The following is a 48,795-nucleotide window of genomic DNA, read 5'->3' as shown; positions in this document are numbered from 1 at the left end:
GAGGCGACTGAGGCGACTGAGGCGACTGAGGCGACTGAGGCGACTGAGGCGACTGAGGCGACTGAGGCGACTGAGGCGACTGAGGCGACTGAGGCTGTTTCAGTTCTCCCCTCTATACAAGAAGAAACCGCACCCCTTGTCGAAGATTCTGCAAATCAGGCAGCACTTCCACACGCGTTTGAAGCCCCAACAGAAGATACCATTCCCTCGGCAGCTGCGCACGCAAACGCCTCCTCAACACTCCCCTCTGACATGGAAGTCAGCGTGGCACCGTCAACGCCACCACGCCCTCTCGTTGTTGAGATCGAAGATTTTGATGCAAACACTACTGCTAATCTTCCGCAGGGCATTTTACCACGTCTCGCGCAAATCAAACAAATTCCCTCACAACATCAGACAGCTGTACAAAACAGCCTAACGGAATTGCGCCAAATCCTTGCGCGCTAAGAATAATTTAAAGTGACATTGTGGAAATGTCACTTTTCCCTTGTGCCCACCGAGAAAACGGTTAGAAGGCATCTTCAACGGGCTATGGCGCAGCCTGGTAGCGCGTCCGTCTGGGGGACGGAAGGTCGCAGGTTCGAGTCCTGCTAGCCCGACCATTAAACCCCGCAAAAACGCCTGGGTGGTATCACCTGGGCGTTTTGTGTATCTGATATCTGAACACCTTAAGTCTGGGTTTTACCACATAAAGATGTATCAGCCCGACAATATGACCGAGCGCAAGGACGATGAGATGCAGGATTTAACGACTGGCGTGTTACCAAGCCAAAGCATTGAAAATATGCTGAAATCCGGCATCATTAAAAGTGCCATGGCGCCAGTGGATGGGCAGATACAACCAGCAAGCCTTGATCTGCGCCTTGGTCATGTCGCCTACCGCGTCCGTGCTTCTTTTCTAGCAGGCCAGCAACGCACAGTGGCGGAACGATTAGACGAATTTGAAATGCACCGCATAGACCTAAGCGCAGGGGCAGTGCTTGAGAAAGGCTGTGTCTATGTCGTCCCCTTAATGGAGACGCTCAACTTGCCGGAAACGATCTCTGCCGTCGCAAACGCAAAAAGCTCAACCGGTCGACTTGATTTGCTTACACGGACGATTACCGATGGTGGCGAAGAATTTGACCGCATCAAAGCTGGATACAATGGACCTCTTTATGCAGAAATTTGCCCACGCTCTTTCTCCGTACTCGTGCGCCCAGGAATGCGGCTGAATCAAATCAGGTTTCGCACTGGGCAGGCGGTTCTGGATGACACAGCGTTACGTCAGCTCCACAGCGATACAGCGCTTGTCGATGGTCCTGCTGTTATCGAAGACGGATTGGGCTTTTCGGTCGACCTGCAACTTCCCGGCACAGACCTTGTAGGGTATCGCGCCAAACCTCATACAGGTGTGATCGACCTAGATCGTATCGGGGCCTATGATCCACGTGACTTCTGGGAAGAGGTGCGCAGCCGCTCTGGCCGTATTATTCTGGACCCCGGCGCATTTTATATCCTCGTCAGTCGAGAGGCCGTTCACATCCCTCCCGCATATGCTGCGGAAATGGCCCCCTATCTGGCAATGGTCGGAGAGTTCCGGGTCCATTATGCAGGTTTCTTTGATCCAGGGTTTGGCAATACCGAAGCCGGAGGGGCTGGATCACGCGGGGTGTTGGAAGTGCGCTGTCATGAAGCTCCCTTTGTGCTGGAACACGGGCAAATCGTTGGCCGCCTCGTTTATGAGAAGATGGCTGAAATCCCGCAGCAGCTTTATGGCGCGGGCATCGCCTCAAACTATCAGGGGCAAGGGTTGAAATTGTCGAAGCATTTCAAAACACCCAGCTGAATGTGGGCGCAGCCTGCCTAAGCTTAACGTGTTATAGCTTGCTTGAAATCTTACGAATCTCTCTTTGTGCGCCGCGCCCGACGTGATGCCCTTAAGCGGGCACGCTCAATATCGTCTAAATCAGGGTGAGATCGTTTTTTCTGTCGCAGGGCTCTGAAACCCGCATTAATACCTGCATTGACTGCACGACCAACCAGTCGGCGCAGTATCATATTGATAAGCCAGTTTGCGTTCATGCCACAGCCCTCTCAAGTTCCGCCACATATCATAGCATTGAAGTGAGGCAGTCTTAGGGCGCGTTGCACTTTTGTTGTTAACCAGACGTCTGTGCAGGATCTGCGTCTTCAAAAAGCTCCGCTTGTTCTTCTGCCGTCTCATCCCCACCAAACAGACCAGAAGGCGGGCGATTTTCCAGTAAGCCTGCGCCTCTCAACTCTTTCAATCCCGGTAAATCTCTGGCACTTTCCAAACCAAATTGATCAAGGAAAGTCGGTGTAACAACAAACGTAACCGGACGACCCGGTGTCATCTTACGACGACCCAATCGAATCCAGTCCAGTTCTAACAATTGATCAATCGTCCCACGCGACACAGAGACACCACGAATTTCTTCAATCTCGGCCCGTGTCACAGGCTGATGATAGGCTACAATCGCCAATGTTTCGATCGCGGCCCGAGACAGTTTGCGGTTTTCCACTGTCTCTTTTTGCATGATATGCGCCAGATCCGGTGCTGTCCGAATAGCATAGGCCGGTCCAACCTGCACAACTCGTACACCACGACCCTCATAGCGATTCCGCAGTTGCTCAACAGCTTGCAACGCATCGCATCCTTTGGGCAGACGTGACATCAGTTCGCGAATAGTTACAGGTTCTTTGCTGGCAAACAGGACAGCTTCGACCATTCTCTCCTGTTCAGCCATAGTGGGCGCATCAAATAGGGTCTCTGCCTCTAGAGCGTCATTGGCACGGTCTTGCTCAATCTCAGGCTCCATCATTCTTCCTCACTGCGACTGCGCATTTGAATGGGCGCGAAAGTTTCGTTCTGACGAAGTTCCAGCTTGCCTTCTTTGGCAAGCTGGAGGGCCGCCGCAAAAGTTGCTGCCGTAGCTGACCGGCGTTTTTCTGCTTCTCCTTGCCATTCAATCGGCAGATAATTCATCATATCCGTCCAACTGCCTGCAAAGCCAAGCAAACCGCGCATTCGCTCAAGCGCTTCCTCCATCGTGAAAATCGACTCGCGATCCATCACAAAAGGGCGAAATTCTTCTTTTGTGCGGATACGCGCATAGGCCTGCATCAGGTCCAAAAGGTTCGCAGAGTAATTTACAGACCGAACACGCGTTACAGTTTCAGTGTAACCACGGGCGAAAAAGTCCCGCCCCAGCTGATCACGCGCCAGCAGGCGCGCAGCCGCATCCCGCATCGCCTGCAAGCGTTCCAGTTGGAAGGCCAAGTGAGCTGCCAGCTCTTCCCCCGAAGGCCCCTCTTCTGTGGGGTCCGGCGGCAACAAGAGCCGTGATTTCAAAAACGCAAGCCATGCCGCCATTACAAGGTAATCCGCCGCAAGCTCAATGCGCAGCTCTTTGGCACGTTCAACAAAAGTCAAATATTGACGCGCAAGCTGTAAAACAGAAATCTTGCGTAGATCCACCTTTTGGGTGCGCGATAGCATCAAGAGCACATCGAGCGGGCCTTCAAACCCGTCGACATCTACAATCAATGCCTCAGCCGCCAAACGGTCTTCGACCGACTGATCTTCAGTTGGAAAAAGCGATATTTCAGCCATATACGTGTCCGCTCATGAGAGCGGATAGTTCGTCTTCTATGGCTGGAATGTCAAGTGAGACTGCTGGTTTAAGACGCTCAAACGCACGAACCCTGCGGGTTTCAGCCTGATCAGACAATGGCCCAACTGCATGTGCCACAGCGACCCGATCTTCAAAGCTTGCATTACAATACAAAGCTACATCGCATCCTGCTTTCAACGCAGCTTTTGCCACATCAACAGGCATACCGGAGAGGGCTTTCATCGAGATGTCATCGGTCATGAGCAACCCATCAAAACCGATTTCCTCACGGATCATTTGCACCATTTTAGGGGAAAGCGTTGCAGGTAGACTGTCGATCTGTTCAAAAACAATATGCGCGGACATCCCCACCGGAAGGTTTTTGAGCCTTCGAAAGGCCTCAAAATCAGTTTCCTCCAGAACATCGCGTGAGGTCGTAACATGTGGCAGCTCTTTGTGGCTGTCCATGGTCGCGCGACCATGCCCCGGGATATGCTTTAACACAGGCAAAACACCACCATCGAGATGAGCTTGAGCCACAGCCATCGCTATTTCAACAACGGAATTGAGGTCCTCAGCATAACAGCGATTCCTCAAAAATGGATGTGTTTGTGATGTTGCAAGATCCGCAACAGGTGCGCAATTGCTATTCAAACCCAGCTTTCTCAGCTCATCTGCAATCAATGCATAGCGCAGATACATTGCGCGTGTGGCGTTTTGCCCCGCCTGGGATACATGATCCAAAGGGGCGCGCCAGTTGCGTGCCAAAGGTTCACGCAGCCGCTGAACGCGGCCCCCCTCTTGATCAATAGTGATTAAGCATTCTTCGCCTGCGGCTTCGCGAAATTCATCACAAAGCGCTTGTACCTGATCAGCCGTTTCAATGTTTCGCGCAAAAAGGATGAAACCCATCGGGCGGGTTTCAGAAAAAAGCACTTTTTCATCGGCAGTCAGGCGTCCCCCTTCTGCATCCAGAATACAGGCTGAATATTGTATCACCGTGTAGTGGCCGGGATACAGGCTTCGTTTCCGCTCACTAACAATGAACAGAACCGACGTGCATCTGAAAGGTCTGCGAACCCCATGACACGCAGACGATAAACAGGGCGTCCACCTTTTTCGGTGCGTTGAATCACCCGCTGTTTGCCCGCGAAATAGTCTTGGAACTTTCCAGAAATCCGAACCCATTCCGCGTGCGCAATATCTTCACTCGCATGTGCGCCAATCTGCGCGAGCCGTGTTCCAACCGGTAGGCTATTAGGATCTACATCAAGCGCGGTCGCCGCAATCGCAGACACGGGCTGTGGCTGCACAGCATTAGCACTCCGCAACAAACCTGCTGGGCGTAGATTCGGACGCAATGATACCCGAACTCCTGGAGCATCTAGCGGTACGGTTGCAATCACAGGTTCGATATCACGTAAAGGCGAATCGTTGATCTGCGCAGGAACAAGAGCAGCAACACGGGTTTCAGTGGCGAAAACACCGCTCTCCTGTGCAATTTCAGCGACCAAAGAATCAATATCACCATTCCGGAACCCTTCAGTGAGACGCACGGCCTCGGGTTCTTGGCGTACTTGTGCTGTCTCAAGCTCTAGCGTTTGCGGCGTGGCGAGCGTTTCAACCTGACGCAATTCCGCAAATGTCTTGTCATCTTCAGTCAGCTCAATCGCCTCTGGAGCAAGTGTCAGACGATCTGCTGGCTCTTCTGCAGAACCGAAGGCAGCGACTGCATTCACAGCCAACCCCTGATTATTAGCTTGTTGTCCACCCGGCGTCTCGGGTGCAATTCGCATGGGGCCTTCAATGGCACGCACCACCGGAACGCCGCTCACATCGCGAACGATCAATTTATATCCCCATACCCCAAGGCCAACGACAAGAGCGAGCGATGCGATTCCGCCAACGATCCCTAGCGATTTTGTCCAATCTCGCCCAGGAGCCGGAGGTTGGTAGCCTTGGCTTTGCTGAAAATCGTCTGGTGATGCGGAATAAGGCAAATCACTGCTATACGCAGATTGCGCATAAGTCTCAGTACCAGGGCCACTGTAGACCTGTGTCTGTCCAGATTGCAGCCCTGCTGCAGCATCCCCTTGCCGGAAACCACTTTCTGAAGAGGTCGGGTTTTTACCCGCCTGCGTAAAAAACGTCATATCCGCCTCACCGCCCAAGGATCACGCCGAAGCGTGGTTTCTCATGGGATCCACTAACTCTGCCTCAATCCAGCGTTAAGTACGAATGCTTAGGAAAGTCTTACCGACTTACCGCATTTCTTCCGCTGGTTTGACGCCAAGAATACCAAGACCGGCTGAAATGACAACGGAAACAGCCTTGGCGAGCGCCAAATTTGCATGTGTTGCCGATTGGCTGCTCTCGTTAACAAAACGTAAACTCTCGTCCGTTTTGCCAAGGTGATATAGACCGTGCAATTCTGATGCGAGATCATAAAGGTAGAACGCAACACGATGGGGTTCATTGCTGCGCGCCGCGATTTCAACCAAACGCGGCCATTCAGCAACCTTGCGTGCAACAGTCAGTTGGGCGTCATGAGACAGCAGACTCAAATCCGCAGCGGCAAGCGCACCCTCAGTTGCCTCAATCCCCTGTGCTGCCGCTTTACGTAATGTCGAGCAAATACGCGCATTCGCATATTGCACATAAAAGACGGGATTGTCCTTTGACTGCTCCAACGCTTTATCAAGGTCAAAATCAAAACCCTGATCGTTCTTACGTGTCAGCAGCATAAAACGGGTCACATCTGCGCCCACAGCGTCAACCACATCACGAAGGGTCACAAAAGTCCCTGCCCGTTTGGACATTTTGAACTCTGCCCCGTCTTTGAACAACTTTACAAGCTGGCAAAGCTTGATATCCAATGGCACTTTGCCATCAGAAAGCGCAGAGACAGCTGCTTTCATCCGCTTTACATACCCGCCGTGATCCGCGCCAAAGATGTTGATCAGACCGTCGAAGCCACGTTCAATCTTATCATTATGATAAGCAATGTCTGGCGCAAAATAGGTCCATGAGCCATCAGACTTCTGCACCGCACGATCCACATCGTCGCCATGATCTGTGGATTTAAACAGCGTCTGCTCACGCGGCTCCCAATCATCGGGCTTTTTGCCCTTTGGTGGTTCGAGTACACCGCGATAGATTAAACCTTTGCCATCCAGACGTTTTAGCGCGTCTTCAATCTTACCCGTGCCATAAAGAGATTTCTCAGAGAAGAAATGATCCATCTCGATGTTCAACAGCGCAAGATCTTCACGGATCAGATCCATCATCGCCTCGGTCGCAAACACTCGGAATTCGACCAGCCACGCCTCTTCAGGCTGACCAACATATTGATCGCCGTATTTTTCTTTCAGTGCCTCACCGACGGGCTTCAGGTAGTCTGCAGGATAGGTTCCATCGGGAAATTCAACCGATTGGCCATGCGCCTCCAAATACCGCAGATAACAAGAGCGAGCGAGCACATCGACCTGCGCGCCGCCATCGTTGATATAGTACTCCCGTGTGACATCGTAGCCCACAAAATCCAGCAGGCTGGATAGCGCATCACCAAAAACTGCGCCTCGGGTGTGTCCTACGTGTAAAGGGCCTGTTGGGTTTGCAGAGACATATTCTACATTCACCCGTTTACCGGCTCCCAGATCGGAACGGCCAAAATTACTGCTAGCTGCTAGTGCTTTGCCCAGAACATCTTGCCAAACAGAAGCTTCAAGCCGCACGTTTAAGAAACCTGGCCCCGCGACCTCCGCTCCCGTTACACGTGGGTCCGCAGCAAGTTTATCCGCCAGTGCCGTCGCAATATCGCGTGGTTTCATCTTAGCAGGTTTGGCCAAAACCATCGCCGCATTGGTCGCCATGTCCCCGTGCGCCGCATCTCGCGGAGGTTCTACCGCCACATTTGCAAAATCGAGCCCTTCGGGCAAAATTCCTTCTGCAACCAGTGCAACAAGGCTATCGACAACAAGTGTATGGATATCGGTAAAGAGGTTCATGTCAGGCGTCCCTTTGGTTCAGGACCAGCGGATAGCGACGCCCTGCGCGAGGGTCAACCTTTCAGTGCAAGCTTATCGCGTTGATCAGGCGATCATGCCCCTGACAGAACATTGCAGATCAGCTGCTTTGATTTCGTATTGACGCAGGGAGCGGACATAAAACGGATCTTTCACAACCAGTTGTTCAACAGCGTCTTCACTATCAGCATGGACATACCAGATTGCGCCAACAAAATCCTGCATCGGAGACATGGCCATCTCTCCGCCGATATCCAATTCAGGATGGGCACGTACATAAGCAATATGCGCTTCGCGGCGGCTCCTGTCAGCCCGGATTGCCAACATATCAGGGCTGTCTTGGAAGTTGACAGTCCAATATCTTGATGTTGGCTGGTCCATCAGGGGCCTCGACGCAGATTAACAGAGTGGTACGTAGCGTCTCAATTTACCCGAAAACGATCCATTGCGATAGAGCCAGCTGTCACCACAAACCAGACCACAGCATCTACGCATTCTATTTGCTCTTTCGCGCACCTACTCTCCCAAAAGATCTGCATGGAGCTGCAATGCAAATCGATCTGTCATCCCTGCAATGTAATCTGAAACGATACGCGCTCGCGCAGTTTCTCCTTGTGCGGCATTGATATCTGCGTGCCAACGTTGCGGCATCTGTAGTGTATTTTCTAAATAATAAGGGAACAGATCTTCGACCACTTTGGCAACACGTGCACGCACATCCATCACAGAAGGCGCACGATACATCTGACGAAACAAAAACGCGCGGATCTCTTTAAGGTCGCGCCACAGTTCATCTGAAAAGACAACAACGGGATAGCCAAGCGCCCGCACCTCTTCGACACGAGTGACGCCGCTCTCCGCAAGCTTTTGGCGTGCCGTATCAATCACGTCGGATACCATCACCCCAAACACACGCCGCAATGCTTCATGCCGACGGCGACTGGCATCCAGTCGCGGGTACAGGCGATCCACGGCTGCATAAGCCTGCCCCACGATAGGTAGTGCGCAAATGTCTTCATCACTGAACAAACCAGCGCGCAGGCCATCATGCAAATCATGATTGTTGTAGGCGATATCGTCGGATAGCGCCGCAACCTGCGCTTCGGCACTGGCATGCGTATAAAGCTCGAGGTCAACCTGAGTATTGCAGGCCGCAAGGGCCCAAGGCAACTCCCCCGTGACGGGACCATTGTGTTTGGCGATTGCCTCCAAGGTTTCCCATGTCAAATTCAGCCCGTCAAATTCGGCGTAATGCCGTTCTAAACTGGTGACAATCCGAATGGCCTGCGCGTTGTGATCAAACCCGCCATAAGGCGCCATCAGCGCATGCAGCGCATCTTCGCCAGTATGTCCAAAGGGCGTATGCCCAAGGTCGTGGGCAAGCGCGACAGCCTCTGTCAGCTCTTGGTTCAACCCCAAAGCCCCTGCGATTGTTCGCCCGACCTGCGCCACTTCAATCGAATGGGTCAGTCGCGTGCGGTAGTTGTCTCCCTCGTGCTCAACAAAAACCTGCGTCTTATGCTTCAACCGTCGAAATGCACTTGCATGAATAATTCGATCTCGATCACGCTGAAATGGAGAGCGAAAACTACTCTCTTCTTCAAACACCTGACGACCACGACTGCGGGCCGGTTGGGTGGCAAATGGGGCCGTCATAATTAATCTTTTCCTTGCGCAAATCTTGTCGCTTGCCTTTCACCTTTCTATATAATGAGTTCGGCTGCAACATGGCATTGGAGAGAGCTCATGCAACTGCCCCCAAAAGTCACCGAACGCGCCTTTGCGCGCCTTTCAGAAATTGGTGCAGCCACGCAAGGCCAAGCCTTACGGATTGCTGTAGAAGGCGGCGGCTGCTCTGGTTTTCAGTATGAAATTGCGCTGGATGCTCCCAAAGACGATGATCTCATCCTCGAAGGCAACGGCGAAAAAGTTGTCGTTGATAGCATTTCCCTGCCCTTTCTGGAAAACGCGGTTATTGATTTCACCGAAGAGCTGATCGGCGCGCGCTTTACCATCGACAATCCAAACGCCACTGCCAGCTGTGGTTGCGGCACGTCATTTTCGATGTAAGCCACTCTTGCCCTGCCTGCAGCTCTGGGCGATAGATCATCCAGATCACAGCCCGGAGGCCTCGCGCATGAAAATTGCTACATTTAACATCAATGGCATCAAAGCCCGTGCGCAGGCCCTGCCCGCATGGCTTGATGAAGCGCAACCTGATGTAGCTGTGTTGCAAGAAATCAAATCTGTCGATGAAGCGTTCCCGCGCGAAATCATCGAAGAACGCGGCTACAATCTGGAAACCCATGGGCAAAAAAGTTTCAACGGAGTCGCGATCCTTTCGAAACTCCCGCTGGAAGATGTGCACCGTGGCCTGCCCGGTGACGACGAAGATGTACAAGCCCGCTGGATCGAGGCAACCGTGGTCGGCAAACAGGCCATTCGTATCTGTGGGCTGTATCTGCCCAATGGCAATCCTGTTGAATTGAATGCAGACGGCACACCTGTTGCGGGTGGAAAATATGACTACAAAATGCGCTGGATGGCCCGTCTTCAAGCCCGCGCTGAAGCCCTACTGGCCAGCGAAACGCCTTTTTTGATGGCCGGCGACTATAATATCATTCCACAGGCCGAAGATGCCCGTCGCCCAGAGGCTTGGCTGGAGGACGCTTTGCATCGTCCAGAAAGCCGTGCCGCCTACCAGCGCCTGCTTAATCTGGGGCTTACGGATGCCTTTCGCGCGCGCAATTCAGCTCCTGGTCAATATTCCTTCTGGGACTATCAAGCGGGGGCATGGAACCGGGATGATGGCATTCGCATTGATCATTTCCTACTCAGCCCACAAGCTGCAGATCTTCTTCGTGATTGCCAAATCGACAAAGAGGTGCGTGGCCGCGAAAAACCATCTGACCACGTCCCGGTCTGGGTGGACCTTGATCTCTGACACCACCGCGCCATGCCTGAGGCATGGCGCCTAGCCTAACGGTTTACCGCGTACAGCTATGCGCGCAATAAACGGGCGGGAGCCTTTGCCTGTGTCCTCATTGGCGTCGGGGATCTGATAGCATTTCATTGTGTCTGTAAATCCAGTCAAATTGGCGCGCCAATTTTTCCGGGCGGTATTTCGATAGACAGGACAATGCAAAATGCGCAGGTGCCGCAAAGGGGCGCTTTAAGTGAAACTTCCATGCATTTCCATTTGCCGCCGCCACAACCCGCTCTACACGCGGTCGTCTCAAACCTTCATAGGTCTTGAGCCCTTCTTCTGGTGTCACAGCTGCATCCAAACATTGTGCAAGCTCCCAGGCATCTTCCAGCGCCAAATTTGCCCCCTGTGCCATAAACGGCAAAGTGGGATGCGCCGCGTCTCCCAAAAGCCCAACACGTCCTTTGCACCAATGCCGAGCGACCTCATGACGGAACAAACCCCAAAGCGCGACATCTTCAACCGAAGAGAGCAATCCGCGCACATCGCCACCAAACATCGAAAACGCGTGGCGCAGCTCATCCGCATCGCCTCCGGTCGACCAACCTTCTTCAGCCCAGGCTTTGCGCTCCATCACAGCAACAAGATTGACCATACTGCCGTCACGCAAAGGATAGGCAACCAGATGACGGCCCGGCCCCATAAATACCTGTGCTTGGGATCTTAACCCCATACTATTGGGAACAATCGCACGCCATGCAACTTGACCCGTGAAAAACGGATCAGAAGCCTCATTTAACGCTTTAAACACTTGCGAATGAAGGCCATCTGCCCCCAGCACGATATCAGCGTCGATATCAGCACCACGCGCGAGACTGATACTGGGGTCTTGATCAGCTTCTACACCGATCACATGCTTATTTAACAACAGGCGCACCCCAAGGGCCTGTGCCGTTTCCTGCAATAATGCGATCAGATCAGCTCGGTGGACAAAGTAAAACCGTAAATCCGGTGCATATTGCTCAAAATCAAGATGTGCGATTTCGCGGCCTTTTGAATGATGACGCAAAACAACGCCTGTAGATCTCATCGACCGCCAAGCCAAATCATCTGCAAGCCCAAAAGCGCGTAAAACAGCTCCCCCATTGGGGGTAATTTGCAATCCTGCGCCAACCTCTGAAATCTCAGCGGCCTGCTCCAAAACCGTCACCGCCGCACCGCGTTGCGCCAGCGCTATTGCCGCCGCAAGCCCCCCTATCCCCGCACCAACGATCAGAACAGATTGGTTTTCTATGGACATGTAAAATCTCGCAAAAAACGCACAAAAGGTGCCCTCGCAAAGCAAAGGCACCTTTTAATTATCGTGTTTACACGAATCAGTCGTCGCGATGAACCTTTTCGCGGCGCTCATGGCGCTCTTGTGCTTCAAGGCTCATGGTTGCAATTGGACGCGCATCCAGACGCTTCAGGGAGATCGGTTCTCCGGTCACGTCACAATACCCGTATTCACCTTCATCAAGGCGCCGCAATGCCGAATCGATCTTAGAAACCAATTTGCGCTGCCGGTCCCGCGTACGCAGTTCCAAAGCGCGATCTGTTTCCTCGCTCGCACGATCTGCAACATCAGGAATATTGCGGGTGCTGTCTTGCAAGCCTTCAATGGTATCTTTGCTGCCCGCGAGCAATTCCATCTTCCAGTTCAACAGCTTTTGACGAAAATATTCTTGCTGCCTTTCGTTCATAAAAGGCTCATCATCGCTTGGGCGATAATCTTCGGGCAGAAGTGTATCCTGCTTCATATTCGCTCTCTCAGTCTGGCCCATATTATTTCGTTTGCTCTGTACATTTACAAACATATGGCTTTCCTATCACTGCGTTTAGCTTCTAGGCAGCCGATTGTCACTACACAATACTAACAACGTAAGGTTAAAACAGGCCTTACGACCACAAGTCATCGTTAACAGCAAGTGAAAAGGTGTATTTTTATGAATTTTCAAGGCACTAAAGACTACATCGCCACGGATGACTTAAAAATTGCAGTAAATGCCGCAGTGACGTTGCAACGGCCACTTTTGGTGAAAGGTGAACCCGGAACCGGAAAAACCGAGCTGGCGCGCCAAGTCTCGGCCAGCCTCGGTTTGCGCATGATTGAATGGAACGTCAAATCCACCACACGCGCACAGCAAGGTCTGTATGAATATGATGCGGTCAGCCGATTGCGCGACAGTCAACTTGGTGATGCACGTGTTGAAGATGTGGGGAACTACATCAAGAAAGGAAAACTCTGGGAGGCCTTCGCCGCAGATGAGAAAGTCGTCTTGTTGATTGATGAGATCGATAAAGCCGACATCGAGTTTCCAAACGACTTGCTGCAAGAGCTCGATAAAATGGAATTCCACGTCTACGAGACAGGGCAGACCATCCGCGCCAAAGAGCGCCCGATTATCATCATCACATCAAACAATGAAAAAGAACTGCCTGACGCGTTCCTACGACGGTGTTTCTTTCACTACATTCGCTTCCCAGACGCAGAGACGATGAAAGAAATCGTCAAGGTCCACCATCCAGAGATAAAAGAGACGCTTTTAACCGCCGCGCTCACGCAATTTTATGAAATTCGCGAAACTCAAGGATTAAAGAAAAAGCCCTCCACCTCAGAGGTTCTGGATTGGCTCAAACTTCTTCTGGCCGAAGACCTAAGCCCCGAAGACCTCAAACGCGAGGGGGCCAACGCTTTGCCGCAGCTTCATGGTGCACTGTTGAAAAACGAACAAGACGTGCACCTGTTTGAACGCTTGGCCTTTATGGCCCGTCGCGGACGCTAGCCCACTGGACAGTATACTTATCTCAAGCTACCTCAGCCCGACACGGTAAAAAAAGGCACACACTATGCTCGTAATCGCAGGCGTTCTTATCGGCTTATGCTTAGGCCCGTTCCAAGCCAAAAAGCGCGGCGGCAATCGTCTTGATATGCTGCAGTATGGCGTCATTTACGCCATGATTTTTGGTGTATTTGGCCTGATCGCTACAATTATTACCCATCGTCTGGTGCTTTGATCCCAACACGGAGTTTTATGTGTTTCAGCCCTTTTTTGAACAGCTTCGCGCCGAAGGCATTCCCGTTTCATTGCGGGAATATCTCACCTTTCTTGAAGCACTCAAAACCGGAATTGTCACATATGATCTTGATGGGTTCTACTATCTAGCGCGAACTGCAATGGTCAAAGATGAACGCTTCATCGATCGCTTCGATCGCGCATTTTCTTCCGCCTTCAAGGGCTTAGAGCACCTAACAGATGATACCGTAATGCAAACCCTCGAACTCCCTGAAGAGTGGTTGCGAAAAATGGCGGAGAAACATCTAACTTCCGAAGAACAAGAGGAAATTGAATCGCTTGGTGGCTTTGAAAAACTAATGGAGACCTTGAAAAAGCGCCTTCAAGAACAAGAAGGTCGCCATCAAGGCGGCAACAAATGGATCGGTACAGCTGGCACTTCCCCCTTCGGTGCTCATGGCTACAATCCCAAAGGCGTCCGTATCGGACAAGACAAAAGTCGGCATCGGCGTGCTACAAAAGTATGGGATAAACGCGAATTCAAAAACTTGGACGGTGATATCGAACTTGGCACCCGTAATATCAAAGTTGCCCTGAAAAGACTGCGCCATTGGGTGCGTGATGGTGCGCAGGATGAACTTGATCTGGATGGCACCATTCGCGCAACAGCAGAACAGGGGTATCTTGATGTCAAAATACGCCCCGAGCGGCGTAACGCGGCAAAGGTTCTATTGTTTCTAGATGTCGGCGGTTCTATGGACTCTCACATCAAAGTGGTAGAAGAATTGTTTTCGGCGGCCCGTAGTGAATTTAAGAATCTAGAATATTTCTACTTTCACAATTGCCTCTACGAAGGCGTATGGCGTAACAACAAGCGTCGCTGGGATGCACAACTTTCAACCCATGAGATTTTACGCACCTATGGTCCTGACTACAAATGTATCTTTGTTGGGGACGCCTCTATGTCCCCTTACGAAATCGCCTACCCGGGTGGCGCAAACGAACACTGGAACGAAGAAGCCGGACAAGTCTGGCTGGAACGTGCGCGCACGCAATGGCCGCATCATCTCTGGATTAATCCAGTGCCGCAAAACCACTGGGATTACACTCACTCCATTGCCATGATCCGCGAAATTTTTGATGGACACATGGTTCCGATGACACTTGCAGGTCTGGAAACAGGCATGAAACATTTAGGCCGCTAGGGCGTCACCTTTCCTCACGCGCCTTTGCGCTGTGCGAAAGCACAGCGCCACGCCCAACTGGGCGGGGCCATCGCAGATGGTGCCAAGCTCAGGCGGGAGCGCTCCCAGAGCACAGAAAATCCCCTTACCATTGCACATCTTTGCTTGCTCCCTCATATCTAGACTATGTTGCGTATTCTTCCCATTGTCGCCGCGATCCTGTACGGCTTGATCATGTACCGGGTTTCTATCTGGCGGACACACCGTGAACTGGATCAGAAATCAACAGAACTCGCTGATGTAAAGCTCAAACAGATCACAGACCGTCTTGCTGCCGCGCTTGAAGTCAAACGAATTCCAGTTTTCATCTACGAAATTGATCCCATCAATGGTCTGGCTGCGCCAGACGGACGGATCTTCATCACGCGCGGGTTTTACAATGCTTACCGCGCAGGGGATATTTCTGCAGAAGAGTTGGGTAGCGTTATCGCTCATGAGCTTGGCCATGTGGCCTTGGGGCATGCAAAAAAGCGCATGATCGATTTCTCAGGCCAAAACGCGCTGCGCACCGTGTTGATGATGATCTTAGGCCGTTACATTCCGGTTATTGGCCCTTGGATTGCAAATTTCCTGACCAAGCTGATTGCAGCACGCCTTTCACGTGAAGACGAGTACGAAGCAGATGAATATGCCGCCGCCCTTTTATCCAAAGCAGGCTATGGATTAACTGCACAAAAATCACTGTTTGAAAAGCTCGAGAAACTAACCCATGGCCGTGCAGGCCTCTCTCCGGCTTGGTTGATGAGTCATCCACAGACAGCTGATCGTATTGCAGCCCTTGAACGACTTGAAGACCGATGGGCAAAGCGCTGATTGCGCGCCAAAGCACATTACGAAGCACTCCCCGTTAGGCGGTTTGCTCCAAAGCTTTTGCAAGGCGCGGCAAACGCGCTTTTTTAAATAAGCTCCGCATAGTCCAGCCCCCACCAGACATATGGTTTGCTGTGGCCAAAACTTGCACGCCCAACTGTTCAAGCCCAACCGCATCCTTCAACCATAGCTCATAAAGCAACCCATCTGGGGTAAGGCGTTCCATCCCTTCTTCTGCCAGCGTGTGACGTGGAAAATCCTTGTTGTTGACCGTAACGATACCATCTGCATGACCCGCAATTGCGGCGGCCAGTACATGTACATCCGCCGCATCAGGCAACCACAATCGTTTTTCGATCCCCGGTGCTGGTGCAATTTCCGCTTTTGGCCAATGCGCCCTTAAAAGAGCCGCTTCTGACTGCGCTTGCGCAGCCCCTTCAGGACCCAGTTTCAGTGCTGCGCGTTGCCATTCTTCTAAAATACGCGCGGACCAAAGAGGTGTGAAATGGCCCAGGCGCGCGGCACCCAAGAGCATTTCACGCATCACTGTCGGGTATATGACGCAGGTATCCAACAACAGCTTTCGCATGTGATCAATCCAGCCGGAAGAAAACAGCCTTAAGATATCCGCTCTCTGCCAATTGCGGCATTTGTGGATGATCCGCCCCTGCATACCCTGTATGGATCAATTGTCCCCGGCGTCCACCGCGACCGATCCCACGCGCTGAAGCATTGCGGAACTTTGTTAGATCCGCCGCATGTGAACAGGAACAAAGACCCAGATAGCCCCCCGGCTTCACAAGCCCAGCGGCCAGACGTGCAACACGTTCATACGCGCGCAAACCTGCTTCTAGCGCCGGTTTGGAGGGCGCAAACGCCGGTGGGTCACAGATGACTACATCAAATTGTGCCTGTTCTTCGCCCAGCGCGGTCAACACTTCAAACGCATCGCCCTGCCGGATGCTCAGGCGATCATCAAAGCCACTCGCCCGCGCCCCTTGCGTCGCCAAGTCCAATGCCGCGGCCGAACCATCCACACATGTCGCACTCGATGCACCTGCTGCCAACATCGCAAGACCAAAGCCACCAACATGTGAAAACACGTCCAGCACCTCAGCGCCGGAATGAACCAAACGCGCCGCAAAGGCATGATTTTCGCGTTGATCAAAAAACAAGCCTGTCTTCTGGCCGCCTGTCAGATCAGCCATATAAGTGGCTTTGTTCATCTGAACAGGAACCGGCGCTGTTGGCGCCTCTCCTAAGAGAGGTTTGCTAACCTCATCCAGTCCTTCCAGACCACGCGCGCGTCCAGACGCATTTTTCAAGACTACGCGACATCCGGTTACCTCCGTTAATGCTGCGGTCAATGGTTCCAGATAAGCTTCAGCCCAAGCCGCATTTGGCTGCACCACGCAAGCGTCGCCAAACCGGTCCACCACAACACCAGGCAGGCCATCAGTCTCCGCGTGAACCAAGCGGTAGAAAGGTGCATCATAAAGCTGACTGCGCAGTGCAAGTGCCCGCTCGAAACGTGTGGTAAACCACGCCTGATCAATCACGGCTTCTGGGTCTTTATCCAAGATACGCGCAATGATTTTGCTATCTGGGTTTACAGCCACCAACCCCAGCGTATTCATCGCGCCATCTTCGAGCACAGCAAGCGTCCCAGCAGTCAGTTTCCGGGTGCGCCGATCTGTCACCAGTTCATTGGCATAGACCCAAGGAAACCCATGACGCAGTGCGCGTGCGTTTGCTTTGGGTTTCAATTTGATGCGGGGGCGCGAAGGCGCAATTGTATCAACTGTCATGTCTGCCCTCTTAGCGAGATGCTGAGTGCAGGGAAAGAGCTTAGGCGCAAAGGCCCCTCAATTGAGGCGTTGTGGTCGTGACCGACTGCGCCATCCACCCCGCCGTTGCGGTGATCCTTGTGCTTGCAGACCTTCCTGCAAGACAACCGTCATCGGGTGATCCGGAAATGCCTCAGCATACCGGGTGAGAAGTTGGGGAATAACCATAATCGCGTCGACTCCTTCCGGTAAGCTCAACGCCCAATCCAAAAAGATACTCCGGCATTGGCTTTGGTCCAGATCTGCAATCTGGTAAGCTTCATAGATAAGTGACTTTGGGTCTTTGACGCTCATGTCCAACTCTCTTGCAAAAGCGCTTGGGTGATCAAGTCATCACAGGTTTCATAAGTCTTTTCCAAAGTCTTTTCCAGATCGGACAGTCTATCTGTGCGACCTGCATGTGCGAGAACGCGCGCGGTGCCCTTGCCAAGCTGATCAGAGATCAAAGGTTGATCCGACACTAAGCGCGCTGTTGTTTGAACCGCCCAATACCGATCATAGGCCTGTTCAAGAACCGCACGTGTTCTCTCAGACAACCAGCCGCACACCACACCAGCATTTAACCCTTCACGCACCGAGCGAACAGGTTTTGCTGCCAATAGTGACGCCGTTTGAGCGGTCAGTTCTACTTCCATCATGCGCCCTCTCCCGGTTTTAACATCCAAAATCCCTGCAGAGGGTTTTGCGGTCTCAAGACGCAGGCGCATTTCCGTAACCTCTTGCAAGATTTTGACTGTCTCAGGTGGTCGAGACAGCACAGCACTACGAATTTCCTCGATATTTGCAACCAACGTAGGATCCCCCGCAATTCCGCGCGCACGGGTCAACGCGAGATGTTCCCAAACCCAAGCCTGATTATGCTGATAATCGCGAAATGCCTTCAGGCTTGTGGCAACCGGTCCCTGTGTCCCAGACGGTCGCAGGCGCATATCAACCTCATACAAGCGCCCCTGCGCCATTGGCGCGGTCAGCGCTGTAATCAAAGCTTGCGTGAGCCGCGCGTAATAGGGACGCGCCGCCAATGGGCGCGCGCCCTCAGACATTTCCTGATCGCCGGGATCATATACCGTGATAAGATCAAGATCAGATTTTGCATGTATCTGCCCGGCTCCAAGAGATCCCATTGCGACAACCGCAAGGCCGCGACCGGGCGGTGGGCCATGGCGCGTGGAAAATTGGCATGCAACAACTGGGGCAAGCGCCGCAATGACAACCTCAGCAAGCTGCGCGTACTGGCGCCCGGCCTCTTCCCCAGAAATCAAATCACGCAGATGGTGCACACCAATACGGAAATGCCATTCTTTTTTCCAGGCTCGGAAAGCATCAAGCTTTCGCTCATAGTCGTCTTCACCCTCAACGCGGGTCTGCAACCCAGCCAGCAGCTCTTCTCGCGTTGGCCACTCTTGAAAGAAATCCCCAGCAATTACAGCGTCAAACACGGACGCATTCCGTGACAAATAGCTGGCCAGCTCAGGTGACGTGCCGACGATATCCATCAACAGGTCCATCAATTGCGGATTGGCCTCAAACAGTGAAAAAAGCTGCACCCCTGCAGGCAGCCCCGCAAGGAACCCATCCAGCGCCAAAAGCGCTTCAGAGGGTTTCGCCGTCTGCGCAAGACGCGACAAAAGTTCAGGTCGAATACGTTGGAAAATCTGCTGTGCGCGCTGGCTACGCAACGCCGGATAGCTGTGCCAGCGCTCTAGAATCTCGGAATCTAAATCCGTCGGAAGATCGTTTGTCGGAGCTGCAATAGTAGGGTCTGGCGCAAAGAAGCCTTCTGTCAACTGATGCACCTCTCGCAGCCGCGCCCCAACATCCTTTTGCATCTCTTCGACACTACACCCCATCAAACAGGCCACGCGTGCAAGGCCCTCCTCGGTTTTGGGCATGCGATGCGTTTGCGCATCATGGACCATCTGGATGCGATGCTCGACCTCTCGATGGGCGCGATAATGGTCGCTGAGCGTTTCAGCGATATTTAGCGGTATCCAGTTTTTTCGAGCCAAGGAAAACAAACTTTCGACAGTGCCGCGCAGGCGCAAACTATCATCACGACCTCCCGCGATAAGCTGCTGTGTTTGCGTAAAAAACTCTATTTCACGAATCCCCCCGCGGCCAAGCTTCATATCATGTCCGGCCACGACAATCACATCGCTGCCCGTGCCTTTATTCTCGCGTATGCGAAGCCGCATATCATGGGCATCCTGAATCGCTGCGAAATCCAGATGACGCCGCCACACAAAGGGGGACAGTGTTGACAAAAAAGCCTCCCCCGCAGCGATGTCACCCGCACACGTGCGTGCTTTGATATAGGCTGCACGCTCCCACGTGCGGCCGAGGCTCTCATAATACCGCTCGGCCGCCTCCATGGCGATACAAACAGGTGTCACCGCTGGATCCGGTCGCAGTCTAAGATCTGTGCGAAACACATAGCCATCAGCTGTTCTATCACTCAGCGTGCTACACATATTGCGCGTCGCCCGAACCAACGCTTGTCTTGCATCAAAGAAATCATCGGGTGCAAAACGGCTTTCGTCAAAGAGGCAAATCAAATCAATATCTGAACTGTAGTTCAGTTCAAACGCACCCATTTTCCCCATGGCGAGAACCGCAAGACCGCCAGCGGTCTCGACATCATCAGGCGTAAGTCCGGGCAGTTTCTTGCGCCGAATTAATGTGGCGATCTCTGCCTTAAGTGCGACATCAGCTGCACAGCCTGCAAAGTCGGTAAGTGCCCCCGTCACTTGCTCAAGGTGCCATCCGCCCGACAAATCACAAAGAGCCGTCAAAAGTGCCAAACGGCGTTTCGCCTGGCGTAAACCGGGCTTAAGCTGATCAGGTGACAGCGCACCGCATTCTTGCAAGAGTGTGGCCACTGCCGCGTGAGGTGCCGACAGTGCTTCGGCGATCCAGTGTGCCTCTCGCGTCAGGAGATCCTTCAGATAGGGACTGGATCCAGCTGCTCCAACCACAAGGTCAGCCTGCTCTGCCGTCAGATCTGGGATCAAATCTCGGGTTTCGCGTCCTAAATCAGCATCAAATGCATGAGGTACGCGTAAAATGTTTAACGTGTCTGCCATAAAAAAACTGTGATCCCTCCAGCGGTTGGCGTCAATCCTTGGATGTACTCAAAGATGAATGTGAAAAACTTTTACATTGAGACTTGAAACAAAGGCAGAGGCCACCGACATACGATAATGTGAATTGGATTTACATCCCAAAGATCACTGACACCAACAAAGGAGAGAGACATGACAACATTCACAAACGTCGCCCCCGAACCCGCGGTTCAGGGTTGGCTTGCCCGCTGTGAAAGCTGGCTGGACCAAAAAGGTAAAGGAGCCTGGATTGCCGCGATGGTTCTGGGCTTTATCTTCTGCTGGCCAGTTGGCCTCGCCCTTCTATTCTACATGATCTGGAGCAAAAAAATGTTCGCTAAATCTTGCCGCCACGCCTCAAAATGGACCACCCCGCATAAGACCGCGTTTCGTTCAAGCGGCAACAGCGCATTTGACGCTTACAAGCAAAACACGCTAGATCGTCTTGAGCAGGAACAGACTGATTTTGAAACGTTTCTTGAACGCCTGCGTGCAGCTAAAGACAAAACCGAATTTGATCAGTTTATGGACGAGCGCACAAAAACCGCGAACGACAATGTCGGGAAAGAAGCACAAGAATAACTTTACTTTTCACTCTCCTCTTGCCCCCGCATCATGCGGGGGCATCCTGCCAAAACGAACACACTGGAGCTATAAATGTCTGCCCTACCCGATCCTGACTATGCATCGGAGTTCTATGCATCAGTCCCGGCAAAACGCCTCCTTGCCTGGGTCATCGACGGATTTATCGTCTTTGGCCTCACATCATTGATTGTTTTGCTGACAGCCTTTGTGGGTCTGTGGTTCTGGGGGGTTATTTTTCTGGTCTTGGGGTTCGCGTATCGTGTGGTAACGATTGCCAATACATCAGCCACATGGGGAATGTACTTCACCGGTATTGAGCTGCGCGCCGCCAATGGCAGCCGCTTTGATACGAGCCTGTCGTTCTTACACACCCTTGGATATACAATTTCAGTCTCGATCCCAATCTTGCAGATTATCTCGATTGTTCTGATGCTCACCTCAACCCGTAAACAGGGGTTGACCGATATGATGCTTGGCAGCGTTATGATAAATCGGCGTGCGTAACCTCGGGAAACATGCAAAACCTTACAGCATCAATGATTAACCCATTTGCGCTGAGAGATCTTGGCGCAGAGACTTGGGGTTGCTAAGGTCAACTGATATTCAAGTACAGTCGGCCACGTCTTAAGTTCACATGCGTCATTCTCTTCCTATCGCTCCACAGTTCTACGTTACCGCACCGCAGCCCTGCCCCTACTTGGCAGACCGAATGGAACGTAAACTGTTTACAGCGCTACAAGGCGATGGCGTCGAACAGTTAAACAACAGCTTGTCGCAACAAGGGTTTCGCCGGTCGCAAAATGTGGTCTATCGCCCTTCCTGCACTGATTGTGCCGCCTGCATGTCCGCCCGTATTAACGTTGCTAAATTCAAACCAAGCAAAAGCCAGCGGCGCACACTAAAACGCAATAACAAACTGATCCGCAGAGCAACCTCTCCCTGGGCCACAGAAGATCAGTTCGAGCTGTTCCGCCGCTATCTTGACACCCGCCATGCCGATGGCGGAATGGCTGATATGGATGTCTTTGAATACGCTGCAATGATTGAAGAAACACCAGTTCGCAGCCGTGTTGTTGAATACTTGAACGAAGACACGCAGAAATTGACAGCGGTTTCTTTGACAGACGTGCTCGAAGATGGGTTAAGCATGGTTTATTCGTTCTATGAACCAACGCTGGAACAAAATTCTCTTGGAACGTTCATGATCCTAGATCACGTGGAAATCGCGCGTGAGGCGAACTTTCCTTATATCTATCTAGGCTATTGGGTGCCGGGCAGTCCCAAAATGGCTTATAAGGCCAAATTTTCCGGTCTTGAAATCTACCGTGATGGTGGCTGGCAACCGATGGATGACCCTCAGACCTTAGCTGCCGAACAACACGAACGCGCTTGTGCCCCAATTGCGGAACAGGTGGCAAATATTCAGCTGCCAGCCTCACACCGTTCTCAACGTTGAGAGGCCAACGCTTTGCAGCAAATAAGATAGCCTGTTTAAGCATAACTGTCCGAAACTGAAAAAGGGCTCCGTTAGGAGCCCTTTGTTATTTCAGGATATGATCTCCCGTTTAGTTCCCAATCAATGCAGGCACAATTGTGACAATCGTCGGGAACAACCAGAGGATTGCCAGCCCTGCGACCTGGATCAGAACAAACGGTAGCACCCCGCGGTAGATATGTGCTGTTGTCACCTCTTTTGGCGCAACGCCGCGAAGGTAGAACAGGGCAAATCCAAAGGGTGGCGTCAGGAAAGATGTCTGCAAGTTCACAGCCACCATGATGGTCACCCATTTCGGATCAAAGGATCCGCCATAGATCACCGGCCCGACGATTGGGATGACGATGTAGATGATCTCAAGGAAATCGAGCACGAATCCTAAGACAAACAACACCAACATCACGATCAGGAACACCGTAAGCTCATTGTCAAAGCTGCGCAGGAATTGCTGGATGTAATGTTCTCCCCCAAAAGAGATCACCACAAGGTTCAGCAATTGTGAGCCGATGAGGATAGTGAAAACCATCGAGGTCACTTTTGCTGTCTCACGCACAACAGGGGTGAGCACGCCACCTTTGAACAAAACCCAACATGCGTAAAGCAAACCAAATAGTGCAAAGAGATAGGCGCTATAAGCAACGCCAAAGGCAATCGCATTCTCAGCACTCACACCGCTTTGATTATTAATACGCAGATCAAAGTTCACCCCGATCAAGATTGCAGCCGCAACTGCAAAAGTTGACCAAATGATCACCCAGCCCGACTGTCCCTGCTCTTGGAGTTTACGATAGGCCGCAAGCATTATCGCCCCACCCGCACCAAGCGCAGCAGCCGGTGTTGGATTGGTGATACCACCCAGAATAGACCCAAGAACTGCCACGATCAAAACCAACGGAGGGAACACCACACGGATCAAATCGTTTTGCGCGCAGCGGATTGCAGCCGATTTGCAGCCATAAAGCGCAAGCGCGGTCGGCAAAGCCATCAACACAACAGTCCCACCGGGGGTGGTTGTCGGTGTGATCAGCAAAATATCGACCAATGCAAGAACCAATAGTCCGATACCACCCAAGATAAGTGGTTTGCTATCCTGTGAAGGTGCAACACCGCGTGCAACTGACAACACCAGGCCAAGCATAACAATCAAGGTCGCGATACCAGATCCAATTGGAGCTGCATTTGCGATCTTTTGTGCCCGCGCTTCGACCAACTGCTCTTCGGTCAACTGTGTCGCTTGTTGAACACCACCTGCGGCATCAATCTCAGCCTGTTCAGCAAGGGCTTGATCCCAAGCCTCTTGGCCATGCAGGTCAATCATCGACGCCTGACATTGTGCACCAACATTGGTGCGCAATGATGCAGCCTGACCAGCATCAGAGAAAGAAGAAACCGTAATATTCTGGCTGCCCACAAGGCCAAAATTCCCAAACAGAAAAACCCCAAGAAGCAAAGCTGCTGGCACACCAAGGAACCATGTCAGGCCTTCGCTCTTTGTGATGGGTTCATTGTTTGTATCTTCAAGGATGACCGCAGGCGCTTTATCAGGATTCAACAGTGCAAATCCAAAGGCATAAAGCGCATAGAGCAATGCCAGCATGATACCCGGCAGCAGTGCAGCCTGAAACAAAGTGCCGACGGAAACCACAGCGGGTTCACCCAGATAGGTCAAGGCATCCGTACAGCCCGCTTCGTTTGCCCGTTGTTCCTGCGCCGTTGAATAAAGATCACCGGCCAATGTCCCCAACAAAACAATCACGATGGACGGCGGGATAATCTGACCAAGTGTACCAGACGCCGCAATGACACCCGTCGCAAGTTCAGGAGAGTAATTGTTGCGCAACATCGTTGGCAGCGCCAACAGACCCATAGTCACAACTGTTGCTCCAACGATACCAGTTGATGCCGCAAGAAACGCCCCTACAACAACAATCGATACCGCCAGACCGCCAGGCAAGGGTCCAAAGACGCGCGCCATCGTGGTCAAAAGATCATTGGCAATTTTAGAGCGTTCTAGGGTGATGCCCATCAGAACAAACATCAACACAGCCAACAAGGTTTCGATTGACGCACCTGCCAGAACACGCTCGTTGATCCGGTTCACAATGAAAGACACATTGCGATCCAGTGCGTATTCCCAGCCCTGCGGAAACACAGGTTCCGCAATGCGTGGTAGATCTGGGTACCTAAAGACAGATATCGTGTCAGGTTTGATACCTGAATTCACAAGATCTGAATAGATTTGGCTAGAGGTATCAATCGCCTGATGGATCAACAGGCCCGCACTATCCAGTGACGCAATGATCCCAAAGGAAATGATCCCTGCCCCACCGATAGCAAAGGCCACCGGGAAGCCTGATAGAATACCTCCGAAAAGGCAGAAGAATACAATAATGAGGCCGATTTCGACGCCATCAAGACCGAATAGCATATCCGTTGTCCCTTATTTAATGAGCGCCTTCATAGGCTTCTTCACCTGCGCCAAGACTGTCCTTGTCGAGGTATTTATCTTCGCTCTCTTCGCCTTCGATGAATTCAAGGAAAGACCGATAAAAGAACGCAATCGCGTGCAAGAACACAGTCGCAGCAAAAGCCACCAGCAGGATTTTAAACAAGAAGTATCCGTTAAATCCATTAGGGCTAAAGGCAATGGTTTCCACGTTCCAGCGCAGCGCGCGCGCTTTCAAAACCAAACGTTCAAGCGCGTCTGACGCAGACGGTTTTGGAACAATCAAATGGCGCCATAGGAAGAACCAGCCATACATCCACACCACAACCGCCAGGGGCATCATGAAGATCAACGAGCCGATCATATCAATGACCTTCTTCGCGCGGTGACTGATACCTGCGTAAATCAGGTCAACCCGAACATGGCCCCCTTGCACAAACGTGTAGGATACACATAGGCACACAACCAGAGCATTGTAGAATTTCAATTCTTCAGCAAACCAGCTGATATCTTTTTCAAGCGCAATACCAAGGCCAAAGCTCATGTCTGGCCGAGTAAAGATACGCTGCATAAAAACGATAATGATCTGCTGTAAGACCATCAGAAGGCCTGCCCAGGCAAAGAACCGTCCCAGCCCGTTGGCAAAGCCTTCTAGCCCACGCACCATGCCCCACATGGCATTGCGGTAGTACGCTCCGATGGCTGTCAGCACCAAAAACGCTGTGAACACCACAAAGAAAAACTCCACCGATCCGCCATAATAGACAAAGCGCATCAACGATTGTTTATCTTCGGTGGTATTACCCCAGCTCAGCCAATCAAGCCAACTGCTGGTATGCGTAAGCGCATAGCCTAAATTGTAAAACGCGCCTGCTAAGTTCTGAATCAGCCACCATAGACCTGATCCCAAAGCGGCGAAAAAGGAAATGCCACTGTCGTCCTGCATGTTTCCCCCGGAAGTCTTTGCACAGAACAGCTGCGCGAGTCCGCATAGGCGGAGCAGCTGTTTCAGCAATGCAAATAAGAAGAGCCCCCCGCGTCAGGCGGGGGACCGTTAAACTCACGTCTGGCAGATTAGCCCAACACGCGGTCACGTTGTGCGCGATATGCGCCTTCAGATTTTGTGAGCCACCCAGAAGAAGCCTTCATAGAAGTTTCAACGCTGTTGCGGATCTTGGCAAACAGTTCGTCATCCATGAACTCGTCCAGTGTCTCTTTTGTTGCTGCACCAAATGCATCCCAAACGCTATCTGGGAATTCGAGCGTGTTCACACCACCAGATTGCAGACGCTGTAGCGCCGCACCATTGTTGTTCATGAATTGCGCAAGGCTCCACTGGTGACCTTCTGCTGCTGCAACTTCGATGATTTTCTGATGTGCAGATGACAGGCTGTCAAAGACGTCACGGTTGGTTGCCACGGACAAAGCCGCGCCTGGCTCGTGGAAACCAGCTGTGTAATATGTCTTGGTGATTTCCTGGAAACCAGCTTTTTCATCCGCCCAAGGGCCAATCCACTCGGTGCCATCAATCGCACCAGAAGACAGCGCCTGATACACTTCGGAACCCGGAATATTCTGGACAGAAGCACCCAGTTTACCAAGTGCTTTGCCGCCTAGGCCCGGCATACGGAATTTCAGACCGTTAAAATCTTCAGGACCTTTGATTTCTTTATTGAACCAACCGCCCGCTTGTGGACCGGTATTGCCGCCAATAAAGGATTTCAGACCAAAAATCTGACCCAGTTCATCATGCAGAGCCCCACCATCACCATGGTAATACCAGTTGGTGATTTCTTGTGGCGTCATACCAAAAGGAACTGCAGTAAAATACGCATACCCCGGGTGCTGACCGGTGAAATAATAGTCTGCACCATGGTACATATCTGCCTGACCAGCAGTCACCGCATCAAAGACCTCAAATGCGCCAACCAGTTCACCTGCGGCTTTCAAGTCAACGGTCAATGTGCCATCGGACATTGCTGTGATGCTATCAGCCACGCGCTGCGCTGAATCGTGTACCCCGGCAAGGCCACGCCCCCAGGTTGTTACCATGGTCAGCGTGCGCTTTCCTTGCGCGTAAGCAGGTGCTGCTAGTGCACCAGTTGCCGCAGCCGCTGATCCACCCAATGCGGTGTTTTTCAAAAAAGAACGGCGATCCATTATATTTCCTCCCATAGAAATTCTTCGACCCCGGCATTCACCGGGTGGAACGGTTCAGGTGCGCCAAGCCTAGTCAGGCGAACGCATAAGGGAATACCTACAAGTACGTAGGGATGTATATTTCAGGGTCAGGTCACTGACTTATATGTACTTTTTGTCAACAACCCGGTCTGATATCCGCACTATTTTATGATTTCATACGAATCATAATGGGTATCATCGCAAGCCTAAGCTTTGATTCTGCCCTCCAATATCGTAACGATTCGCCTATGGCTTTAACCGATATCCTATTCCGCCCGACCTACGGCCAAAAACTATCGCTATTGGCAACGCTACCGCTTATCGCTGCTGCGCTTGCTATTAGCGTTCTTGTTTCAATCCAATCTCGCAGCCTCGCGGAGCGAGAGATACAAGCGCTTGAACATCAATTAATCGAAGCAAAAAAGGTCGAATTACGGAATTACGTTACCCAGGCGCGGAACAGTTTTTATCACATATACGGCCCGGCCTCAGTGCATGATGACGTTGCAAAAGAGCACGTCTCACAAATCCTAAGCGCTATGATCTATGGCAAAGATGGCTTTTTCTTTGTCTATGACTACGAAGGCACCAATCTTGTAAATCCGCGACAGACACAATTCATTGGTGAAAACTGGCGCGGCCTCACTGATAGTCAGGGTACGCCAGTTGTCGACGAATTGATCCGTCTCGCCCGTCAAGGGGCCGGATGGCATTCCTTTATGTGGGAAAAACCTTCCACCGGTGAAGAAGGTCAAATGATCGCCTATGTCTTAGGCTTGCAAGACTGGCAATGGGCTGTCGGAACGGGCGTCTTTATCGATGATGTTCTCGCCACTGTTGCCGCCGCGCGTGCTGATGTTGAAACGCGGGTTCGCAGGACCTTTTACTACATCGGTGGCATTACTATTGTCGCCCTTATGGTCGTCTTTGCGTCAGGCATGTTCCTGAACATAAGAGAACGCCGTCTTGCGGATGCAAAGCTCAAACAACTCACCCAACGGGTATTTGATGCACAAGAAGAAGAACGCGGACGCGTGGCCAGGGAATTGCATGATGGCATCAGTCAAATTCTTGTCGGTGTACGCTACGCGCTCGATATCGCACGGCGACGAGTCGGCAGCGAAGACTACACTCAGGCTGAAAGTTCCTTGAACAAAGGGATAGACCATCTGGGCACTGCCATCATCGAAGTTCGGCGGATCAGCCGTGACCTCCGCCCAGGGGTACTGGATGATCTGGGGCTGGGCCCTGCGCTGAAAGCACTGACAGATGATTTTGCACAACGCACCGGCATCAAAACTGAGTTCAGCACTGTGGTTTTTCGAAATCGACTGGATCAGAACAGCAAGATTGCGCTCTACCGCATTGCGCAAGAAGCTTTGACCAATATTGAACGGCATGCAGAAGCGTCTCATGTGACAATGGATCTGCGGGGCCATGCAAAAGGTGCAACAATGACCATCTCAGATGATGGACGTGGGCTACCTCTACAAAATGACAAAACGCGTAGCGGTATTGGTCTGCGTAACATGCAGGAACGTATTGAGCAGCTTGACGGCTCCCTGCGTCTTCTGTCATCACGCCTTAACGGTCGCGGCACAACAATAGAGGTACAACTCCCACTTAGCCATATGCTCGCTCCAAGTGAGGACGCAAAAGCTACAAACACACCGCCTGAACCACCGCAACCATCTGCAGGGGACCTGCATTAATCTGAAATAAACTAAGAAGTGAAGTATCTGATCTGATGACACGCGTATTGATTGTCGATGACCATCCTATGGTCGCTGAAGGCATCCAGTCGATCCTTGAAAGCTATGAAGACATCACCGTCGTCGGAACTTTGACCAATGGCAAAGCTGCAATTGACCAAATTGATCATTTAAAACCAGATGTCATCTTAATGGATCTGAATATGCCAGATGTTGGCGGCCTGACAGCGACGGAGATGATCCTTGAACAAGCCCCGCACACACGTATCCTTATTTTGACCATGCATGATAGCGCTGAATACATATCTACCGCCCTCAGCCATGGCGCAATGGGTTACGTCTTAAAGGATGTGCCAACCGAAGAAATCAAATTGGCCGTCGACGCAGTCATGCGCGGTGAAAAGTATTTATGCACTGGTGCTGCGGGGTCCTTGCAGCCGAAAGAAAGCGAAGCACGTGAAGCCCTAACTGGCCGTGAGCAAACAATTCTGCTAGAACTTGCGCAGGGCAAATCCAACAAGCAAGTCGCGCAGGAGCTTGATATATCCGTGCGCACAGTTGAAACACACCGCAAGAATATAAAGCGGAAACTGGGAATCTCATCAACGGCTGGGCTTACCCGCTATGCCTTGGAGCATGGCGTCCTGCAGGGCAGCGCCGGCTTCTAAAGATTGTTGCATCACCAATCACGCAATAAACTTGTTCTATCTGCCTAGGCGCTAATTGCCTCTCCAAAGAACACCAACACACCGTCTTCGTCCAACACATGGAATTCACGCTGGCCATAAGGCTGATCAAACGGCGCCCGCACTCTGTCCTTTGGCAAATGTATCAGTTTGGGGCGGAGTTGTTCATAAAGCGCATCCAACCCTTCCACATCAATGTAAAATGACACATCCTGCCCCAAAGGCCGACCATCCAAACGCGCAGGACATTGTAACAATCGGATTGCAGCTTTTTGCCTGTGCATGAAGGCGTAGTTGTCGGCTTGAAACCCAAGTACGAACCCAAGGTACACTTGATAAAATTCAATTTGTCGCGCCAAGTCTTGGCAAGGCACAAAAGGCGTTATCTGTTTACAATGCGCTGTCACATCAGTTCCCTCCAATGACTTTCGTTCCATATAATAACACAGGTTTTCAATCCCCAGACCAATTCACCTGTCTAGCCATTGACAAGATCAAAGACACTGCCAAATATTTTCAGTAATTTCCAACACCAACGCACTGACGCAATAAAATTTCTCAAAACGTCGAATTTTCACGCGTTTGCTGGTTGACGCCCCTGAGGCCCGAGCATAATGTTACTCCACGTTAAATGGAGTCAATGGAAATGCCTTTCCTAGTCGTAGTCGTGAGAAGAACGCGCATGGGCCGGTAACGGTAGACCATAACTGACCCCATGCGCCTCCGATAAAAATCGGAGGTTTTTTTATGCGCAATCCCTGCGCAAAACCGATGTCGCCAATTTGGAGCTAGATCAGATGTCACGTGAAATGACCGGCGCAAAAATGATTGTTCAAGCCTTGAAAGACCAAGGTGTGGACACCGTCTTTGGATACCCCGGCGGCGCCGTTCTGCCGATCTATGATGAAATTTTCCAGCAAAACGACATTCGTCATGTTCTTGTGCGCCACGAACAAGGCGCAGTGCATGCGGCCGAAGGATATGCACGCTCAACAGGTAAGCCGGGTGTCGCACTGGTAACCTCTGGGCCTGGCGCCACCAACGCTGTCACTGGCTTGACGGATGCGCTGTTGGATTCAATTCCAATTGTTGTTCTTACCGGGCAAGTTCCCACCTTTATGATTGGTTCTGACGCCTTCCAAGAGGCGGACACTGTTGGCATCACCCGTCCCTGCACAAAACACAATTGGCTGGTAAAAGAGACCGATCAACTGGCAGCCACAGTACATGAGGCCTTCCATGTCGCGACCTCAGGTCGTCCTGGCCCGGTTTTGATCGATATTCCAAAAGATGTGCAATTTGCGACCGGCACCTATCAAACGGCCAAGCCTTCTGCCTCGCATTACCAGCCACAACTCAAAGGTGATATCGAAGAGATCACTGAGCTGGTCGCAGCCATCGAAAAAGCGGAACGCCCAGTTTTCTACACCGGCGGCGGCGTCATCAATTCCGGCCCTGCAGCTGCGCAACTGCTGCGCGAATTGGTAGATGCAACCGGTATCCCAATCACCTCAACCCTGATGGGTTTGGGCTCTTACCCTGCGTCTGGAAAAAACTGGTTGGGCATGCTGGGAATGCATGGTCTTTATGAGGCAAACATGGCCATGCATGGCTGTGACCTCATGATCAATATCGGCGCGCGCTTTGACGACCGGATTACCGGCCGCCTTGATGCGTTCAGCCCCAACTCAATCAAAGCCCATGTGGATATTGATCCTTCCTCAATCAACAAGGTTATCCGCGTCGATATCCCAATTGTTGGTGATGTAGGGCATGTGCTTGAAGATATGCTGACCCTTTGGAAATCACGCGGTCGCAAAGTGAACCGTGAAGCGATTGCCAAATGGCATGCTCAGATTGACGAATGGCGTGCGGTGAACTGTTTGTCATACACGCCTTCAGAAACGGTCATCAAACCGCAGTATGCCTTGCAACGATTGGAAGAGCTGACCAAGGGTATGGACCGTTATGTCACGACCGAAGTGGGGCAACACCAGATGTGGGCCGCCCAATACCTAGGGTTTGAAGATCCCAACCGCTGGATGACATCAGGTGGACTGGGCACCATGGGTTACGGGTTTCCCGCCTCTGTCGGCGTACAAATGGGCCATCCAGACGCTCTGGTGATCAACGTTGCAGGTGAAGCCTCATGGCTGATGAACATGCAAGAAATGGGTACAGCCGTGCAATACCGCCTGCCTGTCAAACAGTTCATCTTGAACAATGAACGCCTCGGCATGGTACGCCAGTGGCAAGAGCTGCTGCACGGTGAGCGCTACAGCCATTCGTGGTCAGAAGCCCTGCCCGATTTCGTAAAACTCGCTGAGGCCTTTGGTGCAAAAGGCATCATTTGTTCGGATCCAAAAGATCTGGACGATGCGATTATGGAAATGATCAAATATGATGGCCCGGTTATCTTTGACTGCTTGGTTGAAAAGCATGAAAATTGCTTCCCAATGATCCCGTCAGGAAAAGCACATAACGAAATGCTTCTGGGGGAAGCTGAGACGCAAGGTGTTATCCAAGAAGGTGGCGCGGTATTGGTCTAATCAATACCCGTTTCTGAAACCCAAAACGGCCCGAAAGCTCTCTTTCGGGCCATCAGGAACCGAATAAGGACAAGATAAATGTCTGCACTACATATCAAAAAAGGCTCCACCCGCCATTCCGCCTATAATCTACGGCCGAACTTTTCCGACGTCCAAGAGCGTCATACGCTTGCACTTTTGGTTGAAAATGAACCCGGTGTTCTGGCGCGCGTGATAGGCCTGTTCTCAGGTCGTGGATACAACATCGAAAGTCTGACAGTGGCTGAAGTGGATCACACAGGCCACCTGAGCCGCATCACTATTGTGACGACTGGTACGCCCCAAGTTATTGAGCAAATCAAAGCGCAACTTGGCCGTATCGTACCCGTTCACGAAGTGCATGATCTAACAGTCGAAGGACCATCAGTAGAGCGTGAACTCGCAATTTTCAAAGTTGTCGGTGAAGGAGACAAACGCGTTGAGGCACTGCGTTTGGCAGATATCTTCCGCGCAAATGTCGTCGACAGCACATTGTCGAGCTTTATCTTCGAGATTACAGGCGCATCAAAGAAAATTGATGCTTTCGCGGATTTAATGCGCCCGCTCGGTCTGACTGAAGTCGCCAGAACTGGCATTGCAGCCCTGCTCCGTGGTGAAAACGACTAAGATACCCTACTAGCAGGAACAACAGCGTTGATTGCGACAGCATCTGCCAAACGGTTCTGCACATTGAGGCACAGTAGGAAAAGTCAAAACATTTGCAGCATCTCGATACGCATCGGGAGCTGCGTTTTCTTGACAAGCAGCTTGCGCACAGCGCTGTAGATTATCTGCGAGTTCAACTTCTAGTGTTTGTTCCGTTTTGAGCAAATCATTTGCGTACCGGCGTCCATCTCGCATTTCTAGACTAAAAGTTACGCAATCACCTTTCCTTAGGCGGCTGACTTCTCCCATTATACCTTGAAAAAACACCAAATCGCCTTGATCCTCAGACCAGATGATGGCCTGGGTCATGGCCGGATCGCTCCAGAGTATATAACCAAACATTGCCACTCCAACAATTCGTACACTCTAAAGATATTAGCGTATTCATTAGTAAATTGAATAAATACCATAACTCAAAATCAAATACACCTTTGGTCATTTGTGTCATGTTCGAAAAACTATGACACAAAAAATAACACAAATGATGCGGAATAGCGTCAACTAGTGTTGACTAAAGAGGCAATCAACACTTTCATAGGTGAAATGCAATCTCTAGTAGAAACAGGAAAGACTTCGCCCTCATGAAACATGGGACACGTTCGCCTAGTGATATTCGCAGTACTTTTAGTACTAACTTACGTATACTGTGCGAACAACACCCCTCTGTTTCTGATCTCTCACGTAAGCTTGAAATTAACCGCACCCAGTTCAATAGATATCTCTCAGGAGAGAGTTTTCCGAGACCTGATATCTTAGACCGGATATGCAGTTTCTTTGACGTTGATGCCAGAATTTTATTGGAACCGGTTGAGACCCTCTGGGATCGAGAAACGATCTTAAATGGCTCCTTCTTGCGTGAGTTTATTGGGGCACCGGTAAGTGACCTTCCTCCCAAAAAGCTACCTTCAGGACTGTTTAGATACAGCCGCAGCAGCTTTTTAAAACCAAATTTCTATATCTCTGGTTTAGTCCTTATTTTCAGAGGCCGTGAGAACACAACCTATGTCCGATACTTTGAACCCTGTGAGACACTTCAATTCCAAGGCCTGCGTACACATAAAGACCTGAGAGAATTCCGTGGCTATGCCGTCCGTCATGACGAGGGAATTTCAATTGTCAGCACGCGTAAAGCAGCTAAGATTTCACAATTTACATTTATCGCACGCACACCTTTAGCAGAAACTGAATTTTGGAGTGGGCATATTACACGCGGTGGCCGAGAAGAAAGACACGATCCGCCACTCACGCGTATCGTCTACGAATATCTTGGCAAAAACACGGGCCAAATTCTAGCCACCGCACGTAAATCAGGGTTCTTGAACGCGTCAGATCTGGAACCTTTCCATCGCTATCTGTTGAAAGCAGATGAAAGTTAAGATCATCTCGAACGATCTACGCTGTAGAGTCGCCTTACTCGTCCGCTTGTGCTTCAGACCGGCTTTTACCAGATACATCCATGGCCAGCGTCGCCGCCATAAACCCATCCAAATCCCCATCCAGTACCCCTTTGGTATCGGAGGTCTCATGTGAGGTTCTGAGATCTTTTACCATTTGATAGGGCTGCAACACGTATGAACGGATCTGGTTGCCCCATCCTGCATCACCTTTGGATTCATGCGCAGCGTTGATATCTGCATTCCGTCGATCCAATTCCAATTGATACAGTCGCGATTTCAGTGCTTTCATCGCGATATCACGGTTTTGGTGTTGTGATTTCTCAGACGACGTCACAACAATCCCAGTTGGATTGTGGGTAATCCGAACAGCGGAGTCCGTTGTGTTTACGTGCTGTCCACCCGCACCTGAAGAGCGATAGGTATCGATCCGAATATCCGCCGGGTTCACTTCAATTTCAATATTGTCATCCACGACCGGGTAAACCCACACTGAGCTAAACGAAGTATGGCGCTTAGCTGCAGAATCGTAAGGGGAAATTCGTACCAAGCGATGTACGCCACTTTCTGACTTCAACCAGCCATAAGCATTATGACCTGAGATCTTGTAGGCTGCCGATTTAATGCCCGCCTCTTCGCCCGCTGTCTCGGACTGCAATTCGACCTTATACCCCTTTTTCTCAGCCCAACGCACATACATACGCGCCAGCATCGATGCCCAATCGCAGCTTTCTGTCCCACCGGCCCCAGAGTTGATCTCAAGAAATGTGTCGTTGCTGTCCGCTTCGCCGTTCAACAGCGCTTCAAGCTCTTTCTCAGCAGCTGTAATCTTCAGCGCTTTCAGCGTGTCCTCTGCTTCGGCAACAACCTCATCATCCTCTTCCATCTCACCCAGCTCGATAAGCTCGATATTGTCAGTCAGATCCTGTTGAATACCCTTGTAAGTATTCATCGCGTCGAGCAGGTTCTGACGCTCACGCATCAGTTTCTGAGCTGCATCAGGGTCATCCCAAAGATTGGGATCTTCTACGCGCGCGTCAAACTCTTCCAGACGATATTGGGCCGTTTCCCAATTCATCCGCTGGGCGAGCAGCTCCAGAGAGTTTTCAATTTCGGCCACGATATTTTGTGTCTCGGCGCGCATGGTCGTTTCCTGTCACTCAGTTTAGACGAGGGGTTCAGGCTGGCGTGATACCCCAGCCCCGGCGCAGGAGCAAGCTGCACATGGCAGCTTGCATCAATCACATCTTAAATCAGTACAAACCGCCGGAACTAATCGTTCCGAAGCTGGCTTTTGGTCCCAATACAGCAGTACCACCACTTGAAGTCTTCACTTTACGGCCAGACTGGCGGACCTCTTCGACAAGCGGCAGATTTGACCCAATTGCAAAGCCACCATCATAAGAGACTCCAAAGATTGGCTCTTCCCCGTCGCGGAAATATTCGGACACAACATACGCTCCGCTTGCATCATCCGACAGGCGCGACCCAGTAAAACGATCAATCTTGATAAAGCGACCACCTTCGGGCACGGCAAAAGGACCGCCACCGTATTTTTCCGTCGCTTTGGTCATGAACTGCTGGAACACTGGCCCACAAAGGGTTCCCCCATAGGCGCCCCGGCCCATTGGACGCGGATTGTCATATCCGATATAACATCCCGCCACGATATTGGATGTAAAACCGACAAACCATGCATCGCGTGAATCATTGGTTGTTCCGGTCTTACCAGCGGTCGGTACCGGCAAATTGATATGGCTACTTGCGGTCCCCCGATCCACAACGCCTTTCATCATCGACGTCAGTTGGTAGGCTGTAATAGGATCCATCACCTGCTCACGATTGGTGACAATACGAGGTGCTTCACCCGCAGGCAGTGCTGGGATTGTGCAATCTACACAATTACGGTCGTCATGACGGTAAATCGTTCGCCCAGACCGATCCTGGATCCGGTCTACCAAGGTCGGCTCGACTCGCTCTCCTCCGTTGGCAAACATCGCGTATGCAGCCACCATTTGATACAGTGTAGTCTCTTCTGCACCAAGCGAATTAGCAAGATAAGCGCCCATATTGTCATAGACACCAAAGCGCTCTGCATACCCCGCAATCACCTCCATGCTCACCTCTTCCGCAAGGCGAATGGTCATCAGGTTCCGGGATTGCTCAATCCCAGTGCGCAAAGGTGTTGGCCCATAAAATTTATTCGATGAGTTTTTAGGGCGCCACAATCCTTGAGGCGTATTGATCTCAATCGGTGCGTCAACCACAATCGTTGCCGGGCTATACCCACTATCAAGCGCGGCAGCATAGACAAAGGGTTTAAAACTAGAACCCGGTTGTCGCTGGGCCTGTGTCGCACGATTAAAGACGGAATGCTGATAGGAAAACCCACCCTGCATGGCCAACACACGACCAGAGTTTACATCCATCGCCACAAAGCCGCCTTGTACTTCGGGTACCTGACGCAGTGACCAATTGCTAAAACTTCCATCGTTGTTTGTGATGGCCCGCACTAAAACAACATCACCCTCGGCAAAATTGTCAAAGAAATTGCCTTTCATCCACCGGATGTCAGAGCGCGGTACAGTCCCGGTACCCTCTTGTTTTTCGATCCCAACAGTGAGTGTTTGATCCTCAATCCCAAGCACTACGGCCGGATACCAGGTACCATTCAGCTCAATATCACGGGGCACACTGGCGTTTGCCAGTTCTTTACGCCAAGTTTCTTCTGCATTCAGTGCTTCGATCGGCAGTTTAACCTTTGTACCGCGCCACAAGCCCTTGTTACGATCAAACTTTTCCAGTTCCTTCCGAAGCGCCACTGCAGCTTCGGCCTGCATCTCGTGGTCAATAGTTGCCCGCACCGTAAACCCACCGGTAAAGAACTCTCCTTCTCCGAAATCATCAGACAACTGACGACGGATCTCATCGGTAAAGTAATCACGCGGCGGCAAAACTGTCCGGAAGCTTTGAAAGTCTCCATTTTGAACAGTTCTCAACGGCTGCTGGCGTTCAACCTCGTAAACGGCTTCGCTGATGTAGCCGTTCTCCATCATTTCTTTCAGAACAAAATTGCGACGTTGCAACAGACGGTCTTTGCGTCGCACTGGATGAAAATCTGATGGCGCTTTGGGTAAGGACGCCAACATAGCTGCCTCATGCGGAACCAGCTCACCCAGAGTTTTGTTGAAATAGGTCTGCGCGGCAGCTGTTACACCATATGAGTTTTGGCCAAGAAAGATCTCATTTAGGTAAAGTTCAAGGATAGCCTCTTTATCCAGAGTTTCTTCCAGTCGTGAGGCCAGAATAATCTCTTTGATCTTACGCTCAGCCCGACGACTGCCATCCAACAGGAAATTCTTCATCACCTGCTGCGTAATGGTCGAGGCTCCACGCACATTGCTCCCACGAGAGCGCACCGCTTCGACGCCAGCAGCAGCAATCCCCCGCATATCGTAGCCTTGGTGGGTGTAAAAGTTCTTGTCTTCCGCAGAAATAAAGGCCTGCTTGATCAGCGCAGGCACATCCTCGGCAGACGTAAACAACCGACGTTCTTTTGCAAATTCGTCGATCAATGCCCCCTCACCCGAATAAATCCGGCTGATCGTCGGCGGTTGATATTGCGCTAAAGATTCATGGCTGGGCAAATCGCGACCATAGACCCAAAAGACCGCGCCGATGGTTAAGGCAATCGCCGCAATTCCCATCGTAATCAGGCTAAAGATAGAACCGAAAAAGGAAAATATGAACCTAAGCACGCCGTCGCCTTTCATACAGGGTTGCGTCTATATACGCGCCTTGGCGCGCAGGGTCAAAACGAGACCAGCAAGGAATTGCCAGATCTGAACCTCATCTTAACATATTTTCGCGAGCACACCTTCAACTCTACCAAGCCAAAATGCCTATGGTTGAACAACGACACAATCTACGCAACTCATTGACGTACGAGCGATTTTTGCGCCAAATCCTGATCACGCCATTGGAGCAATCCGTTGAGTATTCCCTGTGATGCGCGCTGACGCCACTTTGGATTGGTTAAGTTCTCCAGATCACGAGGGCTTGATAAAAACCCGACCTCCAGCAAGATCGAAGGAATATCCGCTGATTTCAATACAGAAAACCCCGCAGACCTGATTGGTCTCCTGTTCATCGGACCACCTTGTTGCGCCAACCCATCAGCAACCGCCTCCGCCAGGGCCTCAGACCGCGGATGGGTCTCAAGCCGGGCCAGATCAAGCAAGACGTCTGTCACGATATCATCAGCTTGGCTTAGGTCCGTTCCCGATAATAGATCCGAACGATCCTGCCGCTCTGCCAATTTGGCTGACGCAACATCAGAAGCTTCTTTGGACAATGTATAAACTGTGGAGCCATGCGCCTGACCTTGTGAAAGGCTATCGGCATGTAGTGATAGAAACAGATCAGCTCTTGCTTGATGCGCCAGCGCCACGCGGCGTTCCAGCGAAACAAAATAATCACCATTCCGCGTCAACTGGACATCAAACTGTCCTGATCGCAGCAAGACCTCGGCCAACTCGCGTGCAAAGGTTAGCATCAGGTCTTTTTCTTCGAGCTTCTGTGCCCCAACACTCGCTTCTGCTCCGGGATCAATTCCACCGTGGCCCGGATCTAAAACGATACGAACACGCCGCTCTTCGTCTTCCACAACAGGGCCATTCAATGGTGCCGGCGTTGGCAAATCCCAGCGCGCATCGCGGGGCGCGCCAGTGTTTTGCTCAAAAGCCTCTGCTGTCGTCTCAACAAGGGTAATTCCCAAACGCGCTTGAGCGGTGACTGGATCAACATTCAATCCAACCTGATGAACTGCAAGCGGCTCCACCATTTCCAGAACCAGACGCGACCAGCCGGGCACGTAGCCACCAAATTGCACGTCAGAAACGCGATCGGTTGCCAGAAAACGGGCCGCATTTAACCCAGTCCAATCCACTTCCTGAAAGTCTAAAACAAGACGCCATGGCTCATCCAGCGTAAAGAGCCGATAGGGGACACCCTGGCTAAGCGTCAACGTAATCTCAACCCCCGCACCTTTGTCCACAATCGTACTATCATCGGCAACAACACGTGCCAACCCGCTGAATTCTTGTGCATTTACACCAGTCAGAAAAAACATCCCTGCGCAAAGTGCCGCCCACAGTCTTGTTGTCATTTACCACCTGTATTCGCTCTTATGCGCAGCCTAACGCAAACCTCGGCTGTAGGGAAATCAGTCTATCACCGCGCTTTCATAAAGGACTTTAATCGATCAAGCCCTTCCTGAATATCGTCTGTCCCACGCGCATAGGAAAACCGCAGGGTTGTTGCACCGCGAATGGGGTCGAAATCCAGCCCCGGCGTCACCGCAACCCCAACCTGATCAAGAATTTCACGAGCAAAAGCACGGCTGTCCGACGTCAATTCAGAAACATCCGCATAGACATAAAACGCGCCATCTGGCGGCGCAATTTTTGTGAAACCAGCCTCTGGCAAGCCCTTCAGCATCAGCTCGCGATTGCGTTTGTAGACGCTCAAATTTTCACGCAATTCCTCTTCGCTATCCAGCGCTGCAAGGGCTGCAACTTGGCTGGCATGGGGGGCACAAATAAACATATTTTGTGCGATCCGCTCAAGCACCCGAACGTGATCTTCGGGCACCACCATCCAACCAATTCGCCAGCCAGTCATTGAAAAGAACTTAGAGAACGAATTAATTATATAGGCACTATTTGTAACTTGAAGTGCTGTTACAGCCTTAGATTCATATTCTATACCATGGTAAATTTCATCTGAGATAAAACTCGCACCTTGGGCATGCGTCGCTTCGATCAAGGCGCGCATTGCAGGCAGGTCCAGCATCGTACCCGTAGGGTTTCCCGGTGATGCTACCATGAGGCCTGCCAAGTTAAGATCTACCAAGTCTTTGGGCACGGGTTGAAAGCGATTTTCAGGAGCCGTCTGAATGTCAACAGGCTGCATACCTAACGCACTCAAAATCTGACGATAAGAGGGATATCCTGGCGCACCGATCCCAACCCTGTCACCCGTGTCAAACAACGAGGTAAACGCGAGTAAAAATGCCGCGGATGATCCCGATGTGACAACCACACGGTTCGGATCCAAATCAACATCGTACCATTCGCCATAGAGCTGTGCGATTCTTTGTCGCAGCGCAGGCAACCCTAATGCAACCGTGTATCCCAAGCTGTCGCTTTCTACAGTTTCAGCCACAGCGAGCCGTGCGCCCAATGGAGCCCCTGTCGAAGGCTGCCCCACTTCCATATGAATAATATGGCGCCCCGCCTCTTCGGCCTGTCGGGCAGCCTCCATCACATCCATCACAATGAAGGGATCCACGTTAGACCGGGTTGAGTTTCTCATTGTCATCTCCCAAGGTGCAGCCATGACTTTTGAACGCTTCTCTCGGCTGGCGTCAATCCCGGCACTGGCAATCGGCCTGTTTCTGTATTTAACAGCAGCCGTACAGGCCTCCTCCGTTTCTCTGCTCCGAGATCCAGATATTGAAAACGGACTAAGGCAGCTCGCCGCTCCGATATTTCGTGCAGCTGGTTTGAATCCCAAGCGTGTTCGGGTTCTGGTGGTCAATCAATCGTCGCTCAACGCCTTTGTTGTTGATCACAATAGTGTCTTTCTGAATTATGGCCTGATCTTACGCGTTGATACTCCTGAGATGTTGCAAGCTGTCATCGCCCATGAGGTTGCCCATATCACCAATGGTCATATCGCGCGGCGCACACAAAATTTTAAATCTGCAAATTCGGCGGCAGGGCTGGGCGCAGCCCTCTCCCTGCTTGCAGCCGCAGCTGGCGGTGGTGAAGCTGCAGCAGGTGTGGCCATCGGAACACAAAGCGCTGCCTTGCGTGGATTTCTATCACACACGCGCGCCGAAGAAAGTTCTGCGGATCAAACAGCGATTTCACTGCTAAAACGGGCGGGGATCAACACGCAGGGCATGGTGGATCTGCACAAACTGTTCGCTGGTCAGGACCTTTTGAGCAGCGTAAATCAAGACCCTTATACACGGTCACATCCACTGACACGTGATCGCGTGCGCGCTGCACAAGCTTTTGTCGCGGCCCATGGTGGCAGCACACCGACATCCGCCGAAGCACAATATTGGTTATCACGCTTACAAGGCAAACTCTCGGCCTTTACCCGTGCGTCAAAATGGACATTGCGACGCGCAAAATCTGAGCCCTACGAAGATATCCGCCTGATGCGTGAAGCGATTGCCCACCATCGCAGCAACAATTCGAAAAAAGCACTGCGCGCGATGGATGCAGCAATTGCGAAACGCCCGAACGACGGGTTTTATCTGGAACTGCGCGGCCAGATTTTAATGGAAAATCGCAAATGGTCTGATGCCCTCGCAACTTACCGACGAGCCGCATCACAGCAACCCAAAGACTCTCTCATCCTCGCAAGCCTTGGTCGTGCACAACTTGCCGCAGGACAAAACTCTGCAGCGGTTAAAACGATGGAACGGGCCCGCAGCTTAGATTTTCGCAACAACGTTTTGCTGCGCGATATGGCACAGGCCTATGCAAAAACGGGAAAAAATGGAATGGCAGCAGTGGTGACAGCTGAACGATATGCGCTGCGCGGCCGTTTGAATGATGCAGAAATACATGCCAAACGCGCGTCAGGATTGTTGCCGCGCGGATCTGCAGCCTGGCGGCGAGCACAAGACATTGTCATTGCTGCAGAACAAAACCGAAAAAGGACTAAAAAATGAGTTTCTCTCCTTTCAAATCGCTCTCAGTCGCCGCGACAGTGCTCAGTTTAACAACTGCGGCACAAGCGCTTGACCTGAATAGCATGACAGAGGCAGAGCGCTCTGCTTTTGGTGAAGAGGTACGTAGCTACTTACTGCAAAATCCAGAGGTGATCCTAGAAGCCATCGATTTACTCGAACAACAACAACAGGTTGCTGAAGTGCAACGCGACAATCAATTGGTACAGGAAAATTTGGCTGAACTGGTGGATGATGGATATTCTTGGGTTGGCGGTAACCCAGATGGCGACATTACCCTTGTTGAATTTACTGATTACAGATGCCCCTATTGCCGCCGCGCCATGCCAGAGGTTGCGAAACTTCTGGCGCAAGATGGTAATATTCGTTTTGTGATCAAAGAGTTCCCCATCCTTGGCGAAGCCTCTCTCATTTCATCCCGCTTTGCTGTTGCCGTCAAACAGCTGGAAGGCCCCGAAGCTTATAAAGAAGTGCATGACGCATTATTCGATCTCCCTGGAGAGCCAAACGACGTAACCCTAGGCCGTTTGGCCGAGGGGTTTGGCTTGGATGCGGAAGCGATCCTTGCGCGGATGAATGAAGAGGTTGTAACCGATGAGTTGCGCCGCACACGTGCATTGGCACAGCGCATGGCCATATCCGGCACACCGTCTTTCGTGCTTGGAGACGAGCTGTTGCGTGGCTTCCTGCCTGCTGACCAGATGCAATTGATGGCGATCGCACAGCGTGATCAACGCGGCTAATTGCAGCTTACCAGAAATCAAAAAAGGGCACCTGCAGCGAGATGCCCTTTTTTACTAACTGAAAAATTTTTAAGTGTCAGCGGCGGCATCCAGTTCAGCCGCTTTCTGCTCCACTTGCTCAACAATGTGATCAACCATCGCATCGTTTGACATCTTGTGGCTGGCTTTTCCTGCTAGATACACCATCCCAGCCCCCGCCCCACCGCCGGTAAAGCCGACATCAGTCATCAGTGCTTCACCCGGGCCGTTCACGACACAACCAATAATGCTCAGACTCATTGGTGTTTTGATGTGCGCCAAACGATCTTCGAGCGTTTCGACGGTTTTAATCACATCAAACCCCTGACGTGCACAGGACGGGCATGAGATAATGTTCACGCCACGGTGCCGCAAACCAAGGGATTTTAAAATCTCATAGCCAACCTTTACTTCTTCGACAGGGTCTGCACTCAGAGAAACACGCAGTGTATCACCGATCCCCATCCATAGCAGTTGTCCCAATCCAATCGATGATTTGATTGTGCCAGACGTCAAACCACCTGCTTCTGTGATCCCCAGATGGATCGGCGCATCTGTCGCCTCAGACAGCATTTGGTAAGCCGCAGCGGACATAAAGACATCCGAGGCCTTTACGCTGATCTTAAACTCATGAAAATCGTGATCCTGCAAAATACGGATATGCTCTAACCCGCTTTCTACCATCGCATCAGGACATGGCTCGCCATATTTATCCAAAAGATGCTTTTCCAATGATCCCGCGTTTACGCCAATGCGGATAGAACAGTTGTGATCCTTTGCCGCATTAACGACTTCTGCCACGCGGGTTGCGTCTCCGATATTTCCGGGGTTGATCCGCAAACAGGCCGCGCCAGCCTCTGCGGCCTCGATGCCCCGTTTGTAGTGAAAATGAATATCTGCCACGATCGGAACCGGGCTTTCTTTTACGATATCTTTTAACGCTTTGGATGAGGCTTCATCCGGTACAGAAATACGCACAATATCTGCACCCGCCTCAGCTGCGGCCTGCACTTGCGCAACAGTCGCCGCCACATCCGTTGTCAATGTGTTGGTCATTGTCTGGACCGAAATTGGTGCGTCCCCACCAACTGGCACATTGCCAACCATGATTTGTCGACTCTTGCGGCGCTCAATCGTGCGCCACGGGCGGATATGGTTGATCGACATCGTCGTATCCCCGATTAGATGAACTGTTTGATAGATACGCATAGGTCAAATCCACTGCAAGTAGCCGTACAGTGGAGATCCTTCACGATTTAAAAAGAGAGATTATTCAGCGACCGGCGCCGTCTGCAGTTCGGCGACAACTTTCGCCAAAAGCTGGTGCTGTTCTTCTGCAATATCGACCTGAGCAAAGTTCTCGCTCACAGCTTCAACTGACAGCTCGACGTTTTTGGTCACTTGCCCACGCGCCCCTACTGGGCCGAATTGCTGGTCGTTGGTCGCAAAATAAATTCCACTGCTCTCGCCTGTGCGCAAACGGGGCGGGTTTTCGGTCAAAGGAATCTCAAAGCTTTGCTCGGGTTCCATGATCGTTTCGTAGATAACACTTCCATCAGCAGCCGTCACTTGTACCCATGCCGGACGAACGGCCACCATGGTGAGAGTTGGTACACGCGCCTCAACAACTTGTGGCTGACCGAATAAAGGCCCCTGAATGACATCGCTTAGGCCCTCCTCAAAGGAAGGCGCCACGGGCAAAACATCAGCACCTACACGCACATCAGCAAGTGTAATCGTAGGCGCATCAAGGTCAATAAAACTTCCAATCCGATCGGGGTCCAGCGTCGAAATTGGCGCATCCCGTGCGACAAGAACTGGCACATCCAAAGCTTGCGGGCGATAAAGCCGATCCAACGCATCAAGTGCTGTATGCTGCTCTTCCGCGGCTTGTAAAGTCACGCTGTCTAAAGGGTCTAAATCAGCTTGAACAAACGGAACCTGCTCCACAGGTGCTAATTGAACGCGCTGAACTTCGTTCACTACTGCAACCGCACCATAGGCAATACCACCGATGAGGGCGACCAACACCGCAAGTGATCCAATGGCGCGTGGTTCAAAGTCGCTAAAAAAACTGCGCTCTGCCGGTAGGTAAGGTGTCGCATTTGAAGATAAATCTGTTCCGGGCACTGTGCCCGGTGCAAGTATAACACCGGTGTCTTTACCACGGCTTTCTGCGCCAGCAGACATGCCATGCGCTACCTCAAAACCACTTTCACTGCAAAACGTTGCAAAAGCTTCGTCTGCATCCATATTAAGATAACGCGCATAAGAGCGTACATATCCAGCGATAAATCCGGGTGTATCAAAGACCGAGGGATCACTGTTTTCAATAGCGGCAATATAGGATGCTTTAATGCGCAACTCCCGTTGTACATCCAACAGGGATTTGCCCATTGTAGCGCGCTCCCCTCGCATCACGTCTCCAAGCCGAAGCTCAAAATCGTCAAAACTACGAGGGCCGGAAGGTTCTTCGCGCGACTTGGACTTGCGCTGCGTCAGGCGCCCGATCATCCTTGCTGTCCCATATGCTTCATGCCCCAAAGATAGTGAGCTTCAATCGAATCACTTAGACGACTCAGCTGCGCTCACTCATTAGGGTAACGATAACACACTAATAAGTTTTTTATAGCGATCTCTTGCTTATCCCGCCAATTCGGCACGATTCAGCGCACAATGAGACCAAAGGCGATCCATCGCCCCAACTAGGGCATCAATCTCACCGGAACCATGTACAGGTGACGGTGTGAAACGCAATCTCTCGGTCCCTCGGGGCACAGTGGGATAATTGATAGGTTGCACATAAATGCCATGATCATCCAGCAGCATATCGCTCAACTTTTTCGTATGTACAGGATTGCCAACGACCACCGGAACGATATGCGTCCCGTGATCCACGATTGGTAAGCCCAAGCCCTTCAGACGCAACTTTAGCACACGAGCTTGTTGTTGATGTTCTTCGCGTAAATCCTGCGCAGTTTTCAAAAAACGCACAGACGCAGCCGCTCCAGCGGCAACAGCAGGCGCTAAGGATGTAGTGAAAATGAAACCAGGCGCATAAGAGCGAATCGCGTCGCACATTTTTGCACTGCCAGCGACATAGCCTCCCATGACGCCAAAGGCCTTACCCAGCGTGCCGTTGATTAGATCCAAACGATGCATCAAACCTTCGCGTTCAGCGATACCTGCACCGCGTGGGCCGTACATCCCAACGGCGTGCACCTCGTCCAAATAGGTCAAAGCCCCAAACTCATCCGCCAGATCACAAATTTCCTTGATCGGCCCAATATCTCCATCCATCGAATAGATAGATTCAAAAGCAATCAGCTTAGGACGTTTCGGATCGTCCGCTGCCAGAAGTTCGCGCAGGTGTTCAACGTCATTGTGGCGGAAAATACGCTTGTCGCCACCGTTCCGCCGCACGCCTTCAATCATAGAAGCGTGATTCAATGCATCCGAATAGATGATCACCCCAGGGAAAAGCTTTGGCAATGTCGACAGCGTCGCGTCATTTGCAACATAGGCTGATGTAAACAACAAAGCCGTATCTTTGCCATGCAGATCTGCCAACTCCGCCTCAAGCTCTTTGTGATAAACGGTGGTACCAGAAATATTCCGTGTCCCGCCGGATCCAGCACCGGTAGCCTCTAATGCATCATGCATTGCTTGCAACACCACAGGATGTTGTCCCATGCCTAAATAGTCATTGCCGCACCAAACAGTGATTTCTTGCTCACTTCCATCAGAACGAAGCCGAGTCGCATGAGGGAACTGTCCCTTGCGGCGCTCGATATCAATAAACGTGCGGTATCGGCCTTCGTCGTGAAGGCGGTCGATGGCTGCGTCGAGTTGCGCGTTATAGTCCACGAGCTTCTCCATAGCTGGGTGCAGATCAAAAACGATCGACACATCAAGGGGGCTGCACCAAGAAAAGTAGATCTCCCGACGCAACAAAGTGGCTAATGTAGTGGCGGCTTGAGGGCCTTGATACAGGTCAAATAGACCTTTGCAAGCCTCACAGCAAGAAGTGCATCATTGCAAATATGCTACAAAACGCCCCAGTGCCCGCTGGAGGCCTTAAAACGAAGAGCATATCGGAAACTCACGATACGGTTATCTCATAGAAAAATGAAACAGTTTCCCATGAGATCGCCACTTTGTTGTCACTGGTTCCTCAACGAGCGCCCTGTTACACCTTTCGGCGACACAGATTTTACAGGAGAATTCTCATGTCGTTACCGAAGGTCTTGGATAAGATCGACGCCGGTTTGGATGCCTCAATCGAGCGCTTGATGAACTTCATGCGTATTCCTTCAATTTCCACCGATCCAGCATATGATGCCGATGTAGAACGTGCTGCAGATTGGCTCGTTGAAAATCTGAAATCAATCGGCGTAACGGCAGAAAAGCGCACCACACCTGGCCATCCGATGATTGTAGGCAAGATCGGCGAAGAGCTTGATGATAAGACACCACATGTTCTGTTTTACGGACATTATGATGTTCAGCCTGTAGATCCGCTGGATCAGTGGAAATCTGCGCCTTTTGACCCCCAGATCGTCGACAGCGCCCATGGGAAAGTCATCAGAGGCCGAGGCTCTGCTGATGACAAAGGTCAATTAATGACCTTCGTTGAGGCCTGCCGTGCCTGGAAAGCGGTTACAGGCACCCTGCCCTGCCGCATTACCTTTTTCTTTGAAGGCGAAGAGGAATCCGGGTCTCCATCCCTTGTCCCCTTCCTGCGCGAAAACAAAGACGAGCTTCAGGCCGATATCGCATTGGTCTGTGATACCACTATGGTTTCTCGCGGCGTGCCCTCTGTATCAACCCAACTGCGCGGCATGTTGAAAGATGAATTCACTCTCATCGGCCCCAGTATTGATCTACATTCAGGCCTTTATGGCGGGCCCGCATTGAATCCTCTGCGTGAAATTTCTCGTATCATTGCATCTTTCCATGACCCCGAGACCGGTAAGGTCACGATCGATGGGTTTTATGATGGTGTGAAAGAGGTTCCTGCGGATCAATTACGGCAATGGAACGACAGCGGCTTTGATGAAGACGTGTTCTTGGGCGATGTCGGTTATAGCCAACGTCATGGTGAAGAGGGTTACTCTACCCTCGAACAACTCTGGGCGCGCCCAACGCTTGAAATCAACGGGCTTTGGGGAGGCTATAACGGTGCGGGGTCAAAAACCGTCATTCCATCAGAGGCCCACTGCAAACTGACCTGTCGTTTGGTTGGCGATCAAGATCCTGCTGCCCTGCGCAAGGCTTTGCGCGCGCATGTCGAAGCGCGCCTTGGGCCCGACCTAAAAATCCGCTGGGAAAACGATCTTAGTGGGTCAGGTGCCTCAGTCATGAATCTAGAGCGCACAGAATATGAAGCGGCGCGTGGCGCACTCTCTGATGAATGGGGCCGCGAAGCCGTGTTCAGCGGAATGGGTGGCTCAATCCCAGTTGTAGGCTTTTTCAAAAGCGAACTGGATCTTGATTCCATGTTGGTTGGTTTCGCAAATGATGATGATGCCATGCATTCGCCCAATGAAAAGTACGACCTTGAAAGCTTCCACAAAGGTACCCGCAGCTGGGCACGTATCCTAGACGCTTTGGCAACACACTAATCCCCCGAATCTACGTCAGAGGGCAAGCGGGACATGTCTCTCTTGCCCTAACGGCAAGTAAACAAATTATCAGGCATGCCAAGGCTGCGCTACATGTCCAAACGCATCAGTTTTCGCACAGCGCTTATTTCAGTGGTGACGCTTTCACAAATCTAGAACCATATATTCTGTGAGGATTTGAAAATATAAAGTGGCGCGGTTGACGGGGCTCGAACCCGCGACCCCCGGCGTGACAGGCCGGTACTCTAACCAGCTGAGCTACAACCGCGCATCTAACTTTATTT

43 protein-coding genes and 2 tRNA genes are annotated in these 48,795 nt (G+C 51.5%); 20 read left to right on the top strand and 25 right to left on the bottom strand.

What is annotated here, in order from left to right:
- From BLP79_RS19785 to BLP79_RS18450, 3 genes are all read left to right on the top strand, one after another.
- Positions 1–447: hypothetical protein (locus BLP79_RS19785; protein ID WP_170830518.1), on the top strand; the 447-nt coding region annotated here is incomplete at its 5' end.
- A 78-nt stretch (positions 448–525) separates the two neighbouring features.
- Positions 526–602, top strand: a tRNA-Pro gene (locus BLP79_RS18455).
- Between the two features lie 134 nt (positions 603–736).
- Positions 737–1,828, top strand: a complete 1,092-nt coding sequence (locus BLP79_RS18450; RefSeq protein ID WP_090221171.1) for a 2'-deoxycytidine 5'-triphosphate deaminase — start codon at positions 737–739, stop codon at positions 1,826–1,828.
- A 313-nt stretch (positions 1,829–2,141) separates the two neighbouring features.
- On the opposite strand, the gene scpB is transcribed toward BLP79_RS18450, so the two are convergent.
- The 7 genes from scpB to BLP79_RS18410 all read right to left on the bottom strand — a co-directional run bounded on the left by scpB (position 2,142) and on the right by BLP79_RS18410 (position 9,298).
- On the bottom strand, positions 2,142–2,825 hold the full coding sequence (gene scpB, locus BLP79_RS18440; protein ID WP_408607916.1) for an SMC-Scp complex subunit ScpB: 684 nt from the start codon (positions 2,823–2,825) through the stop codon (positions 2,142–2,144).
- Positions 2,822–3,616, bottom strand: a complete 795-nt coding sequence (locus BLP79_RS18435) for a segregation and condensation protein A (protein ID WP_090221161.1) — start codon at positions 3,614–3,616, stop codon at positions 2,822–2,824. Before BLP79_RS18435 ends, scpB begins: the two co-directional genes overlap by 4 nt.
- On the bottom strand, positions 3,609–4,613 hold the full coding sequence (nagZ, locus tag BLP79_RS18430) for a beta-N-acetylhexosaminidase (RefSeq protein WP_090221170.1): 1,005 nt from the start codon (positions 4,611–4,613) through the stop codon (positions 3,609–3,611). Before nagZ ends, BLP79_RS18435 begins: the two co-directional genes overlap by 8 nt.
- Positions 4,613–5,770, bottom strand: a complete 1,158-nt coding sequence (locus tag BLP79_RS18425; protein WP_090221160.1) for an SPOR domain-containing protein — start codon at positions 5,768–5,770, stop codon at positions 4,613–4,615. Before BLP79_RS18425 ends, nagZ begins: the two co-directional genes overlap by 1 nt.
- Before the next feature lie 108 nt (positions 5,771–5,878).
- Complete coding sequence (gene argS, locus BLP79_RS18420; protein ID WP_090221159.1) at positions 5,879–7,624, bottom strand: arginine--tRNA ligase; 1,746 nt, start codon at positions 7,622–7,624, stop codon at positions 5,879–5,881.
- A gap of 84 nt (positions 7,625–7,708) precedes the next feature.
- Positions 7,709–8,023 (bottom strand): YciI family protein, encoded by a 315-nt coding sequence (locus BLP79_RS18415; protein WP_090221158.1) that lies wholly within the window; start codon positions 8,021–8,023, stop codon positions 7,709–7,711.
- A 135-nt stretch (positions 8,024–8,158) separates the two neighbouring features.
- Positions 8,159–9,298 (bottom strand): deoxyguanosinetriphosphate triphosphohydrolase, encoded by a 1,140-nt coding sequence (locus BLP79_RS18410; RefSeq protein ID WP_090221157.1) that lies wholly within the window; start codon positions 9,296–9,298, stop codon positions 8,159–8,161.
- Between the two features lie 90 nt (positions 9,299–9,388).
- On the opposite strand from BLP79_RS18410, the gene BLP79_RS18405 reads away from it, so the two are divergent.
- A complete protein-coding gene (locus BLP79_RS18405) occupies positions 9,389–9,712 on the top strand; it encodes a HesB/IscA family protein (protein WP_090221156.1) in 324 nt (107 codons plus the stop codon).
- 67 nt (positions 9,713–9,779) lie between these two features.
- Positions 9,780–10,586: an exodeoxyribonuclease III gene (xth, locus tag BLP79_RS18400; RefSeq protein ID WP_090221155.1), complete on the top strand. Its 807-nt coding sequence runs from the start codon at positions 9,780–9,782 to the stop codon at positions 10,584–10,586.
- A gap of 97 nt (positions 10,587–10,683) precedes the next feature.
- Here xth and BLP79_RS18395 read toward each other — a convergent pair whose 3' ends face one another.
- Positions 10,684–11,868 carry an FAD-dependent monooxygenase gene (locus BLP79_RS18395; RefSeq protein WP_090221169.1) on the bottom strand — a complete coding sequence of 395 codons (1,185 nt, stop codon included), beginning with the start codon at positions 11,866–11,868 and terminating at the stop codon, positions 10,684–10,686.
- Positions 11,869–11,944: 76 nt separating this feature from the next.
- Positions 11,945–12,367: an RNA polymerase-binding protein DksA gene (dksA, locus tag BLP79_RS18390; RefSeq protein WP_090221154.1), complete on the bottom strand. Its 423-nt coding sequence runs from the start codon at positions 12,365–12,367 to the stop codon at positions 11,945–11,947.
- 186 nt (positions 12,368–12,553) lie between these two features.
- On the opposite strand from dksA, the gene BLP79_RS18385 reads away from it, so the two are divergent.
- The 4 genes from BLP79_RS18385 to BLP79_RS18370 all read left to right on the top strand — a co-directional run bounded on the left by BLP79_RS18385 (position 12,554) and on the right by BLP79_RS18370 (position 15,681).
- Positions 12,554–13,393, top strand: coding sequence for an AAA family ATPase (locus BLP79_RS18385; protein WP_090221153.1), 840 nt, complete (start codon positions 12,554–12,556; stop codon positions 13,391–13,393).
- 64 nt (positions 13,394–13,457) lie between these two features.
- Positions 13,458–13,625: a hypothetical protein gene (locus BLP79_RS19780; RefSeq protein ID WP_090221152.1), complete on the top strand. Its 168-nt coding sequence runs from the start codon at positions 13,458–13,460 to the stop codon at positions 13,623–13,625.
- Between the two features lie 19 nt (positions 13,626–13,644).
- A complete protein-coding gene (locus BLP79_RS18375; RefSeq protein WP_090221151.1) occupies positions 13,645–14,829 on the top strand; it encodes a vWA domain-containing protein in 1,185 nt (394 codons plus the stop codon).
- Positions 14,830–14,994: 165 nt separating this feature from the next.
- Positions 14,995–15,681: a M48 family metallopeptidase gene (locus tag BLP79_RS18370; protein WP_090221150.1), complete on the top strand. Its 687-nt coding sequence runs from the start codon at positions 14,995–14,997 to the stop codon at positions 15,679–15,681.
- A 34-nt stretch (positions 15,682–15,715) separates the two neighbouring features.
- Here the strand turns inward: BLP79_RS18370 and BLP79_RS18365 are convergent, their stop codons facing one another.
- The 4 genes from BLP79_RS18365 to BLP79_RS18350 are packed head-to-tail and all read right to left on the bottom strand — an operon-like array spanning position 15,716 to position 20,608.
- Positions 15,716–16,267, bottom strand: coding sequence for an RSP_2648 family PIN domain-containing protein (locus BLP79_RS18365; protein WP_090221149.1), 552 nt, complete (start codon positions 16,265–16,267; stop codon positions 15,716–15,718).
- A 4-nt stretch (positions 16,268–16,271) separates the two neighbouring features.
- Positions 16,272–17,486 (bottom strand): RSP_2647 family RNA methyltransferase, encoded by a 1,215-nt coding sequence (locus tag BLP79_RS18360; RefSeq protein WP_090221148.1) that lies wholly within the window; start codon positions 17,484–17,486, stop codon positions 16,272–16,274.
- Positions 17,487–17,543: 57 nt separating this feature from the next.
- Entirely contained in the window at positions 17,544–17,819 is a 276-nt protein-coding gene (locus tag BLP79_RS18355) for a hypothetical protein (RefSeq protein WP_090221147.1), read from the bottom strand.
- The gene (locus BLP79_RS18350) at positions 17,816–20,608 is read right to left on the bottom strand and encodes a bifunctional [glutamate--ammonia ligase]-adenylyl-L-tyrosine phosphorylase/[glutamate--ammonia-ligase] adenylyltransferase (protein ID WP_090221146.1); all 2,793 of its coding nucleotides are present in this window, start codon (positions 20,606–20,608) and stop codon (positions 17,816–17,818) included. Before BLP79_RS18350 ends, BLP79_RS18355 begins: the two co-directional genes overlap by 4 nt.
- Before the next feature lie 171 nt (positions 20,609–20,779).
- Here BLP79_RS18350 and BLP79_RS18345 point away from each other — a divergent pair, with 171 nt between their 5' ends.
- The 3 genes from BLP79_RS18345 to BLP79_RS18335 all read left to right on the top strand — a co-directional run bounded on the left by BLP79_RS18345 (position 20,780) and on the right by BLP79_RS18335 (position 22,667).
- Positions 20,780–21,208: a DUF2852 domain-containing protein gene (locus BLP79_RS18345; RefSeq protein ID WP_090221145.1), complete on the top strand. Its 429-nt coding sequence runs from the start codon at positions 20,780–20,782 to the stop codon at positions 21,206–21,208.
- A 75-nt stretch (positions 21,209–21,283) separates the two neighbouring features.
- The gene (locus tag BLP79_RS18340) at positions 21,284–21,715 is read left to right on the top strand and encodes an RDD family protein (protein WP_090221144.1); all 432 of its coding nucleotides are present in this window, start codon (positions 21,284–21,286) and stop codon (positions 21,713–21,715) included.
- 130 nt (positions 21,716–21,845) lie between these two features.
- Positions 21,846–22,667: an arginyltransferase gene (locus BLP79_RS18335; RefSeq protein ID WP_090221143.1), complete on the top strand. Its 822-nt coding sequence runs from the start codon at positions 21,846–21,848 to the stop codon at positions 22,665–22,667.
- Between the two features lie 109 nt (positions 22,668–22,776).
- Here BLP79_RS18335 and BLP79_RS18330 read toward each other — a convergent pair whose 3' ends face one another.
- The 3 genes from BLP79_RS18330 to BLP79_RS18320 all read right to left on the bottom strand — a co-directional run bounded on the left by BLP79_RS18330 (position 22,777) and on the right by BLP79_RS18320 (position 27,312).
- Positions 22,777–25,134, bottom strand: a complete 2,358-nt coding sequence (locus BLP79_RS18330; protein ID WP_090221142.1) for a TRAP transporter large permease — start codon at positions 25,132–25,134, stop codon at positions 22,777–22,779.
- Between the two features lie 16 nt (positions 25,135–25,150).
- Positions 25,151–26,098 (bottom strand): TRAP transporter small permease subunit, encoded by a 948-nt coding sequence (locus BLP79_RS18325; RefSeq protein WP_090221141.1) that lies wholly within the window; start codon positions 26,096–26,098, stop codon positions 25,151–25,153.
- 128 nt (positions 26,099–26,226) lie between these two features.
- The gene (locus BLP79_RS18320) at positions 26,227–27,312 is read right to left on the bottom strand and encodes a TRAP transporter substrate-binding protein (protein ID WP_090221140.1); all 1,086 of its coding nucleotides are present in this window, start codon (positions 27,310–27,312) and stop codon (positions 26,227–26,229) included.
- Between the two features lie 269 nt (positions 27,313–27,581).
- Here BLP79_RS18320 and BLP79_RS18315 point away from each other — a divergent pair, with 269 nt between their 5' ends.
- Together BLP79_RS18315 and BLP79_RS18310 are read left to right on the top strand one after the other, a co-directional pair.
- The gene (locus tag BLP79_RS18315; protein ID WP_090221168.1) at positions 27,582–29,045 is read left to right on the top strand and encodes a cache domain-containing protein; all 1,464 of its coding nucleotides are present in this window, start codon (positions 27,582–27,584) and stop codon (positions 29,043–29,045) included.
- Between the two features lie 35 nt (positions 29,046–29,080).
- On the top strand, positions 29,081–29,713 hold the full coding sequence (locus BLP79_RS18310; RefSeq protein WP_090221139.1) for a response regulator transcription factor: 633 nt from the start codon (positions 29,081–29,083) through the stop codon (positions 29,711–29,713).
- Positions 29,714–29,757: 44 nt separating this feature from the next.
- Here the strand turns inward: BLP79_RS18310 and BLP79_RS18305 are convergent, their stop codons facing one another.
- Positions 29,758–30,138, bottom strand: a complete 381-nt coding sequence (locus BLP79_RS18305; protein ID WP_232716182.1) for a bleomycin resistance protein — start codon at positions 30,136–30,138, stop codon at positions 29,758–29,760.
- A gap of 390 nt (positions 30,139–30,528) precedes the next feature.
- Here BLP79_RS18305 and BLP79_RS18300 point away from each other — a divergent pair, with 390 nt between their 5' ends.
- From BLP79_RS18300 to BLP79_RS18285, 3 genes are all read left to right on the top strand, one after another.
- Positions 30,529–32,280 (top strand): acetolactate synthase 3 large subunit, encoded by a 1,752-nt coding sequence (locus tag BLP79_RS18300; protein WP_090221137.1) that lies wholly within the window; start codon positions 30,529–30,531, stop codon positions 32,278–32,280.
- A 78-nt stretch (positions 32,281–32,358) separates the two neighbouring features.
- Positions 32,359–32,925 (top strand): acetolactate synthase small subunit, encoded by a 567-nt coding sequence (gene ilvN, locus BLP79_RS18295; RefSeq protein ID WP_090221136.1) that lies wholly within the window; start codon positions 32,359–32,361, stop codon positions 32,923–32,925.
- Positions 32,926–33,545: 620 nt separating this feature from the next.
- Positions 33,546–34,340: a helix-turn-helix domain-containing protein gene (locus BLP79_RS18285; RefSeq protein ID WP_090221134.1), complete on the top strand. Its 795-nt coding sequence runs from the start codon at positions 33,546–33,548 to the stop codon at positions 34,338–34,340.
- Between the two features lie 34 nt (positions 34,341–34,374).
- Here the strand turns inward: BLP79_RS18285 and prfB are convergent, their stop codons facing one another.
- The 4 genes from prfB to BLP79_RS18265 form a co-directional block, all read right to left on the bottom strand.
- Positions 34,375–35,502 (bottom strand): peptide chain release factor 2, encoded by a 1,128-nt coding sequence (prfB, locus tag BLP79_RS18280; RefSeq protein ID WP_090221133.1) that lies wholly within the window; start codon positions 35,500–35,502, stop codon positions 34,375–34,377.
- A gap of 109 nt (positions 35,503–35,611) precedes the next feature.
- A complete protein-coding gene (locus BLP79_RS18275) occupies positions 35,612–38,116 on the bottom strand; it encodes a penicillin-binding protein 1A (RefSeq protein ID WP_090221167.1) in 2,505 nt (834 codons plus the stop codon).
- Between the two features lie 176 nt (positions 38,117–38,292).
- Positions 38,293–39,525, bottom strand: coding sequence for an N-acetylmuramoyl-L-alanine amidase (locus BLP79_RS18270; protein WP_090221132.1), 1,233 nt, complete (start codon positions 39,523–39,525; stop codon positions 38,293–38,295).
- A gap of 65 nt (positions 39,526–39,590) precedes the next feature.
- On the bottom strand, positions 39,591–40,733 hold the full coding sequence (locus tag BLP79_RS18265) for a pyridoxal phosphate-dependent aminotransferase (protein ID WP_090221131.1): 1,143 nt from the start codon (positions 40,731–40,733) through the stop codon (positions 39,591–39,593).
- Positions 40,734–40,755: 22 nt separating this feature from the next.
- Here BLP79_RS18265 and BLP79_RS18260 point away from each other — a divergent pair, with 22 nt between their 5' ends.
- Both BLP79_RS18260 and BLP79_RS18255 read left to right on the top strand, forming a co-directional pair.
- Positions 40,756–42,108: a M48 family metalloprotease gene (locus BLP79_RS18260; protein WP_170830517.1), complete on the top strand. Its 1,353-nt coding sequence runs from the start codon at positions 40,756–40,758 to the stop codon at positions 42,106–42,108.
- Positions 42,105–42,869, top strand: a complete 765-nt coding sequence (locus tag BLP79_RS18255) for a DsbA family protein (protein ID WP_090221130.1) — start codon at positions 42,105–42,107, stop codon at positions 42,867–42,869. Before BLP79_RS18260 ends, BLP79_RS18255 begins: the two co-directional genes overlap by 4 nt.
- Positions 42,870–42,938: 69 nt before the next feature.
- On the opposite strand, the gene ispG is transcribed toward BLP79_RS18255, so the two are convergent.
- The 3 genes from ispG to hemA form a co-directional block, all read right to left on the bottom strand.
- Positions 42,939–44,054 (bottom strand): flavodoxin-dependent (E)-4-hydroxy-3-methylbut-2-enyl-diphosphate synthase, encoded by a 1,116-nt coding sequence (gene ispG, locus BLP79_RS18250; RefSeq protein ID WP_090221165.1) that lies wholly within the window; start codon positions 44,052–44,054, stop codon positions 42,939–42,941.
- Positions 44,055–44,156: 102 nt separating this feature from the next.
- Complete coding sequence (locus BLP79_RS18245) at positions 44,157–45,401, bottom strand: helix-turn-helix domain-containing protein (RefSeq protein WP_090221129.1); 1,245 nt, start codon at positions 45,399–45,401, stop codon at positions 44,157–44,159.
- Positions 45,402–45,530: 129 nt separating this feature from the next.
- Entirely contained in the window at positions 45,531–46,766 is a 1,236-nt protein-coding gene (gene hemA / locus BLP79_RS18240) for a 5-aminolevulinate synthase (RefSeq protein ID WP_090221164.1), read from the bottom strand.
- A 350-nt stretch (positions 46,767–47,116) separates the two neighbouring features.
- On the opposite strand from hemA, the gene BLP79_RS18235 reads away from it, so the two are divergent.
- Positions 47,117–48,511: a M20/M25/M40 family metallo-hydrolase gene (locus tag BLP79_RS18235; protein WP_090221128.1), complete on the top strand. Its 1,395-nt coding sequence runs from the start codon at positions 47,117–47,119 to the stop codon at positions 48,509–48,511.
- 191 nt (positions 48,512–48,702) lie between these two features.
- Here the strand turns inward: BLP79_RS18235 and BLP79_RS18230 are convergent.
- Positions 48,703–48,779: transfer RNA gene (locus tag BLP79_RS18230), tRNA-Asp, on the bottom strand.
- Positions 48,780–48,795 lie beyond the last annotated feature (16 nt).

This window comes from Epibacterium ulvae (genome assembly GCF_900102795.1).
In the GTDB taxonomy this organism is placed as follows: Bacteria; Pseudomonadota; Alphaproteobacteria; order Rhodobacterales; family Rhodobacteraceae; genus Epibacterium; species Epibacterium ulvae.
The sequence above is the reverse complement of the archived record's forward strand: the minus strand, read 5'-3'. Positions and strand labels throughout refer to the sequence as shown.

Coding starts and splice junctions, on each gene's coding strand:
- BLP79_RS18245 (WP_090221129.1), bottom strand. CDS start 45,401: ATGATCGGGCGCCTGACGCAGCGCAAGTCCAAGTCGCGCGAAGAACCT.
- ispG (WP_090221165.1), bottom strand. CDS start 44,054: ATGTCGATCAACCATATCCGCCCGTGGCGCACGATTGAGCGCCGCAAG.
- BLP79_RS18270 (WP_090221132.1), bottom strand. CDS start 39,525: ATGACAACAAGACTGTGGGCGGCACTTTGCGCAGGGATGTTTTTTCTG.
- BLP79_RS18330 (WP_090221142.1), bottom strand. CDS start 25,134: ATGCTATTCGGTCTTGATGGCGTCGAAATCGGCCTCATTATTGTATTC.
- BLP79_RS18350 (WP_090221146.1), bottom strand. CDS start 20,608: ATGGCAGACACGTTAAACATTTTACGCGTACCTCATGCATTTGATGCT.
- BLP79_RS18335 (WP_090221143.1), top strand. CDS start 21,846: ATGCGTCATTCTCTTCCTATCGCTCCACAGTTCTACGTTACCGCACCG.
- BLP79_RS18260 (WP_170830517.1), top strand. CDS start 40,756: ATGACTTTTGAACGCTTCTCTCGGCTGGCGTCAATCCCGGCACTGGCA.
- argS (WP_090221159.1), bottom strand. CDS start 7,624: ATGAACCTCTTTACCGATATCCATACACTTGTTGTCGATAGCCTTGTT.
- BLP79_RS18320 (WP_090221140.1), bottom strand. CDS start 27,312: ATGGATCGCCGTTCTTTTTTGAAAAACACCGCATTGGGTGGATCAGCG.
- BLP79_RS18315 (WP_090221168.1), top strand. CDS start 27,582: ATGGCTTTAACCGATATCCTATTCCGCCCGACCTACGGCCAAAAACTA.
- BLP79_RS18235 (WP_090221128.1), top strand. CDS start 47,117: ATGTCGTTACCGAAGGTCTTGGATAAGATCGACGCCGGTTTGGATGCC.
- BLP79_RS18285 (WP_090221134.1), top strand. CDS start 33,546: ATGAAACATGGGACACGTTCGCCTAGTGATATTCGCAGTACTTTTAGT.
- BLP79_RS18300 (WP_090221137.1), top strand. CDS start 30,529: ATGTCACGTGAAATGACCGGCGCAAAAATGATTGTTCAAGCCTTGAAA.
- dksA (WP_090221154.1), bottom strand. CDS start 12,367: ATGAAGCAGGATACACTTCTGCCCGAAGATTATCGCCCAAGCGATGAT.
- BLP79_RS18265 (WP_090221131.1), bottom strand. CDS start 40,733: ATGAGAAACTCAACCCGGTCTAACGTGGATCCCTTCATTGTGATGGAT.
- BLP79_RS18355 (WP_090221147.1), bottom strand. CDS start 17,819: ATGAGCGTCAAAGACCCAAAGTCACTTATCTATGAAGCTTACCAGATT.
- prfB (WP_090221133.1), bottom strand. CDS start 35,502: ATGCGCGCCGAGACACAAAATATCGTGGCCGAAATTGAAAACTCTCTG.
- BLP79_RS18450 (WP_090221171.1), top strand. CDS start 737: ATGCAGGATTTAACGACTGGCGTGTTACCAAGCCAAAGCATTGAAAAT.
- BLP79_RS18360 (WP_090221148.1), bottom strand. CDS start 17,486: ATGACAGTTGATACAATTGCGCCTTCGCGCCCCCGCATCAAATTGAAA.
- xth (WP_090221155.1), top strand. CDS start 9,780: ATGAAAATTGCTACATTTAACATCAATGGCATCAAAGCCCGTGCGCAG.
- scpB (WP_408607916.1), bottom strand. CDS start 2,825: ATGATGGAGCCTGAGATTGAGCAAGACCGTGCCAATGACGCTCTAGAG.
- BLP79_RS18255 (WP_090221130.1), top strand. CDS start 42,105: ATGAGTTTCTCTCCTTTCAAATCGCTCTCAGTCGCCGCGACAGTGCTC.
- BLP79_RS18415 (WP_090221158.1), bottom strand. CDS start 8,023: ATGGACCAGCCAACATCAAGATATTGGACTGTCAACTTCCAAGACAGC.
- BLP79_RS18395 (WP_090221169.1), bottom strand. CDS start 11,868: ATGTCCATAGAAAACCAATCTGTTCTGATCGTTGGTGCGGGGATAGGG.
- BLP79_RS18345 (WP_090221145.1), top strand. CDS start 20,780: ATGACAACATTCACAAACGTCGCCCCCGAACCCGCGGTTCAGGGTTGG.
- BLP79_RS18325 (WP_090221141.1), bottom strand. CDS start 26,098: ATGCAGGACGACAGTGGCATTTCCTTTTTCGCCGCTTTGGGATCAGGT.
- BLP79_RS18425 (WP_090221160.1), bottom strand. CDS start 5,770: ATGACGTTTTTTACGCAGGCGGGTAAAAACCCGACCTCTTCAGAAAGT.
- BLP79_RS18310 (WP_090221139.1), top strand. CDS start 29,081: ATGACACGCGTATTGATTGTCGATGACCATCCTATGGTCGCTGAAGGC.
- BLP79_RS18435 (WP_090221161.1), bottom strand. CDS start 3,616: ATGGCTGAAATATCGCTTTTTCCAACTGAAGATCAGTCGGTCGAAGAC.
- BLP79_RS18340 (WP_090221144.1), top strand. CDS start 21,284: ATGTCTGCCCTACCCGATCCTGACTATGCATCGGAGTTCTATGCATCA.
- BLP79_RS18370 (WP_090221150.1), top strand. CDS start 14,995: ATGTTGCGTATTCTTCCCATTGTCGCCGCGATCCTGTACGGCTTGATC.
- BLP79_RS19780 (WP_090221152.1), top strand. CDS start 13,458: ATGCTCGTAATCGCAGGCGTTCTTATCGGCTTATGCTTAGGCCCGTTC.
- BLP79_RS18385 (WP_090221153.1), top strand. CDS start 12,554: ATGAATTTTCAAGGCACTAAAGACTACATCGCCACGGATGACTTAAAA.
- BLP79_RS18405 (WP_090221156.1), top strand. CDS start 9,389: ATGCAACTGCCCCCAAAAGTCACCGAACGCGCCTTTGCGCGCCTTTCA.
- BLP79_RS18365 (WP_090221149.1), bottom strand. CDS start 16,267: ATGCGAAAGCTGTTGTTGGATACCTGCGTCATATACCCGACAGTGATG.
- hemA (WP_090221164.1), bottom strand. CDS start 46,766: ATGGAGAAGCTCGTGGACTATAACGCGCAACTCGACGCAGCCATCGAC.
- ilvN (WP_090221136.1), top strand. CDS start 32,359: ATGTCTGCACTACATATCAAAAAAGGCTCCACCCGCCATTCCGCCTAT.
- BLP79_RS18410 (WP_090221157.1), bottom strand. CDS start 9,298: ATGACGGCCCCATTTGCCACCCAACCGGCCCGCAGTCGTGGTCGTCAG.